Genomic DNA, 56,608 nt, shown 5'->3' on the forward strand with positions numbered 1-56,608 from the left:
TACGTGAAGTCCGAGACCCACAGTTGGTTCGGCCGCTCCGCCCGGAACTGCCGGTTGACCCGGTCCAGCGGACACGGCGCCTTGGCGTCCCCAACGGTGGTGCGCACCACCTTGCCTCGCATGACACCGCGAAGCCCCATCCGGCGCATCGAGCGCTCGACTGTGCAACGGGCCACTGTCACGCCTTCGCGAGCCAATTCGCGCACCCCCGTATCAACTTCCACCCGTTTGACCCACGCGTGCAGCGTCTGCGGCACACAACCAATCTTGGGCGCGATGGACTCGATTGCCGCCCACAACGACGGGTACTCCCCACGGTGCTCCTGCACCATCCTCACCGCACGCTCACGGACCTCGGGCGAGAACTTGTTCGACTTGTTCATGGCTTCATCTTCTCAAGAGTTGAAGCCTCCTCAAAACCCGGGGCGATTCAGGGAGTGGCAGCATACGGACATCCGCGCCGGCGTGCGGCGCGGGCCCCGGGCGGTGCAGGCCCGGCGCGCCGGTCGCGGGGCTTCGTCCGCACGCTAGCGCCCGCTGTATGCCGAGATGTGCATAAGCATGGGAGCAAAATTTCGTTGGCGCGGCAGGCCTGCTGCGGCAGACTCGCGCGACCATGACTGCGACGCCCGCCCTCTCGCCCCGCGCACCGGCCGCCCGGCCCGACCCCGAACTCGACCGGGTGGTCGACTGGCTGCTCGACGGCCTGGCCTGGAAGGCGAGCGTGTTCCATGTGGGCCAGTACTGCGGTCGCTGGCGCGCCTCCACCGCCGGCCGGGCCCGCGCCAGCTTCCACCTTGTTCTGGCCGGTCGCTGCTGGCTGCACCTGCCCGGCTGCCCCCCCGGTGGCGCTGGGCCCGCGCGACGGGGTGTTCCTGATGCGCGACGTGCCGCACTTCCTCTCGCCCTACGAAGACGCCGCGATCGCCTGCGGCCCGCTGCCGATGCAGCCTCTGGGCGCATCGCTCGACGTCGGTGCGACCGGGCTCGCCTGCGGCTTCTTCGCGTTCGACGGGCCGATGTGCGAGCTGGTGGCCGACGCGTTCCCCGCGGCGCTGGTGCTGCGCGCCGACGAGGCGCCGATGGCCTCGGCCGGCGCGCTGTTCGACCTGATGCGCGACGAGGCGCTGCGCGCGGGCAGCGTGCCCTCGTCGGTGATGGATCGTCTCACCGGCCTGCTGTTCTTCTACGGTCTGCGCGAAGTGGCGCGTGGCGATGCGCAGGTATGCGGCCTCTGGTCGCTGCTGCGGCGGCCGGGTTTCGCGCCGCTGGTGGCCGACCTGCTGCAGTCGCCGGGCAGGCCCTGGTCGGTGGACGACATGGCGCAGCGGGTGCATCTGTCGCGGGCCGCGTTCTTCCGGCAGTTCGCCTCCGCCTGCGGCCAGCCGCCGCTGCAGTTCTTGCTGCTGCTGCGCATGCAGATCGCGGCCCGACGGCTGGCGCAGGGCGAGCCGATCGCGCGGGCGGCCGAGGCCGTGGGCTACGCGTCCTATGCCGCGTTCTCCCGGGCCTTCAAGCGGATGATGGGCGCCCAGCCTGGGGCCTGGCAACGGCGCCACGCGCGCGCCGCCGTGCCGGCCGCTGCCGCCATCTGAACGTCGGGCCCGGCGGCGACGGCCGCGCCGCGCTCGATACGAACGGCCATAAATGCAAGACGCTCGGACATTGCCCCGTCGTCGCCGCGGCGCGACCATGAAGCCATCCCCCTCCGGCGCACGCCATCCCCGACCATGACCCGCCTCGCACTCCACACCGCCGCCACCGCGCCCGACGCCAGCCGCCCCGCCGTCGAGCGGGCCGCCACCGCCAACGGTTTCCTGCCCAACCTGGTCGGCATCCTGGCGAATGCGCCGGTGGCGCTGGAGGCCTACCAGACGGTGTCGCAGATCAACGGCCGCGCCGCGCTCTCGCTGGCCGAGCGCGAGGTGGTGCAAATCACCGCCGCCCGGGTGCACGGCTGCGATTTCTGCGTGGCGGGGCACAGCAAGATCGCACGGCGGCAGGCGGGCCTCGACGCCGCCACGGTCCGTGCGTTGCAGGTCGGCGGCGACACCGGGCAGGCGCGGCTCGACGCGTTGCGCGTCTTCGCCGAAGCGGTGATCGCCACCCGTGGCCAGGTGCCCGACGCGGCGCTGCAGGCCTTCCGCGCGGCCGGCCTGGGCGACCAGGAGGCGCTGGAGGTGGTGCTCGGCATCAGCCTGGCCACGCTCTGCAACTTCGCCAACAGCCTGGCGCAGAGCCCGGTCAACCCCGAGCTGCAGCCCTGGCTGCCCGGTGGCGCGGCCCTGGCCGACGGTACGAACGCCGGAGCGGCCCGTGCGGCCTGACGATCTGCGCACCTGGCTGGCCGGCCACGCCGAATCGCTCGATGCCGAAGCCACCCATGCGCCCGAGGTGGTGCCCCGCCTGGCGCGGACCGGCCTGTTCGGCCTGGGCGTGCCGCAGGCGCTGGGCGGACAAGGCGGCAGCACCGCGGATGCGGTGGAGGCGATCGCCGCGGTGGCCGGGCAGTCGCTGGCGGCCGCCTTCGTCTTCTGGGGGCAGCGCTCTTTCATCGAATACCTGCTGCAGTCGCCCAACGCGGCGCTGCGCGAGCGCGCGTTGCCGGCTTTGCTGCGCGGCGATATAGCGGGCGCGTCGGGCCTGTCCAACGCGATGAAGTACCTGGGCGGCATCGCCGAGCTGCAGGTGAATGCGACCGATGCGGTCGGCGGCCAGGGCTGGCTGCTGAAGGGCCGGGTGCCGTGGTGCACCAACCTGCGCGGCGGCGCGGCGGGCGACTTCCTGGCGGCGGTCGCGGTCCAGCGTCCGGGCGGTGGCCCGCCTTTTGTCGCGGCGCTGCCGGCGGGCCGGGCCGGCCTGCTGCGCAGTCCCGATCTCGACCTGATCGCGCTGCGGGGCAGCAACACCGCGGCGCTCGACATCGACATCCTGCCGCTCGACGCGTCCGATCTGCTGCATCCCGACGCGAACACCTGGCTGCCGCAGGTGCGGCCTGCCTTCCTGGCGCTGCAGTGCGGCCTGTCGATCGGGCTGGCGCGCGCTGCGCTCGCCACGGCCGCAGCGGCGGCCGGTTCCGCACGCTGCGTACTGGCCGCGCAGGTCGAGCACCACAGCCAAACGCTCTGCAAGACGGTGGATGCATTGAAAGCAGGACTGCAGGACGGCAGCTTCGTCACCCGGCCGGCGGCCCTGTTCCGGCTGCGGCTCGCACTGTCCGATCTGACGCAGCAGGCGGTGCAGCTCGAACTGCTGGCCGGTGGCGGCAAGGCCTATCACCGCGACCAGCCGTTGAGTTTCGCGCGCCGCTGGCGCGAGGCAGCCTTCATCCCGATCGTCACGCCCAGCGTCACTCAGCTGCAGGGCGCGCTGCAGGCGCACGACGCCGCCCGCGCCACGGCGACTTCGCTGATGGTGTCGCCGAGCATTCTGCAGATGCCGCAGACCGCACCGACGCCGCTGCTGCAGGCCGAGGGGCTATCCTTCGGCTACGGCGGCGCACCGCCGCTCTTCGACGACGTGTCGCTGTCGGTCGCACCCTGCGAAACCGTGTGCCTGCTGGGCAGCAGCGGCTGCGGCAAATCGACGCTGCTGCGGGTGCTGGCACGGCTGGCGGCGCCGCGGGCCGGCACCGTACGCTTCGAGGGGCAGCTGCTGCAGGCGCCGCATCCGCGTGCGGCGCTGGTGTTCCAGCAGCCGGGCCTGTTGCCGTGGCTGAACGTGGCGCGCAATGTCGCATTCGGGCTCGCGTTCAAGCGCCGGCCCCGGCTCGGTACCGACGCGCTGCGCGTCAGGGTCGACGATGCGCTGGCCGCCGTCGGCCTGGCCGGCCATGGCGCGCTGTACCCGGCGCAGCTCTCGGGTGGCATGGCCCAGCGCGTGGCGCTGGCGCGCGCGCTGGCGCGGGAGCCCGCGCTGCTGCTGGCCGACGAGCCGTTCTCGGCGCTCGACGCGATCACCCGCGCCGACATGCAGCGCCTGCTGGTGGAGGTGGCGCACCGCCGCCGTGCCGCCACGCTGCTGGTCACCCACGATGTCGACGAGGCGCTGCTGGTGGCCGACCGCATCCTGCTGATGGGCGGCCGGCCCGGCGGCGTGCTGCGCGAATGGACCGTCGCCGCGCCGCGGCCGCGCGAGCGGCACATGCCCGACCTGGCCGCGCTGCGCTTCGATATCCTCCATGCGCTGCAGGCCTCGCACGCCCCTGCCGCGCCGGCCTGACGCCGGCACGCCGATCCTTCGTTCGTTTCCGCCCGCCCGAAAGCACCGACATGACCGAACCGACGCCCATCCTCGACCGCCGCCCCGCGCCCCATGTCTGCGCCTCGTCCGATTGCGGCTGCGGCCTGACGCGGCGAGACATGCTGCGCCTCTCGGCGCTGGCCGGCGCCGGGGTGGCCGCGCCCCTGCTGTCGGCCGGCGATGCCCGTGCCCAGGCGTTCAAGGGCGACGACCAGCCGGTGAAGATCGGCTACCTGCCGATCGCCGACGCCACGCCGCTGCTGGTGGCCCACGGCCGCGGGCTGTTCGAGAAGGAGGGGCTCAGGACCGAGTCGCCGCGCCTCTTCCGCAGCTGGGCGCAAGTGGTCGAGGCCTTCGTCGCCGGGCAGGTCAACGTGATCCACATGCTGACGCCCGCCACGCTGTGGGTGCGCTACGGTTCCGGGTTCCCGGCCAGGATGGTCGCCTGGAACCACGTCAACGGATCGGCGCTCACGGTGCTACCCGAGATCGGCGGCCTGGCCGACCTGGGCGGCCGCACGGTGGCGGTGCCGTTCTGGTACTCGGTCCAGAACATCCTGCTGCAGCGCCTCCTGCGCGACGCGGGGCTGTCTGCCGTCACCCGTGCACGCGGCGCATCGGTGGGGCCGAAGGAGGTCAACCTGGTGGTGCTGGCGCCGGCCGAGATGGTGTCGGCGCTCGCGGCCAGGAGCATCGCCGGCTTCGTCGTCGCCGAGCCCTTCAACGCGGCGGCCGAGATCGCGGGTGTGGGCAAGGTGCTGCGCTTCTCGGGCGACGTCTGGCGCGACCACGCCTGCTGCGTCACCTTCCTGGCCGAGCGCGACCTGGCCGAGAAGCCCGAATGGGCGCAGCGCGTGACCACCGCCCTGGTGCGCGCCCAGCTCTGGACCCGCGACAACCGGCTGCAGACCGCGCGGCTGCTCTCGAACGCCGGCGAACGCCGCTACACGCCGCATCCGCCGCAGACGCTCGCCGAGGTGCTGGCCACGACCGACTATGCCGACTACGAGGCGCGCGGCATCGTGCGGCACAAGGGCTGGCAGCAGCGGCGGATCGACTTCCAGCCTTATCCGTACGCCTCGTATACCCAGGAACTGGTCCGGGCGATCCAGCAGACCAAGGTCGAGGGCAACACCGACTTTCTGAAGAAGCTCCATCCGGCCTTCGTCGCGCGCGACCTGGTCGACGAGCGCTTCGTGCGCAAGGCGATCGAGGCGGTGGGCGGCCCGCAGGTCTTCGGCGTGTCGGCCGACTATGCGCGGCGCGAGACACTGGCCGGATGATGCGGCGGGCTCTTCTGCCGATCGCCGGGCTGCTGGTCGCGGTGGCGCTCTGGTCGGCCGGTATCGCACTGCTGGCCCGGCGCATGCCGATCGCCGCGGCCTTCGCGCCCGGGGTGTCGGCGGCGGCATTGCTGCAACTGCTTGCGGGCAGCGACATCTGGCTGCACATCGGCCTGAGCCTTCAGCGCGTGGCCGCGGGCCTGGGCATCGCTGTCGCGGTGGGCGTGCCGGTGGGCATCGCGGTGGGCGTGTCGCGCAGCGTGGCGCAGGCCACGGGGCCGCTGTTCCAGTTCCTGCGCATGGTGTCGCCGCTGTCGTGGATGCCGGTGGCGGTGATGGTGCTGGGCGTGGGCGATGCGCCGGTGGTGTTCCTGCTGGCCTTCGCCGCGGTGTGGCCGATCGTGCTCAGCACCGCCGCCGGCGTGGCCCAGCTGGATCCACAGTGGCTGGCGCTGTCGCGCAGCCTGTCTGCCACGCCGTGGGAGACAGTCCGGCAGGTGGTGCTGCCGGGCATCGCCGCGCACATCCTGACCGGCGTGCGGCTGGCGATCGGCATCGTCTGGATCGTGCTGGTGCCGGCCGAGATGCTGGGGGTGCAGGCCGGGCTGGGCTACTTCGTGCTCGACCCCCGGGATCGGCTGGCCTATTCGGAGCTGATGGCCGCCATCGTGCTGATCGGTGCGCTGGGCTTTTTGCTCGACCAGGCGGCCCGCGGCGCGCACCGGTGGTGGACGCACCGCTGATCGAGTACCGCGGCGCTAGACTTTCGTGCCGCCACCACCGCGGCGGAACGTCTGCAGCTCGTCTCGCAGCCGCGCGAACTCGGCCAGCATCGCGGGCGAGGCCGCGTAGAAAACGGTGAACCTGCCGGTGAGCGTGCGGGCGTAGAGCCGCGGCGCGATCAGCCAGTCGAGGCCCGGCACCCGGATCAGCTTGCAAAGGGCCAGCTCGCGCAGCGGCATCGCCTTGTCCCAGACCCAACGCTGGTACAGCCCCTCTGCGCTCAGCCGCGTGCGGCTGGTCAGCAGGTGCCAGAGCGTCCACAGCATCATCGCGAGGCCCGCGCCGACCCACACCAGGCCGCTGCCCGGCTGCAGCGCGCCGACGAGCCAGAGCCGCGCCACCCACACGCAGCAGCCGCCGACGATCGTGCCCGCCAGCAACCGGAAGGCGGGCGAGAACGCGGGCGATTCCAGCGTGCCGCCCGCGGGCGCGAAGCCGAACGGCGGCGGCCCGAAGTGCTCGCCCAGCGGCGCCAGCGTATCGGTCGCGTGCGCCGCCGTCACTTGTTGCCCTGCTTGAACATCTCCTCGACGCGCTTCTGCTCGTCGTCGGCCGACTCGGCCGCGGCGGGCGGCTGCACGTCTTCGGCCGGCATCTCGATCTTGACCTTGTCGAGGTCGATCACCTCGTCCTTGTCGAGGAACATCGTCACCGTCTGCGGCACGAAGATCACGATCGTCACCAGCAACAGCTGCATCACCACCCAGGGGATCGAGCCCAGGTAGATGTCGCTCGACTTGATCGGCTCGGCGATGCGCTTTTCCTTGAACAGCGTGTCGGCGATGCCGCGCAGGTAGAACAGCGCGAAGCCGAAGGGCGGGTGCATGAAGCTGGTCTGCATGTTCACGCACAGCAGCACGCCGAACCACACCAGGTCGATGCCCAGCTTGTTGGCCACCGGCCCGAGCATCGGCAGGATGATGAAGGCGATCTCGAAGAAGTCGAGGAAGAACGCCAGGAAGAAGATGAAGATGTTGACGACGATCAAGAAGCCGGTCTGGCCGCCCGGCAGGCCGCTCAGCAGGTGCTCGACCCACAGCGCGCCGTCGACGCCCTGGAACACCATCGAGAACACCCGCGCGCCGATCAGGATGAAGACCACCATCGCGGTGAGCCGCATCGTGCCGACCATCGCCTCCCAGATCAGCGGCCGGGTCAGGCGCTTGTGCATCGCGGCCAGGATCAGCGCGCCCACGACGCCCATCGCGCCGGCCTCGGTCGGCGTGGCGATGGCCACATCGATGCCCGGCAGGCCGCCCATCGAGCCCAGGACCGCGAAGATCAGCGCCGCGGCCGGCAGGATGCCGCGCAGGCACTTGCGCCACAGCGCCCAGCCGTGCAGCGTGCGCGCCGTTTTCGGCACGCCCGGCACGTGGTGCGGCTTGAACACGCCCAGCATGAAGGTGTAGCCCGCGAAGATCAGCACCTGCAGGATCGACGGGCCCCAGGCGCCCTTGTACATGTCGCCCACCGAGCGGCCGAGCTGGTCGGCCATCACGATCAGCACCAGCGACGGCGGCACCAGCTGGGTGATGGTGCCCGAGGCCGCCAGCACGCCGTTCGCGTAGCGCATGTTGTAGCCGTAGCGGATCATCACCGGCAGGCTGATCAGCGCCATCGCGATCACCTGGCCCGCCACCGTGCCGGTGATAGCGCCGAGGATGAAGCCCACGATGATCACCGAGTAGCCGAGCCCGCCGCGCACCGGACCGAAGAGCTGGCCCATCGAATCGAGCATGTCCTCGGCCAGGCCGCACTTCTCGAGGATCGCGCCCATGAAGGTGAAGAACGGGATCGCCAGCAGCAGCTCGTTGCTCAGGATGCCGAACATGTTGAGCGGCAGGTTGGCCATGAAGCTGGCCGGGAACCACCCCATCTCGATCGCGAAGAAGCCCGAGGCCAGGCCCAGCGCCGCCAGCGAGAACGCCACCGGAAAGCCGATCAGCATGATCAGCACCAGCCCCCCGAACATCATCGGGGCGAAATTTTCCATTTGCATGTTCAGTTCCCCCCCCAGGCTGCACGCTGCGCGTTTGCGCCGACCCCCTGCAGGGGGCGACGCTGGCCGACCGGCGGAGCCGGATCGGCGGCGTCCCTGGAAAGAGACGGTTGCGCCTGTCGAGGGCGTTGGGTGGATGTTCATGGCGTGGGCTTCGTGCGCGCGGTCACTGGACGGGTTTTTCGTAATGCGTGTCCATCTGGTGCACGCCCATCAGGTAGGCCACGCGCTTGATGATCTCGGACAGGCCCTGCAGCACCATCAGCCCGAAGCCCAGCGGCAGCAGCAGCATCGCGGGCCAGCGGATCAGGCCGCCGGCGTTGCCCGACATCTCGTGCGTCTCGTACATCCGGACGAAGAGCGGCCAGCTGAACCAGGCGAGCATGGCCATCACCGGGATCAGGAAGAGGGCCAGGCCGAGGATGTCGACGTACACCTTGCCGTGGCCCTTGAGCTTGCCGTAGAGGATGTCGACCCGCACATGCTCGTTGAGCTGCAGCACCATCGGCGCGCCCAGCATCACCACCGCGGCGAACAGGTACCACTGGATTTCCAGCCAACCGTTGGAGCTGACGTCGAAGCCGTAGCGGACGAAGGCGTTGCCCGCCGAGATCAGCGCCGCGGCCAGCACCGCCCAAGCGGCCAGCTTGCCGAGTCGGGTGCTGATCCGGTCGACCAGGAAAGCGAATGTGAGGAGGACGGACACGTCGATGCCTTTCTTCGGGAAAGCCGCGAAACCGGTGCAGGCCCGCGCGCCGCGGGGCGTCCCTGCGACAGGGCTGGCGGATCGTACTGCCGGGCGCGTGCACCGCGCTGACATCAAGCTGACGCGGATCGGCGGGGTTTTCCCTAGGCGCCCGGCGCGCAGAACGAGGACAGCGGCCTGGGCCGGACGGGTACTTCACAGTGCATGACACGCGCTAGGCCAGCTGAACGAAGACCCGTCCGCCTTCGATCCGCACCGGGTAGCTGCGCACCGCGGCGGTGACCGGCGCGCAGGTGGGGCTGCCGTCGCGCACGTCGAAGCGGCCCTGGTGCAGCGGGCACTCGATCTCGAAGCCTTCCAGGAAGCCGTCGCAGAGGCGCGCCTGGCCGTGGGTGCAGAGGTTGTCGGTCGCGAAGACGCCGCCCGCGGTGCGGTAGAAGGCGATGTCGCGCCCGTCCACCACCAGGCCGACCACGTCGTCCTCGGGGATGTCGTCTGCGGCGGCTGCGTCGGTCCAGGTCGTGGTGCTCATCGTGTGGATCTCAGGGGTTGTCGGTTGTCGTCGGAAGGGATGCCGACCCGCTCGGTCACCGGCTTGCGCCGGCGAGGCGGCAGGGCCGCGCTCCTCAGATGGGATAGATGATCGAGTTCGGGACCATTTCGCTGTCGTACACGCAGAGCCGCGACGCGAACTTCAGGCCCTGGGGCGTGCGCTCGATCACGTCTATGTAGCGGCCCACGTTGAAAACGGTGCTTTCTTGCGAGAGCTTGGTGCGGAACACCGCGTAGTTCGCCTCGGTCTCGAAGCGGCCGCCGTCGGCGCGGTGGATCACCGGCGCGCCGACCACGTGTCGCTGGTAATACGGGTCGTGGAACAGGGTCTCGCGGATGCCGTAGACGCGGTCCTTCAGCATGCCCTTGCTCTCGAAGAGCAGCGTGGCCAGCGGAAATCCGCGGGCGTGGTTCTCGCGCGGGATCAGCTTGTAGAGGCAGTCGTCGGTGAAGAACTCGGGCCATAGCTCCCAGTCGCCGGAATCCACCGCGTGTGCGTAGTCGGCGTAGAGCCGGACGATGGCGCAGTGGTCGTCGAAGCCGATCTGCGGCGGCGCGGCCACCGGTGCGGGAACGGTCGCGGGTTCGGTGCCCGTGGCGGGCGGGGAAACGTGTGCCATGTCGTTCATGCCTCCATCACCTCGCGCCAGTAGCGGTACATGCCGCGGATCAGGGTCTCGGTGACCATGTGGTCGGTGTTCTCGACCTCGCGTCCGCCCAGCTCGGCGAGCGTGCGGTGGCCGGGCTTCTGCTCGAAGCCCCGCTGCGAAAGTTCGATCACCTCGCCGTCGTCGGCCGATACGAAGCCGGCCGGGCCGAAGAGGTTGGCCTGGCGCAGCCGGCGCTGCCGCATCTCGGCCGTGTCGTCCTCGAATCCGAAGTGCGTCCAGACGAAATCGAACGCGCCGTGGCCGTCGGGCTGGATGTGGCGGGTCGAGACGCTGTTGACCTGCTGCTGCAGGACCACGCTGGGAAACACGGTCGTCATCACCGCGGTGGGGCCGCCCCACCAGGGCTCGGGCACGATGTCGAGGAAGCGCGGATCGTGCAGCGCCATGCTCTCCTTGAAGCTCGACACCTGCGTGACCTGGTCGGCCTTGCCCGACGGGCCGCGGGTCGAGACCATCGCGGCGTGCCGGTGGCGCGCGTCCATCGTGAGCTGGCTCTTGTTGTCGGCGCGCCAGAGGCCGAAAGTGACGAACCAGGTGTGCAGCAGACCCGGGTGGTACGGATCCTTGATGTTTTCCTGCATCAGCTTCCAGTTGCCGGGAATGCGCTGCCGGTTGTAGCCCAGGATCGACAGCGCGCGGCCGTCGAACAGCCGGTCGAAGTAGCGCAGGATCTCGGGCCCCATGAAATCCTCGAGCGATTCGACCCCGTGGTCGAAGCTCGCGAAGACCACGCCGCCCCGGGTCGCGACCTTGAGCTTGGTCAGCCCGTGGTCGGCGGTCCTGAAGTCGGCCGGCATGCCGCCGTTGACCTTGCCGTCCTGCCTGACCCCGCGGCGGAACGGCACGCCCTGCAGGTCGCCCCGCAGCGTGTAGCTCCACTGGTGGTAAGGGCAGACGAACTCCTTGCGGTTGCCGTGGCGCTCGCGGCAGAACTGCATGCCGCGGTGCGCGCAGACGTTCTCCACCACGCTGATTGCGCCTTCGGCGTCGCGCACCATCACCACCGACCGCTCGCCGACCACCGTGCGCTTGAAGTCGCCCGGCGCGGGCACCTCGGCCACCAGGCCCACGTAGTTCCAGTGCCCGGTGTAGAAAAAGCGCTCCAGCTCTTTTTTGTGCTGGTCGGCGTCGGTGTAGGCCATGAAGGGAATACGGCTGGTGCCGTCGGACTCCCAATGGATCTTCCCGGGGAAGGTGCGGGTGCTGGTCATGGCGGGTTTCCTGGTCGTGTCGTGTCCTGTCGGCTTCGGGCCGGGCCGGCGGGCATGCGGCGGAGACCGCTTCCGCCCGCAAGGTGGCCGTTCGCGACCTGTGCGCAATCGGCCGCAGCCTACATCGCTTTGAACCGTCCCGCTACAACGCGTCGATCGCCGCCGGCCACACCCGCACCGCGCGGTGAATCTGCCGGAAGGCCTCGTGGCCCGGCGCGGGACATCCTGCAGGTGCCGCAGGGAATTCAGTAAGAAAAGTGCCTGCCGCCAGCGCTATTCAACGACCTATAGCTATTATTTTTATAGCATAACCCCTGCGACTCCGGTTGGCATGCGGCGGGCCTCCCGCTGCCGTGACCGGCAGCCACGCCGGGCGACGGGGCACGCCGGCGATAATCGTGGGCTGTCTATGACGTGCTCCCGACGTCGAAGTACATCACACGCTCCAGGAGCCACCCGTTTGGATACCGTTCTACTGGCCAAGGCCGCCGCCATGGGGGTCGTCGAAGGCCTCACCGAATTCCTGCCGATCTCCTCGACCGGCCACCTGATCCTGGCGGGCGCGCTGCTCGGCTTCGACGACGAGAAGGCCAAGGTGTTCGACATCGCGATCCAGACCGGCGCCATCTTCGCGGTGATCCTCGTCTACTGGCAGAAGCTGCGCGAGACGCTGGTCGCGCTGCCGCACCAGCGCCGGGCGCAGCGCTTCGCGCTCAACGTGCTGATCGGTTTCCTGCCGGCGGTGGTGCTGGGCCTGCTGTTCGGCAAGGCGATCAAGGAGCACCTGTTCACCCCGGTGGTGGTGGCCACCACCTTCATCCTGGGCGGCTTCGTGATCCTGTGGGCCGAGCGCCGGCCGCCCAGCGCCACCCGCATCGCCTCGGTCGACGAGATGACGCCGCTCGACGCGCTGAAGGTCGGCCTGGTGCAGTGCCTGGCGATGGTGCCCGGCACCAGCCGCAGCGGCGCGACGATCATCGGCGGCATGCTGCTGGGCCTCTCGCGCAAGGCGGCGACCGATTTCTCGTTCTTCCTGGCGATCCCGACCCTGATCGGCGCCGGCGCCTACAGCCTCTACAAGGAGCGCGCGCTGCTGACGGTGGCCGACCTGCCGATGTTCGCGGTGGGCCTGGTCTTCTCCTTCGTCAGCGCCTGGGTCTGCGTGCGCTGGCTGTTGCGTTACATCGCCAGCCACAGCTTCGTGCCCTTCGCCTGGTACCGGATCGCCTTCGGCATCGTGGTGCTGGCGACCGCCTGGAGTGGCCTGGTGGTCTGGGCGGACTGAGCCGCCGCGGCGCGCAGGCGCCTAGTCGCCGCCCGACACCCGCCCGCGCAGCTGCTTGACCTTGCCGCGGGTGGATTTGCCGTCCAGCCGGCGCAATTGCGATCCGTAGCTGGGCTTGGTGGCCTTGCGGCGCTTCTGCAGCACCGCCACGCTGTCGACCAGGGCCTGCAGCCGGGCGATGGCGTCGGCGCGGTTCTGCTCCTGGCTGCGGGTGGTCCGGGCCTTGATGACGACCACGCCCTCGGCGGTGATCCGCTGGTCGGACAGGGCCAGCAGCCGCGCCTTGATCTCGTCGGGCAGGGACGAGGCGGGGATGGAGAAGCGCAGGTGGATCGCGCTCGAGACCTTGTTGACGTTCTGCCCGCCCGCGCCCTGGGCCCGGATCGCGCTGAACTCGATCTCGTCTTCCCGCACCGGCACCCGCGGGTCAGCCACGGCCGGCCTCGTCGCCGGCAGGGGCGACGGCGTCAGCGCGGCCGGGCATAGCCGCTGTCGATCCAGGCGATCGCGCTGGCGCGGGTCAGGCGGAAGCCGGGCGAGACGCGGGCCCGGCCCTGTTCGTCGCCGGCCTCGTCGCAGGCGCGCAATTCGGCGCTGGGGTTGTCCTCGTCGGGGGTGATGTCGAGCGTGACGCGTATCCGCTGGCCGGCCGGGCCGGCCTCGACCTCGATCTCGCGGTGCAGCTGCGCCTGCAGCTGCTGCTCGTGGCGGCGCAGCACCTCGGAGGCGGTCTTGACCAGGGTCGAGAAGGCGGAGGTGTCGAGCGGCTTCGGGTTCTTCTTGTCGCGGCCCATCGTCCACGGGCCGACCAGGGCCGGCTCCGACTGGCCGTGTTGGGTCATCGACACGGCCCAGCCGTCGTCGTCCTCGTTCTTGATGACCTGGGCCGTCCAGCCGTTGGCGCGCCAGCGGCGGGCCTCCTGCACCGGCGCGTCGCCGTCGTCCTCGCCGGGGGTGGAGGAGGAATCGTGGTCGGCGGCGGAGAGAGAGGTCATGGAGGCGGGAAAGAGGGTACGGGCGGCGGGGCGGGCCGCGCGGCGGGCGCCGCGGCCGGGCCTGCGATTCTCGCCGACTTCACCCCCTGGGCAGTGCCGCGGGCTGCTCATAGAATGCCGCCATGGTCGATCGCCACCCCGCACCGCATCCGCCCAGCCTGAAGATCCAGCTCACGCTGGTGTTCGGCACGCTGGTGGTACTTGCATCTTTAGTGCTGACCTACGGCCTGGGCGAAATGCTCCGCGGCCGGGTACGCGCCGACGCCGGGCGCTCGCTGGTGCTCGTGGCGTCCAACGCGTCGCAGGTGCTGGCCGCAGGCCTGCAGGCCAACGCGGACATCGTGTCCAGCCTGGTCCGCCGACCGGAACTGTGGCAGGGGGGGCTGGCGTCGCCCCAGGTCCGGCAGGCGGTCGACCTGATCCACGCAGCCCAGCCCGCGACCATGTGGGTGGGCGTCGCCGACGAGCACGGCACGGTGCAGTCGGCGCTGGGCGGCCTGCTGGAAGGCCAGAGCGTGCGCGAGCGGCCGTGGTTCCAGCAGGGCCGCGCGCAGCTTTTCGTGGGCGATCTGCACCCTGCCAAGCTGCTCGCGTCGCTGCTGCCGCCGCAGGCCAGCGGCGAGCCGCTGCGCTTCCTCGACTATTCCGGGCCGGTGGTGGTCGACGGCCGGCACATCGGCGTGCTGGGCGTCCACGCCAGCTGGTCCTGGGCGGCGGACATCATCGGCACGGTGCTGCCGGCCGAGGCGCGCGACCTGGGCATCGAGATCTTCATCTTCAACGAGGCCGGCAACCTGATCTACGCACCGGCTGGCCAGAGCCAGAAGCTGGCCGATGCCGGCGTGCGCCTGCCGTCGATTCCGCCCGGCACCGTGGGCGCGGTGGTGGTACCGTGGTACGACGGCGCCGCCTACCTCACCGCCGGGATGAAGCTGGCGGCCCGGGCGCCGGTGAGCGACCTGGGCTGGACCATCGTCGCCCGCGAGCCGGCCGACCGCGCCTTTCTGGAGGTCAAGGAAGCCACCCGGCAGGCGCTGGCCATCGGTCTGTTGACCGCCTTGATCGGCTCGCTGCTGGCCGGCCTGGCCGCCCATCGGCTCAGCACCGACGTGAACCGCATGGCGCGCGCGGCCCGCGACCTGGAGGCCGACGTGCCCAACGCACGGATCCCGCGCACCGCCGGCAGCGCCGAATTGCAGACCCTGGCCGATGCGCTGGGGAGCATGACGCAGCGGCTGGTCGGCGCCCGCAACGCGCTGGAACACCAGGTGCGCGAACGCACCCTGGCCCTGGAGGCCGCCAATGCCGAGCTGGGCCGCCAGGCGCAGACCGACGCGCTCACCGGCCTGCTCAACCGGCGCGCCTTCGATCCGCTGCTGGAGCGCACGCTGGCCGACGCCCGCCGCAACCAGCGGCCGCTCAGCATCCTGATGATCGACGCCGACCATTTCAAGCGGGTCAACGACGCCTTCGGCCACGGCGTGGGCGACGAGGTGCTGCGAATGCTGGCCGGCGTGCTGCGCCTGCGGCTGCGGGCGACCGACGTGGTGGCCCGCTTCGGCGGCGAGGAGTTCGTGGTGCTGCTGCCCGAGACCGGCATGGAAGACGGGCTGCGCACCGCCCGCGAACTGATCGAGACGATCGCCGGGCAGCACCACCCGGTCTACGGCACCATCACGGTCAGCATCGGCGTATCGACCTGCAGCGACGGCACGACCCGGGCGGCGGACCTGCTGCGCCGTGCCGACGAGGCGCTCTACCGCGCCAAGGACCAGGGCCGCAACCGGGCCTGCGGCTACGAGCCGGTGGCACCGGCCTAGAGCGCCGCCGGCCGGTGCCGGATCGAAGGTCGGGCCGCTGCCGCCGTGCGAACGGCACGCCGCAGATGCCCGCAGGGTAACGGTTGGCATGCGAGAAGACGATCTGCCGCAGGGCAGCGGCATGCGAAACGAGCAGGGGGCTGGAGCGTGTCAGGCGCTTTGACGTAGCCCGCTCTAGATCAGCTTCTCGTTCGGGTTGGTCAGCTTCTTGAGCGGCTTGGTGCGGCCGTTGGGTTGCTTCAGCGGAACGTCGGTGCTGCTGTCGTCCCACACCGGCTGCTCCAGGCTGTCGAACACTTCGCGCAGCTTCTGGCCCCAGCGGTCATGCAGCATTCGGAAGTACGGGTTGTCCTGGTCGATCGCCACGATCTTGTCGGTACGCAGGGCGTTGGCCTCGTACACCACCAGATCCAGCGGCAGGCCGACCGAAAGGTTCGACTTGAGGGTCGAATCCATCGAGACCAGCGCGCACTTGGCGGCCTCGTCGAGCGGCGTCTCGGGGGTGATGACCCGGTCGAGCACCGGCTTGCCGTACTTGGATTCGCCGATCTGGAAATACTGGGTCTCGGGCGTGGCTTCGATGAAGTTGCCGGCCGAGTAGACCTGGAACAGCCGCATACCTTCGCCGCGGATCTGGCCGCCGAGGATCAGCGAGACGTTGAAGTCGACGCCCGCGTGCTGCAGCGCCTCGGCATCCCGCGCGTACACATGGCGCACCGCCTGGCCCAGGACGCGGGCCGCATCGAACATGCTGGTGGCGTTCCAGATGGTGATCGGCTCGCTGTCTTCGTTTTCCTTCAGTTGCTCGATCTGCAGGATCTCGCGGACCGACTGCGAAATACTGAGGTTGCCGGCCGAGAGCAGCATCATGCAGCGGTCGCCGGGTTTCTCGTAGACGATCATTTTCCGGAAGGTGCTGATCTGGTCCAGGCCGGCATTGGTGCGGGAATCGGTCAGGAAGACGAGACCGGCGTTGAGCTTGATGGCGACGCAATAGGTCATGGGGAGTCTGGTCGGGTCAAAGGGGAGGAGTTTAGTGCGCGTTATGCACTTTGACGTACCCGCGAAAGTCGAAGAGAGGCCCGGTCGCCGCGTTGCAGTCCGCTTGCGGTATCCATGCCGCGGCGCGTCCTGCGCCGTGCCCGGGCTCGAGAGACTCAGCGACGCTCCCGCACCGCGATCTTCTTCAACCGGTACAGCGCCTCCAAGGCCTCCCGCGGGCTCAGCGCATCCGGATCGATCCCGTGCAGCGCGGTTTCCAAAGCATCCATCGCCACGCTCTCCGGCAGATCGCGCGGCGCCGCGAACAGATCGACCTGCGCCTGCCCGGCGGTGGCCTTCTCTTCCAGCGCCGCCAGGGCCTGCCGCGCATGCTGCAGCACGATCGACGGCATGCCCGCCAGTCGGGCCACCTGGATGCCGTAGCTGCGGCTGGCCGGTCCCGGCTGTATTTCGTGCAGGAACACGATGTCGCCGCCGCCCTTGGGGCTGCCCGGCGTCTCGGCCGCACTCACGTGCACGTTGATCGCCCCGTGGTGCTGCGCCGGGAATTCGGTCAGCTCGAAATAATGGGTCGCGAACAGGGCGAAGCACTGCGCCTTGTCGTGCAGGTGGGCGGCGATGCCGGCCGCCAGCGCCAGGCCGTCGAAGGTGCTGGTGCCCCGGCCGATCTCGTCCATCAGCACCAGGCTGTGCCGGGTGGCGGTGTGCAGGATCTGCGCCGCCTCGGTCATCTCCAGCATGAAGGTCGACTGTGCGTTGGCCAGGTCGTCGGCCGCGCCGATGCGGGTGTGGATCGCGTCGATCGGCCCCAGGCGGCAGTGGGTGGCCGGCACGTAGCTGCCCACCGAGGCCAGCAGCACGATCAGCGCCACCTGGCGCATGTAGGTCGATTTGCCGCCCATGTTGGGGCCGGTGATCACCTGCATCCGCTGCCGGGCGCCCAGGCGCGTGTCGTTGGCGATGAAGTTCACAGCCCCGCCCGGCGCGCCGTAGCCCTCGGCCAGCCGCGCTTCGACCACCGGGTGGCGGCCGGCCTCGATCTCGATACACGGCTCCTTGGCGAAGGTGGGCGGGCACCAGCCCAGCGTGAGGGAGCGCTCGGCCAGCGCGCAGAGCGCATCGATCGTCGCCAGCGCCTTGGCCGCCCGGCCCAGCGCCGGCACGTGGGGCTGCAGCGCGTCGAGCACCTGCTCGTACAAAAATTTCTCGCGCGACAGGGCGCGGTCTTGCGCGGAGAGCGCCTTGTCCTCGAAGGCCTTCAGCTCGGGCGTTATGAAGCGCTCGGCGTTCTTCAGCGTCTGGCGGCGGCGGTAGTCGTCGGGCACTTTGTCGAGCTGGCCGGTGGTCACCTCGATGTAGAAGCCGTGCACCCGGTTGAACTGCACCCGCAGGTTGGCGATACCGGTGCGGGCTTTCTCGCGGGTTTCCAGTTCCAGCAAAAAGCCGTCGCAGTTCTCCTGGATGGCACGCAGCTCGTCCAGCTCGGCGTCGAAGCCGGTGGCGATCACGCCGCCGTCGCGGACCAGGGCGGCGGGCTCGGGCAGCAGGGCGCGGTGCAGCAGGTCGATCGCCTCGGCCGGCGGGTGCAGATCCTCGGAAATTTGATCGAAAAGGGCCGCCAGCCCTTGCAACGCTTCGACCAGACGCTCTGATTTTTGTAGCGAATGGCCGAGCGCGACCAGTTCGCGGGGCCGCGCTTGGCGCAGGGCCGTGCGGGCGGTGATCCGCTCCACGTCGCTGATGCCCTTCAGCTGCTCGCGCAGCCGGCCGAAGGGGCCGTTGCCGTGCGGGCCGCGCAGGGCGCCGATGGCGTCGAGCCGCCGCTGCGCCTGCCGGCGCTCGCGCTGCGGCTCCAGCAGCCAGCTGCGCAGGGCCCGGCTGCCCATCGCGGTCATGCAGATGTCGAGCAGCGAGAACAGCGTGGGCGCGTCTTCGCCGCGCAGCGTCTTCACCAGCTCCAGGTTGCGGCGGGTGAGGGTGGGCAGCTCGATTAGCTCGTCGTCGCGCTGCACCCGCAGCGTCTTGACATGCGACAGCGCCCGGCCCTGGGTGTGCTCGGCGAACGCCAGCAGCGCGGCGGCCGCGGCGTGCGCATGGGTCAGGGTGTCGGCGCTCCAGGCCGAGAGGCTGCTCGCGCCCAGCTGCTCCAGCAGCCGGTTCTGGCCCAGGGTGGCGTCGAACTGCCACTCCGGCCGGGCCGTCAGCGCGTAGGGCGTGTTGCGCTTCAGGGCCTGCAGCCGCTGCGCGATGGCGCTGGCCGCATCGGCGCTGTAGAGCAGCTCGCTGGGCACGATGCGCGCCAGCCAGCCCTCCAGCGCATCGGGCGTGCATTCGGCCAATTGCATCTCGCCCTGGGTGACCGAGAGCCACGCCAGCCCGATGGTGTTGCGCAGCCCGTGGTGCACCGCCAGCAGCATCGATTCGGACTTGTCGCCCAGCAGCTCGGCATCGGTCAGGGTGCCGGGCGTCACCACCCGCACCACCTTGCGCTCGACCGGCCCCTTCGATGCGCCCACCTCGCCTACCTGCTCGCAGATCGCCACCGATTCGCCCAGCCGGATCAGCTTGCCCAGGTAGCCCTCCATCGCATGGAAGGGCACGCCGCACATCGCCACCGGATGCCCCGCCGACTGGCCGCGTCGGGTGAGGGTGATGTCGAGCAGCCGCGCGGCCTTCTCGGCGTCTTCCCAGAACAGTTCGTAGAAATCTCCCATGCGGTAGAAGAGCAGGGTGGTGGGAAAGTCCTTTTTGAGGCCGAGGTACTGGGCCATCATCGGGGTGTGCTGCGAAAAATCCCCGCTGGCAAGTGCTCGATCTAGAACCGACGGTGCTGCTAACTCACTGTTGTGCATTGGAAATCCGGCAAATCTGCGATGTGTGACTGGCGTAGGTAAGCACCACCGCTGCAACGCGCCCCATTTCACGACGGGGCGCAGCGTGCGACGCCTGATTGTGCATGGCCGTGCCCTGGCCGGCCGCGGTGGGGAAGCCCGACAGCGACGTGCTTCGAGACGCCGCCGCCCGTCCGACCGCCTGCCGGCAAAACGCCGAGTCGTACGGCGGTACGAGGCGCACGATGTGCCGGTTGCGCGCCGAGCTCAAGTTCCGCCGCGGGCGGCCGAAATAACTGCATGAACGTCACATCCGCCAGCGCCGCCCCGGTCGTTTCCGCCTCTTCCGGCTCGGGGGGCGGCGATATCGCCCGGCTGCAGAAACGTGTGCAGGAACTGACCAACGAACTCAGGAGCGTCGCGACGAGCGACATGGAAGCCAAGGCGAAGATCACCAAGACCAAGCTGCTGCAGGCGATGATCCAGATGCTGCAGCAGCAGATCGCGGCTGTTCAGCAGCAGGGCCAGCAGGCTCAGGCGCTGCAACAGCAGAAGGCGGCCGAGGCGGCGCAGAAGGCCGCACCGACAGCCTCGACAGCCTCGGCGCGCAAGCCGGCGGGCGCGCTCGGCGCGACGCTCGATACCTACGCCTGATCTGCGCGGCCTCCGCCGGTCGCGGCGCCGGACGGTGCCACGGCAGGCACGCCAACGCAGCCCGGAAGTTGTCCACCGATCGGGGACTGCTCCGGGGATAAGCCCCGAAGCAAAAATAACACAAAGTGTTTAAATTTAAACACTCTGGGTGTTAAGCGGTGCTTTCGGATGGCGCTCACGAGGCGCGCGGCGTGCACCCCGGTTTGACGCCCGGCGTGGCACGCCCGGCCGGCTCGGGAGGACGACGGTGCTTGTAGGTCAGGAATTCCAGGTGGCTGATCGCCTCCTTGACACCTTCGCGCGGCAGGCCCCTGAGCAACTCGGTCGCATGCTCCAGATCGGGCAGCAGGCCCAGCGGCCGGGGCGACTCGGCCTGGACACGGACGTGGTCTCCGGCCGGGGCTGCATCGCCGTCGACGAACGGCACCGGGCCGTCCGGCCCGTTCAGCAGCCACTCGACAGAAACCGACAGCTCGCGCGCAATCTCCGACAGCCGAAAACCGCCGCGGCCGGTAGCGCGTGATTCCAGATTACCGATGGCCGACTGGTGGGCGAAGCCGACGCGCAGCGCCAGGTCCCCCTGGCTCAGGCCACGGGCTTCCCTGGCCTGCCGAATCCGTTCACCCACTGTTTTCATGTGGGGGGATTCAATACCGTTAGCGTTAACACGTGGTGTTGACAATCAACATACAAGGTGTTGCAAAAATGCCTCTCGGCGGAGGAGCCGTGCGCTCATGCCTGCGGCACGCTGGCGGTCGCGGCCAGGCCGGCTTGCGCGGCGCTGCCGGCCATCTGGCCGGACAGCCCGGCGGGCGTTTCCCGCGACATCGGCGGGGCCTCGTGCTCGCGGTGCTGGACGCGCAGCGTGGGCAGGAACTGCGGGTACTCGCGCTGCATGAAGTCGATCATCGCCTCGCGCACTCTGCAGCGCAGATCGAAGGCTTTGTCCGACGACTGCGCGGTGACCAGCACCCGCAGCTGCATCGTGTGCTCGGTGGTGTCGGTGACCTGCAGGTTGAAGAAGCGGCCGTCGAACTCGGGCAGGGTGGGCACCAGCCGCTCCAGCTCGGCGCGCAGCGGCGCTATCGGCATGCCGAAATCGACACTGAAGAAGACCGCGCCGAGCAGCTCCGAGCCGGTGCGCGTCCAGTTCTGGAACGGGTTCTCGATGAACCACTGCAGCGGGATGATCAGCCTTCGGTCGTCCCAGATCTTCAGCACGACGTAGGTGCCGGTGATCTCCTCGACCCGGCCCCATTCGCCCTGCACGATCAGCACGTCGTCGATCCGGATCGGCTGCGCCAGCGCGATCTGCAGGCCGGCGATCAGGTTGCTGAAGACCGGCTTGGCGGCGAGACCGGCCACGATGCCGATCACGCCGGCCGAGGCGAGCAGGCTGGCCCCGACCTGCCGCGCGCCGGGGAAGGTCATCAGCATCATCGCCAGGCCCGCCACCAGCGCCACCAGCGTGGCGGTGCGGGCCAGCACCCGGGCCTGCGTCATGATGCGCCGGGCCTGCAGGTTGTCGTCGACGTCGTAGGGGTGCTGGGCCACGACGCCGTCGGCCAGGCCGTTGATCGCGTCGATCGCCAGCCAGGTGAAGGCGCCGATCAGCAGCAGGCCGTTGAGGTGCCGCATCGTATCGATCATCGTCATCCCGTTGGCGGCGGCCTGCCAGACCAGCTGCAGCGCCGCCAGCACCACGACCAGCCGCGCCGAGCGGCGGCAGGTACGGATGGTGGTGTGGACCACCGGCATGAACTGGGTGGCGCGCAGCAGCACCAGGCCGCCGACACGGTATACCGCCAGCGCGCCCAGCGCCGCGAGCAGCGCGGCGGCGGCGGTGGCGACCCAGGGCGAGAACTGCGACAAATGCGCCATGTCGAACATCGTGTTCCTTTTTTACGGGCGTGGTCTGCAAAGAGAAAGCGTCCCCGAGGCCGCTTCTGCGACGTGCCGGGCCGGCGGGGCCTCAGGCCGCCGCGCGTAAGGCCACCTGCCGCATGCGCTGCGCGGTGGTTTCCGCCAGTGCCAGCCGCTCCATAAGCCAGGGCGTCAGGTCGGTCGCCAGCGGGTCCGGCGGACGCAGGGAGCCCCTGGGCAGCAGCGTGGGCGCCGCATCGTCCGCTGCGGCTGCGGCTGCGGCTGCGGCTGCGACGGTTGCCGCAGAGTGGGCTGCGTTGTCTCTTTTCGTCGTGATGGTGGGTGCGTCGGCTGTCGCGATCGGGGCTTCCGACAGCGACAGGGCCTGGTCGATCGTCTCCGCTGCCCGCGCCAGCGCCGGCCCGACCACCGCCATGTCGAGCTGTCTCCGGCGTAGCTGCAGCGCCGATTTCACCGCGGTAAGCCGAGCCAGCATGCGGTAGCTGAGCGCCTGCAGTGTTTCGAGAGGTTCGAGCGGCGGCCGCACCGAGGCGGGCTCGGCCAGCGTGCGGGCGGTGGCCTGCACCAGGGCCGAGAGGCTGTCGTACGCTTCGCGGCGGGCCAGCCGCCAGTCGATGTCGGGGCTTTGCGTGTCGCCCGGCACCAGCGCCAGCCGCGCATGGCGCGCCTGGGCCAACAGCGTGCGGCGCACCAGGCCGGGCAGCTGGTTGCGTTCCCAGACCGGCAACACGTAGCTGAAGAGCCAGGCGATCACCGCGCCCAGCACCGTGTCGGCCAATCGCTCGACCAGGGCGAAGTTGGTGTGGCTGCCGGCGACCAGCAGGTGCGCCTGCAGCAGGCCGGTGGTGGTGGCGGCGATCGAAGTGATCAGGTAGCGCCGGATCGCGAAGGCATGGGCGATGGCCGTGGCCAGCGCCACCGTCGCCAGGATGGCCGCCGGCGCGGGGTCGGTGCCCAGCACCGCCATCACCACGCCGCAGCCGAGCAGGGTGCCCATGATCCGCGCGTTCCGCCGCTCCAGCGTCTGGGCCAGGTTGGTCCGCAGCACGACGGTGATCGTCACCAGGATCCAGTAGCCGTGCGTCGTCCACGGCAGGTGCAGCGACACCAGGTAGCCGGTGCCCACCGCGGCGGCCACCCGCAGCGCGTGCCGCAGCGTGGGCGCGTACCAGCCCGACTGCGACCGCAGCGGCTTCCACGACCAGGCGGTGGGGCTGATGAAGAGCTGCCAGTTCTCCCGCACCGAGGCGATCTCGGGCGCCAGGTCGCCGCGCTGCAGGGCGAACATCCGCTCGACCTCGTCGCCGATGGCGGCTACCCGCTCGGTCACGTGGCGGACGATGCGGGCCTCGGGCGCGGCATCCTCGGCGGTATCGGGCAGCAGGGTCGAGTAGAGCCGGCCGAGCGCGATCCGCAGCTCGTGCGCGCCGCGGGCCACCCGGCCCAGCAGCATGTCGGTGGCCAGCGTCTCGACCTGCTCGGCGTAGCCCATCAGCGCGTCGTAGACCTGGGGCAGGGCGGCCGCCTCGCCCTTGCGGCGGGCGAGGGATTCCAGGTCTAGCTCGCAGGCGATCAGGTGGTCGCGCGCCTCCAGCAGCGCGAGCAGGATCGCCGCGCTCCGGGCCCGCGGCCGGGAGGAGGGCGACTCCAGCACCACGTCGCGCACGCTTTGCAGGCTGTCGGCCAGCGCCGCCTGGCTGCGCAGCATGTCGGCCAGCAAGGTCTCCTCGTCGGCGTTCTCGCCGAAGCGCCGGGCCTGGGTGCGCAGCGCGCCGGCGAAGGCCAGCAGCGCCTCGGCCAGCAGCTGCTCGCGGTAGCGGCGGTTGAGCAGCGCGCCCATCGCCACGCCGTAGACCAGGTAGAGCCCCGCGCCGGTCGCGTACCAGCCGGCCCGCGCCAGCGCGTCGAGCGCGCCGCTGGGCGGCGGCGTCGCCATCGCGAACAGCATCGAGAAGGCCATGCCGATGGCGATCGGCCCGCCGCGCTTGCCCCAGGCCACGCCCATGAACGAAACGAAACTGCCGAAGACCAGCACCATGCCCTGCTGCACCGGGTCGTGGTGCGAGAGCTGCATCGCCAGAAACAGCGGCATGCCCAGCGCCGGGGCGGGCGCCATCTGCTGGAACTTGTGGTGCTTCTGCGCCGGCAGGTCGGGCAGCGTGGCCACCAGCGCGCCGACGCCCGCGGCCGAGGCGGCGGCCAGGCCGTCGAGAAAATAGATCGCCAGCGCGATCGTGATCAGCCCCACGCCGACGGCCATGCCGTTGGTCACGTTGCTGCCGAGCGCCGCCCACAGGAACGCGCGCGCATGCCGCTGCAGCCGGACAGCGGCCCGCACGGGAGCCGAACGACCGGCGCGGCGGATCATGGCGGCGGGCGCGGTGTCAGAGTTCGGTGCCGGGGGTCTTGCGGATGCGGGTCAGGCGGCGCGAGACGGGTGCGGCCGGGGCTTCGTCGGCAGTGGTTTGCGCTGCCGGGGCGATGTCGGCATCGGCCAGCTCGGGTGCCACGTCGTACGGCCTGCCGGGCTCGCGCGAGGCGACGCCGCGCGCCGCCTCCTGCTTGGCGGCCACGCCGGCGAACTTCGAGTACTTGCCGACCACCGACACCAGCTGGGCATAGATGCGCGGGTTGGCGGCCAGGCATTCGCGCTGCTCCAGGAAGTCGGATTCGCCGCTGAAGTTGCCGACCAGGCCGCCGGCCTCCTGCACCAGCAGCGATCCGGCGGCCACGTCCCAGGGCGACAGGCCGGTCTCGAAGAAGCCGTCGCTGAAGCCCGCGGCCACATATGCCAGGTCGAGCGCGGCGGCGCCCGGGCGGCGGATGCCGGCGGTGCGCTGCATCACGTCGCCCATCACCTGCAGGTACTGCTGCAGGTCGTCGCCGGGGCGGAACGGGAAACCGGTGGCGATCAGGCACTCCTGCAGCCGGGTGCGTTTGGAGACGCGGATGCGCCGCTCGTTCACATAGGCCCCGCGGCCCTTGGTGGCGGTGAAGAGGTCGTTGCGGGTCGGGTCGTAGACCACGGCCTGCTCGATCCTGCCGCGCACCGACAGGGCGATGCTGACGCAGTAGACCGGAAAGCCGTGGATGAAGTTGGTGGTGCCGTCGAGCGGATCGACGATCCAGACGAATTCGGAATCCCGGGCGCCGTGCGTGTTGCCGCTTTCCTCCGCCAGGATGCCGTGCCCGGGGTAGGCGGTGAGCAGCGTCTCGATGATCGACTGCTCGCTCGCCTGGTCCACCTCGGTCACGAAGTCGTTCACCTGCTTCTGCGAGATCCGCACCGACTCGATGTCGAGCGCGGCGCGGTTGATGATGGCGCCGGCGGCGCGGGCGGCCTTGACGGCCACGTTGAGCATGGGATGCAGGTTGGACGACATTGGATTGTGACGAGGAGCGGCGGGCAGGGCGCACCCGGCGATGCGGGCGGCGAAAGGCGCGATTTTACCCGCCGGCCGGCGCAGCGGGCCACTGCGGCGGGCAGGCCCTCCGATCGCCGCGACAATGGCGGCCCTTGTGTTCCCGCCACCGCCCCGCCATGCGCACCCGCTTCATCCTGCTCCACACCAGCCATGCCGGCAACGTCGGCGCCGCCGCCCGCGCGATGAAGACGATGGGTTTCGACGACCTGGTGCTGGTCGCGCCGCGCTGGGACAACGTGCTGCGCCGCGAAGAGACGATCCAGCGGGCGAGCGGCGCGCTGGATGTGCTGCGCAACGCCCGCATCGTCGCCACGCTCGACGAGGCGATCGACGGCATGACCCACCTCTGCGCCACCGCGATGGTGCCGCGCGACTTCGGCCCGCCCACCGGCACGCCGCGCGAGCATCTGCCGCCGCTGGCCGCGGGGGCCGGGGCGGCGGGCGAGCAGGGTGTCGGCTTCCTGTTCGGCTCCGAGCGCTTCGGCATGCGGAACGAGGACGTCTACCGCTGCCACGTCGCGCTGCGGATCCCGACGAATCCGCAGTTCGGCTCGCTCAACCTGGGCGCGGCCATCCAGGTGGTGGCCTACGAATGGCGGCTGGCGCTGGGCGGCTTCGGCGATGCGGACACCGCGGCGCCGCCCGAGGGCCCGCGGCGCGCCGACACGCGGCAGGTGGCCGGCATGCTCGACCACTGGGAGCGCGCGCTGGTCGACGTGGGCTTCCTCGATCCTGCCGCGCCCAAGAAGCTGATGCCGCGGCTGCAGCAGCTGTTCCACCGCGCGCAGCTCACCGACGAGGAAATCCACATCCTGCGCGGTGTCGCCAAGGCGATGTCGGCGGCCGGCGGCCCGAGTCGATAGACTGCAACGCCCGTCAGAATCCCACCCGAAGTCATGTTCCAGCGCCTGCGCTCCGATATCCAGTGCATCCTCGACCGCGACCCTGCCGCGCGCAGTGCGTGGGAGGTGATGACCTGTTATCCGGGCCTGCACGCGCTGGTGCTGCACCGGCTGGCGCACCGCTGCTGGACGCGGGGCTTCAAGTGGCTCGGCCGGTTCGTCTCGAACATCGCGCGCTGGCTGACCGGCATCGAGATCCACCCGGGCGCGGTCGTCGGCGAGCGGGTCTTCTTCGACCATGCGATGGGCGTGGTGGTCGGCGAGACGGCCGAGATCGGCGACGGCTGCACCATCTACCAGGGCGTCACGCTGGGCGGCACCTCGCTCTACAAGGGCGCCAAGCGCCATCCGACGCTGGGCCGCGACGTGGTGGTGAGCGCCGGCGCCAAGGTGCTGGGCGGTTTCACCGTGGGCGACGGCGCAAAGATCGGCAGCAACGCGGTGGTGCTCAAGCCGGTGCCGGCCGGTGCCACCGCGGTCGGCATCCCGGCGCGCATCCTGCCGCAGAAGGACGCCGGCGAGCCCGGTGCCGCGCCGGCGACGCGCACGTTCTCCGCCTATGGCGTGACGCTGGAAGACGATCCGGTCGGCCAGACGCTCAGAGGCCTGATCGGTACCGCGTCGACCCAGGAGCACCAGATCACGCTGCTGTGGCAGGCGATCGAGGCGCTGTCGGCGCGGGGCGGCGGGCGCGGCGATTGCGTGCCCGACGGCGCGGCGCGCTGCGAGAACTTCGAGGCCGAGAAGCTGAATGCCCTGGTCGGCAAGTAGCGGCAGCCGGTTGCTATTATATTGATAGCTGGAGGTCGGCGCCGATCGCCGGCTCCGGCTATTTTTCTTTCAAGAACCGCCGGCAGCGCCGGCCGGGGGCCGCAGGGCCGATTTGGGCCGGAAGGCCTTGCACACCGCATCGTCCGTTTCCAGGTACGGCCCGCCGATCAGGTCGATGCAGTAGGGCACGGCGGCGAAGATGCCCGGCACGGCGACGCTGCCGTCGGCGTTGCGCAGGCCCTCTAGCGTCTCGGCGATCGCCTTCGGCTGGCCGGGCAGGTTCAGGATCAGGCTCTTGTCGCGAATCGCGCCCACCTGGCGCGACAGAATCGCGGTCGGCACGAAGCGCAGGCCGATCTGGCGCATCTGCTCGCCGAAGCCGGGCATCTCGCGATGGGCGATGGCCAGCGTCGCATCGGGCGTCACGTCGCGCGGCGCCGGGCCGGTGCCGCCGGTGGTCAGCACCAGGGCGCAGCCGGCATCGACCAGCTCGACCAGCGTGGCGCCGATGGTGGCCTGCTCGTCGGGAATCAGGCGCGACGCGAAGGTGATGGGATTGCGCAGCGCGCGCGCCAGCCACGCCCGCAGGGCGGGCAGGCCCTGGTCCTGGTAGACGCCGGCGCTGGCACGGTCGCTGACCGATACGATGCCGATGCGGACCGGGTCGAAGGGGGTGGTGTCATTCATCCGCGACGTCCTCCGCGCCGGTGTCTGCCGCGGGCGTGTCGTTGGCGGCGGTCAGTTGCGCGCGCACCAGCTGGAAGATCTCGCGGTAGGCGCGGCCGTGGCGCGGGGCCAGGCCCGGCCTCTCGGGCACCGCGTCCCTGCGGGCCTGCCGCACCAGGGCGCGCAGCTGCTGGATGTCGGTCTGCGGCCAGGCCTCGATCCAGCGCTGCACCGCCTCGTCGTTGTCGACCAGGTCGCCGCGCCATTGCTCGGCCTGGTGCAGCGCCAGCGTCTCGCGGGCCGAGCCGTGCTGCTGCTCGGCCAGGGCGGCGCGGGCGGCTTCGCGGGTGGGCTCGTCCAGCCGGCGCATCAACTTGCCGATGTACTGCATCTGCCGCCGCTTGCCTTCGAAGTTGGTGATGCGGCGGGCCTCGGCCAGCGCGTCGAACAGCTTCTCGGGCAGGTGGATGTGGGCGACGAGGTCGGCGCGCATCGTGACCAGGGCCTCGCCCAGGTCCTGCAGCTCGTCGCTCTCCTTCTTCATGTCGGTGCGGCTGGAGGCGTGGTTCTCGTCGGTGCCTTTCAACTCGTGCTTGAGCCGGATGTCGAGTTCACTGCCTTCGGCAACGAAGCGGCCCTGGACGAAGTAGCCTTTTTTGGGTTTGCGTGACATGTCGGGAGGGCGGGCCGACTGCGGTGGGCAGTCGGTGCGCCGAAATGGAAACGGGGGAGGGCGCGCCGGTGCAAGGCCCCGTGCCGCGAGCGGCAGGAGCGGGCCGCGGCGGCCGGCGAGGGGGCGGCAAGTATCATAGCCCTCGCCATGAAGACCCCACCCCCCCCCAGAGCCGACAGCGGCTTCAGCTACAGCCGCCCGTTCTTCGAAGACCTCGTCGATGCGGCCCTCTCCCACGCCAAGAAGATCGGCGCGACCGATGCGGGTGCCGAGGCGTCCGAAGGCTGCGGCCTGAGCGTCAGCGTCCGCAAGGGCGAACTCGAGAACGTCGAGCGCAACCGCGACAAGTCGCTGGGGGTGACCGTCTACCTGGGCCAGCGCCGGGGCAACGCCAGCACCTCCGATTTCTCCAGGGCCGCGATCGAGCAGACGGTGCAGGCCGCCTACGACATCGCCCGCTTCACCGCCGAAGACCCGGTCGCGGGCCTGCCCGACGAGGCCGACATCGCGACCGAGCACCCCGACCTGGGCCTGTTCCATCCGTGGGCCGTCACCAGCGAAGAGGCGGCCGAGCGGGCCAAGGCCTGCGAGCGCGCCGCGCTGCGCACCGACCGCCGCATCACCAACAGCGAAGGCGCGGGCGTGTCGGCCCAGCAGTCGCATTTCTTCAGCGCGCATACCCGGGGCTTTCGCGGCGGCTACGCCAGCTCGCGGCACAGCATGTCGGTCGCGCCCATCGCCGGCCGCGGCGACGACATGCAGCGCGACAGCTGGTACAGCTCGATGCGCAACGCCGCCGACCTGGCCAGCCCCGAGGCCGTCGGCCGTTATGCCGCCGAGCGCGCGCTGGCGCGGCTGAAGGCGCGCAAGATCCCGACGGTCGAGTGCCCGGTGCTGTTCGAGTCGCCGCTGGCGGCCGGCCTGCTGGGCGCCTTCACCCAGGCGGTGAGCGGCGGCGCGCTGTACCGCAAGAGCAGCTTCCTGCTCGACTCGCTGGGCAAGCAGGTCTTCCCCGACCACATCGACATCCACGAAGACCCGTTCGTCGTCGGCGGCAAGGGCAGCTCGCCCTTCGACGACGAAGGCGTGCGCACCCAGGCCCGCACCGTGGTCGACGCGGGCACGGTGCAGGGCTACTTCCTCGGCACCTATTCGGCCCGCAAGCTCGGCATGAAGACCACCGGCAACGCCGGCGGCTCGCACAACCTGGTGCTGACCTCGCGCCGCACCGCCGCAGGCGACGACTTGGCCGCGATGCTGAAGAGGCTGGGCACCGGCCTCTTCGTGGTCGAGCTGATGGGGCAGGGGGTGAACTACGTCACCGGCGACTATTCGCGCGGCGCCAGCGGCTTCTGGGTCGAGAACGGCGAGATCGCGTTCCCGGTGCAGGAGATCACCATCGCCGGCAACATGGCCGAGATGTTCAAGGGCATCGCCGCCATCGGCGCCGACGCGTACAACTACGGCGCGAAGACGGTCGGCTCGGTGCTGGTCGACAAGATGAAGGTGGCGGGCAGCTGAACGGCCGCGCAATGTTTATCTATTACTTCGGTGCGAGCCGGATCGCGCCGTCGAGGCGGATCACCTCGCCGTTGAGCATGTCGTTCTCGACGATGTGCTTGACGAGCTTGGCATAGTCCACGGGCGTGCCCAGGCGGGGCGGGAAGGGCACGCCGGCGGCCAGCGCGTCCTGCACCGCCTGCGGCATGCCGAAGAGCATCGGCGTGCCGAAGATGCCCGGCGCGATCGTCATGTTGCGGATGCCGTTGCGGGCCAGGTCCCGCGCGATCGGCAGCGTCATGCCGACGATGCCGCCCTTCGAGGCGGCGTACGCCGCCTGGCCGATCTGCCCGTCGTAGGCCGCCACCGAGGCGGTCGAGATCAGCACGCCGCGCTCGCCGGTGGGCAGCGGGGCGTTGCGGGACATGGCTTCGGCCGCGAGCCGGATCATGTTGAAGCTGCCGACCAGGTTGACGGTGATCGCCTTGCCGAAGACGGCCAGCGAATGGGCGCCGTTCTTGCCCACCGTCTTCTCGGCCGGCGCGATGCCGGCGCAGTTGACCAGGCCCGCCAGCGTGCCGAGCGCCACCGCCCGTGCCACGACCGCCTGGCCGTCGGCCTCCTGCGTCACGTCGCAGCGCACGAAGGCGCCGCCGATCGCCTGTGCGACGGCTTCGCCCTTGTCGTCCTGCATGTCGGCCACGACCACCCGCGCGCCGTTCGCCGCCAGCATCCGCGCCGTGCCTTCGCCCAGGCCCGATGCGCCACCGGCGACGATGAAAACCTTGCCTGCGATGTCCATGTGTCTCACTCCTTTGACGTTGACGTAAACGTCAATTATGGCCAAAGCCGCAAACGCGGCGCCCAAAAGAAAAGGCCCGGCGGGGCCGGGCCTTCTTCGCGCTGGGCGCGGTGGATGGGTGCATTCGCGCAACCTACGCCATTCGAGCAGAAGGTGTGAAAGAACCGTAGCGAGCAAGCCCGGGTGTGCGTCGAGGACCGGAGCCGTACTTCTGTACGGTGAGGACCGCAGGCGCGCAATCGGGCTGCGCAGTAGGTTCTCTCACACCTTCTCAGCGCTTGCGGGCGGCGGCGGTGGTGGCGGCAGCGCCGGTTTTGGCGGCGTTCATCGCGGTGCTGGACACGGCGTTGAAGTTGGCTTCGGCCACGTCCGATGCCTGCTTGACGGCCTTCTGCACCGATTCGTAGGCGTTGTTGGCCGCGGCTACGGCGCTCTTGAGCACCGCGACGGCGGTTTCGGAGCCGGCCGGTGCGTTGCGCGATGCGTTGTCGACCATGCCGGCGAAGGCCTGCTGTGCTTCGCCCGCCTTGCCTTCGATCGCCTTGCCGAACTCGGAGCCGGTGCCCTGGGCGATGTCGTACAGGTGGCGACTGTAGGCGGCGGTCTTCTCGGCCAGCGGCTGGAGCATCCCGGCGTGCAGGGCGATCAGCTCTTGCGCATCCTTGACGCTCAGGACGGCCTGGGTGTGGTTGGCGGCATCCGACAGGGCGGCGCGGGAGGCGGTCACGTTCAGCTCGACCAGTTTCTCCATGCCTTCGAAGGCCTTGGCGGTCAGGGAGAACAGGGCGTCGACGTTGGCCTTGTGGGCGGCGATCATCTGGTCGGCGGTCAGGGTCATGGCAAAACTCCTCTGTGGTGGAAAGATGTCGGGGCAAACCTTGCCCGCGAGGTCGCTGTCGTCGCTATGTTGCGCTGCAACATTTCCAAAGTATAGGCACGCAAGTGCCTACATCAAGCCTTTTATGTTGCGCTGCAACAAACCTCCGACAGGCGGTAGACCGTCCGAAAGCCCAGGCCGGCCTCCGCCGCACTCCGCGCGGCCCATTCTGGGCGCGCGCCACCCGGCTGTATCCGATCTGTCCGCCGCCTGTTGCGACTGTTTCCCGCTGTTTCAGCGCTTTCTGATAGAGGTTCGGCTTTTGTAGGCGCCGCAGCCGGCCAGCACGATGCCGATCGCGATCGCCAGCCAGCCGACCATCGCGCTGCCTTCCACCGCTGCCCGCAATTCTTCCGAACGCATATAGGGGGGCGCGACCAGGATGGCCGCGCCGATGGCGGCGCAGGCCACGCCTCGCAGCAGGAGATGGCGGGCCGGCATGTTCTGAAGTTTCATGGCCCGGACTGTAGCCGAGCATGTCGGCTAAAAACCTGCCAATGCAGTTAGTGTCTTGACATTATTTGCCTAGGCATTTATATTTGCGACATGAGCGATACAGCATCCCTTTCCTCCGAGGCGGGGGCCGGCGCGCCGGACCCCGCCTCGCACAAGCACCTGCACTCCGAGCACAACATCGGCTACCAGATGCGCCGCATCGTGACGCTGGTCGGCACCGAGATCGAACGTCGCATGGAGCCCCTGGGCCTGACCGACGCCCAGTGGAAGCCGCTGTTGCGGATGTATCTCGACGAGGAAACGACGGTGGCCGCATTGGCCCGCGGCTGCCACCTGGATGCCGGCGCGATGACTCGGCTGCTCGACCGGCTGGAGGCCAAGGGCCTGTGCCGCCGCACCCGTTCTCTGGAAGACCGGCGCGTCGTCAAGCTGGAGCTGACGCCGGAAGGCCGCACCGCGGCCGAACAGATCCCCGGCATCGTCGGCCGGGTGCAGGACGTGGCGGCGCAGGGTTTCAGCGCGGAGGAGTTCCGACAACTGCGCGGCTTCCTGGCGCGCCTTCTGGACAACGTGCAGGTGTTCGGCTCGCCGGCCTGCCACAACGACAACGAGGGCTCTTCGACATGAAATACGACCAAAGCCACTCCGCCGACGCACCGCCGGCGGTGCCGGAGCCCGCATCGGCGTCGCGCGGGGGCGCCTGGCTGTACCTGGCCACGCTGGCCGTGAGCTTGGGCCTGGCCGCCTGCGCCAACATGTCGGGCATCGCCCCGCATGCGCAGTTGCGGGAGGGCGCGTCGCTCGGCCTGCCGTCGGCGGCCACCGGCACGCCCCGACGTGATGGCCGACTTCGCGGTGCCCAACGAATGGTGGCGCAGCTTCGGCGATGCGCAGCTCGACCGGCTGGTGGGCCAGGCCTTGTCGAGCAGCCCCAACCTGCGCCTGGCCGAGGCCCGCATCGCCCGCGCCCAGGCGGTCACCGAGACGGCCCGCGCGGCCGACGGCCCGCAATTGAACGGCAGCCTGGACGTGACCCGCCAGCTCTACAGCGCCAACGGCCCCTATCCGCCGCCCCTGGCCGGCGGCACCTACAACAGCGGCGTCGGCCGGCTCTCGGGCGGCTGGGAGATCGACTTCTTCGGCCGCAACCGCGCCGCTCTCGAGGCCGCGCTGGGCGCCACCCGGGCGGCGCAGGCCGATGCCCAGGCCGCACGCCTGCTGCTGGCAAGCAACGTGACCCGCAACTACTTCCAGCTCTCGCGGCTGCAGGCCCAGCTGGCGGTGTCGGAGCGCACCCTGGCCCAGCGCGGCGAAACCCTGAGCCTGGTGCGCGACCGGGTCGGTGCCGGCCTGGACACCCGCCTGGAGCAGCGCCGGAGCGAGGGCGGCCTGCCCGACGCGCGGCGCGAGATCGAATCCCTGCGCGAGCAGATCGCGCTGACGCGCAATGCGATCGGCGCCCTGGTCGGCGTGCCGGGCGGCGCCCATGCGCTGGTGGCGCCTGCGATGGAGAGGGTACAGGCCGCGCCGGTGCCCGCCGTGCTGCCCGCCGACCTGCTCGGCCGCCGCCCCGACATAGCCGCCGCCCGCTGGCGGGTCGAAGCCGCGGGCCGGGACATCCTGGTCGCCAAGACGATGTTCTATCCCAACGTCAACCTGGCCGGCTTCGTCGGCCTGTCGTCGATCGGGCTAGACCGGTTCGCCGCATCGGGCAGCAAGGAATGGGGCTTCGGCCCGGCGATCCGGCTGCCGATCTTCGACTCGGGCCGGCTGCGTGCCAACCTGCGCGGCAAGACCGCCGACCTGGACGCGGCGGTCGAGAGCTACAACGCCAGCCTGATCGATGCGGTGCACGACGTGGCCGACCAGGTCGCCTCGTCGCGCGCCATAGTCCGCCAGCAGGACGAGCAGCGGCAGGCGCAGGAGGCGGCCGACGGTGCCTATGCCATCGCTGTGCAGCGCTACAAGGCCGGCCTGGGCAACTACCTGAACGTGCTGACGGCCGAGAGCACCGTGCTGCTGCAGCGTCGCCAGGCGGTGGAGCTGTCGGCCCGCCGGCTCGACACGCAGGTCTCGCTGATCCGCGCCCTGGGCGGCGGCTACACCGCGCCCGAGATCGGTGCGTCCGCATCGCCGGCGCGGGTCGAGGCCGGCGGCGCCGACGCCGCCGCGCCCCGTGTCGCCGCCGCGCAGATCGACGCGCCGCCGGTGCGCTGACCGCGCTGCCCGATCACCTCCGCGCTCCGCGCCGGCCGACCCTCTCCCATTCCCATTTTTCTGGATCTGCTGCCATGAACGCACCGCAAGACCGCTCGCCCGCCGCCACTCCCGTGGCCGAACCCGCTCCCGCCGCACCTTCCGCGGCACCCGCGCACACCTCCGACCCCAGGCGGCGCCGTGCGCTGACCGTCATCGCCGCGGTGGTGCTGGTCGCCGGTGCCGGCTGGGGCCTCTACGAATACCGGGTCGCGAGCCACTACGAATCGACCGACAACGCCTATGTCCAGGGCAACGTGATCCAGATCACCCCGCAGATCGGCGGCACGGTGATGGCGATCCTGGCCGACGACACCGACTTCGTGAAGGCCGGCCAGCCGCTGGTCAAGCTCGACCCGGCCGATGCCCGCGTCGCGCTGGAGCAGGCCGAGGCCGCCCTGGCCCAGGCGGTGCGCCAGGCCCGCACGCTCTACACCAACAACGGATCGCTGGCCGCGCAGATCACGCTGCGCCAGGCCGACATGACCAAGGCCCAGAGCGACGTGGCCCGCGCCGACGACGACCTGAACCGCCGCCAGGCCCTGACCGGCAACGGCGCGGTGTCGAAGGAAGAACTCAACCACGCCCGCACCCAGCTGGAGACGGCCCGCAGCGCGGTGGCCGCGACCCAGGCCGGCGTGACCGCGGCGCGCGAACAGCTCGCCAGCAACCAGGCGATGACCGAAGGCACCCGGGTCGAGGAACACCCGAGCGTTCTGGTCGCCGCCGCGAAGGTGCGCGAGGCCTACCTGGCCACCCAGCGCGCCGCGTTGCCGGCGCCGGTCGACGGCTACGTCGCCAAGCGCACGGTGCAGCTCGGTCAGCGGGTGAACGCCGGCACGCCGATGATGTCGGTGGTGCCGCTCGACCAGCTCTGGGTCGATGCCAACTTCAAGGAAGTGCAGCTGCGCAACATCCGCCTGGGCCAGCCGGTCACCCTGACCGCCGACGTCTACGGCAAGAAGATCGAGTATCGCGGCACCGTGGCCGGCCTGGGCGTGGGCACCGGCGCGGCCTTCGCGTTGCTGCCGGCGCAGAACGCCACCGGCAACTGGATCAAGGTGGTGCAGCGAGTGCCGGTGCGCATCGCGCTCGATCGCCAGCAGCTGGTCGACAATCCGCTGCGGGTCGGCCTGTCGATGGATGTGGAAGTGGACGTGGCCGACAAGAACGGCAAGACGCTGGCCGACGCGCCGCGCGCCGCCGTCTTCGCCCAGACCCAGGTCTACCACGCGCTCGACGAGGGGGCCGAGGCCGAGGTGCAGCGGGTGATCGCAGCCAACATGGGCAGGACCGGCGCCAAGGCCGTGGCCGCGGCCCGCGCCGAGGCGAGCCGGGTGCTGGCCGCGTCGGTCGCGGCCGCGGCCGCGGTGCATTGAGCGGTCGGCACGTCGCTTCGAGCGAAAACCCGCCATGTCGTCCGCGACCGCCGCACCGGCCTACCGTCCGCCACCCCCGCTAGAGGGCTCCGCCCGCATGTGGGGCACGGTGGCCCTGTCGGCCGCCACCTTCATGAACGTGCTGGACACCTCGATCGCCAACGTGTCGCTGCCCGCGATCGCGGGCGACCTGGGCGTCAGCTCCAACCAGGGCACCTGGGTCATCACCAGCTTCGCGGTCGCGAACGCCATCGCGGTGCCGCTCACCGGCTGGCTGTCGCAGCGCTTCGGCCAGGTGCGGCTGTTCTGCACCAGCGTCGTGCTGTTCGTGATCGCCTCCTGGCTCTGCGGCCTGGCGCCCAACATGGCGACGCTGATCGCGTTCCGCGCGCTGCAGGGCTTCGTCGCCGGGCCGATGATCCCGCTGTCGCAGACCCTGCTGCTCAGCAGCTACCCGAAAGCCGCGGCCGGCACCGCCATGGCGATGTGGTCGATGACCACGCTGATCGCGCCGGTGATGGGGCCGCTGCTGGGCGGCTGGATCACCGACAACATGACCTGGCCGTGGATCTTCTACATCAACATCCCGGTGGGCCTGGTCGCCGCGACCGGTGCCTGGTCGCTCTACCGCAAGCGGGAGAGCCAGGTGCGCAAGCTGCCGATCGATTCGATCGGCCTGGCGCTGCTGGTGCTGTGGGTGGGCTCGATGCAGGTGATGCTAGACCTGGGCAAGGAGAACGACTGGTTCCACTCGCCGCTGGTGGTGGGGCTGGGCGTGGCCGCAGTGGTGGGTGTGGCCTTCTTCCTGGCCTGGGAGTTCACCGAGAAGCATCCGGTGGTCGACCTGTCGCTGTTCGCGCGCCGCAACTTCTGGGCGGGCACGCTCGCCACCGGCGTGGGCTACGGGCTCTTTTTCGGCAACGTGGTGCTGCTGCCGCTCTGGCTGCAGCAGTTCATGGGCTACACCGCCACCCAGGCCGGCATGGTCACCGCGCCGGTGGGCCTGATGGCGCTGATCCTGTCGCCGGTCGTGGGCAAGAACCTGCACCGGGTCGATCCGCGGCGCTTCGCGACCGGCGCGTTCCTGGTGTTCGCGGTGGTGCTGTACCTGCGCTCGCGCTTCAACACCCAGGCCGACATCTTCACCATCCTGATCCCGACGCTGATCCAGGGCGTCGCGATGGCGCTGTTCTTCATCCCGCTGGTGACGATCACGCTGTCGGGCCTGCCGCCCGAGCGGATTCCGGCCGCCTCGGGCCTGTCGAACTTCGTGCGGATCACCGCGGGCGCCATCGGCACCTCGGTCGTCACCACGATCTGGGAGAACCGGGCCGCGCTGCACCATGCGCAGCTGAGCGAATCGGTCACCCGCGGCAGTCCGGCGGGCGACGCGATCGCCGCGCTCGGCGCTGCGGGCCTGTCGCCCGAGCAGGCGCTGGCGCAGGTCGACCGGCTGGTGGACCAGCAGGCGTTCATGCTGGCGGCCAACGACGTGTTCTACGCGTCGGCCATCGTCTTCCTGCTGTTGATCCCGCTGGTGTGGCTCTCGCACCCGACGGTGGCGAGCGAAGGCAGCGCCGACGCGGCTGCCGGTGCGCACTAGTCGGCTGCGCCGGTAGCGCTGCCGGGCGGAAGCGAGTTCGCCCCCGACGGTCTTCGCCGGGGAGGGGGCTTTCGCTGTCCAGGTCTTCACCACGAAGCCTCCTCGCGAAATTCGAAAGAAAAAGGGCTGCAGCCGTAACGGGAAAACGACTGCTTGCTATCTATTTTGTAGCAAAAACGCGAAAGGCTCTGGACGCTTGTCCATGGCCTTTTCTGCGTGCGCCGTCGCCACGGTGGACGAGCGAGAGATGCGCAAGGCCGGCATTCGACCTCGCTCCACTCCGAAATGTGCAGACCATCCCCTCGGCTCGGCTCGGCTCGGCGCCAGCACTTGCGCAAAAACCCATTGCGATTCCAAACTTCGTATAGCAGGGAATATGTTCGCCTGAAACGCTTGCGAGACACCCGGACCGCTTCACCATCGACATCGTGCTTTCCCATTGCCGAATGCGTGGTGCACCCGGCATTTCACTTCTTCCAACTTCAGCAGAACATCGGCGGCTCGAGCGCTGTGCTCGCAATTTCTGCAGACAGGTAATAAAATGCTTCGTCTTATCAGTGATAAATTCAGTGGCGTTCTCAACGAGCCTTCACAAAACTCGAATTCCGGCTCGGAATGCTCGAATGCCGCGAGGTCGAAAAGTAAGCAATGGCAAGACGACACAGGTCTGACCAGTTGGGCCAATGCATCCCGTCGAGCTAACGAACAAAGGCAGCAGGCTGCGAAAATAATAAACTCTGCTGCAGACAAGAAATCGGTAAGTCTTGCGGGTCTCGGCCTGACCGAGCTGCCACCCGACCAAAACCTCGCAAGGATGAACAAGGTGACATCCTTGTCGCTTGCCGGGAATAACCTGACCAGTATCGATGCGGCGATATTTCAGTTGCTCAAACTCAAACAACTGGATATTTCGCGTAACCTGCTTGGCGGGATTTCCGGGGAAATAGGCCAACTGCAGGATTTACGAGCCCTCGATGCCTCGAACGCGGGCATCGAGTGGGTGCCGGCTCAAATCGGAAGTCTCCCGAAACTGGAAAATCTCGATCTCAGCAATAACGCGCTGGACAGGTTGCCGTCCGAGATCGGAAATCTGTCCAAACTGGAAGTATTGAAGCTCAACGGGAATATGCTGAAAAACCGACCCGCAGCCTGCGAAATCGATGAGTCGCAGCAGGCGGGCTTGCCCCAAGAAATCGGACGTCTGAGTAAACTCCGCGAGCTGGATCTTTCCAGTAACCATTTTCAAAGCGTGCCGGAGGAAATAGGACGGCTTGGCAATTTGCAAACGTTGAAATTCAATCATAATGCATTGACGGATGGCTTGGATTCTCATGCCATTCCCGGCTCGATAGCACAATTGAAAAACCTCGGCGTTTTGGACCTTTCCGACAATCCAGAACTCGCATCGATTCCTCGGGATTTCGGTCCTTTGCACTACTCTTCCAAGAAAAAGTTGCAAATCGGCAGGCAGCAGCAAGCGAATTCCCCATCGGCTAAGATTCTATCAAAAACATTATCTTTGGGTCGGAATAAATCGGAAGATCAGGCGCCGGTTCCCATCGCCATCTCCGTTAAAAATACCGCGATTCCCTGGACCATGTTCGAGGCCGGTCGCCTGCCCGCGCTGTCGCCCGCCGACAGGCCTCCTCCCCTGCAGGCGAAGGCACTGTACGCGCCGCCGAACGATGCGGTGGGCGCTCGCGGAATTTCCCGTATGCAAGAGCCGGACGAAAGAATGGTGCCCCATCCGCTGGCAAACGCCGTACCCCCCGGCGCGATGCGGCCTCCAGCCATGTTACCCGTCGACGGTGCGCAACAGCCATTCACGGCATATGGGGACATGCAGGCCTTCCAATGGCTGATGCAGCGGGCGGCGGGGGCTGGTGGCGATGTACAGCAACAGCCATTTTCGATGCCGCATTCGGCAGAGCTTCCAGTGCCCGAGCGTGCCCGGTCGCCCGATGCGCAATCAGACTGTTCGACCGATTCCTTCGCGAGTGCGTCCGACATGCCATTTCACGAGACGGCCTCCGCACCCGTTCCGGGCAGTGGCATGACACGTCCGACCAACGTCATGTCGGCTTCGTCGAGTGCGGCGAACCCGGCAGGGGGCGTGCAGCCCAGGCATGGCGGGACGCCGAGCCTCCCCATGCCCCCCACACACGCTTTCCCATCGCACGGCGCGCCGCCACCTTATGGCCCGCTGGTGCAGCGTGATCCGATGCCGTTCGCAGCCTTGCAACAGCCGTCCCAACCGTATGCGCCACCGCATGCCGCGTACCGAGACGGTGCGCCCGCGGGGGCGGCCGCCCCCGTGCGCTATCCCCAGCAGCCTCAGGTGACTTTTCCGGGTTCCATGCCATTCGGGAACATGGCGCTGCAACCCTTCGGTGCGCAAGCAACAGGCTTCGCAGGCGCTTCGGCCTTGCAAAACCCGCTGTTCGCAGGCCTGCTGAGCAAAATTGCCGCCGGTGTCGCCCCGCCTCCTATGGGTATTCAGCACAGCGGCGGTTTTGGACGAGATATTCGCCCCGCCTACAGCCCGCAACTCGTCTCGCCCGCCCAGGCCATGTTTGAAAGAATTGGAATCGCGTCGATCCAGGCAAGCAGACTCAAGGGGCTGTCGGAATCATGCTCCCTCGAACTGGAAGGCGATCTTTTGAATCATCGCATCGGGGAGGCTTTGCGCAGCGATTCTCCAGGTAAAAATCTTTGGAATATCGGTCTCAGCATATACCGACAAAAATTTATCAACGATCGGGCGAATGACGTCGCCGCAATAAACCGCGACAAGAAAAACAATTCCCCCGTGCCGCTCGCGGCGCTGCTGATAGACGACCCGAAGCAGATCGCCTTGGTCTACCAGACCCTTGTATCGAATGAGCTGGGGATTCCGGGATTCGAAGCCTGGCGACGAAAGCTCGACGATGGCGACGAGGAGTATCTCGGCCTCTTCGGGAGGGTGGTCGCTCCGTCGGACTTCGATAACGTCCGCAGACACCTCATCACAGACCTGTTCGCTCAAGAGAGCCAAAATTACGGTTTGGCCGTCGCTGAATTCGTGGAAAACCAGAATTTTTGGAAAAATTTCCAGCGAGACGTGAAAAAGGCGGAAAAGTTCGCGAATCAGAGCAGGCACGATTATTGATTCGGCCAGTCTCCATTAAAACCTTGCCGACAGCAAGCCAGAACCTCGTATCGACAGGAGTATCGAATGGGCCAAAATATTTCAGCACTGCGCGAGATACTCGAAACGCCGCATATGTATCAACCCGATGCTCAAATGATCGAGCATATCGCGAACGCCAACCGACCCAGGCGTGCTGCAAGCCCCGACGGACTACGGCCGCGCGAACGACCCGCCCCCGACATGCCGAAGGCTTCGCCAAGAGCCCGCGCCGAACCGGACAGCCTTCATATGGTGGGATTCGTGCGCGGCCGCAAACCTTCGAGAAGCCATGAAGACCCGGCGCGCCGACTCCAGCAGTGGGTGGAGGGCGGAATAGCTACCGAAATGCGCCAGGAAGCGCTCGATCGCATCAAACAGGCGTTGATGCAACGCTCGCCACTGGTGGATCTTAGCGGCCTTGGCCTGTACAGCCTGCCTCCGGACATCGGTAAGCTCACCGAAACAAGAATGCTCTGCGTTTCGGATAACGAGCTTCACAGATTGCCGCCGGAGATTGGAAATCTCGTGAACCTCCGAGTGCTGGAGGCCGCCAACAACAAGCTCGGATTCGGTTCCAAAACAGGTGGTTTGCCGAAAGAAATCGGCCGCCTCTCTAGTTTGGAAAAACTGAATCTCAAAGGGAACGAGCTCAGTGTTTTGCCACCCAGCATAGGAAATCTCTCCAAATTGAGGGAATTCAACGTCAGTGACAATAAACTCGAACATCTGCCGGCCGAGATTGCCAATCTGGGCCAACTTGAACGATTTTCTGCATGTCGCAACCTGCTTTCGCAGGTGCCTGGCGCGATGGGCGTGATGTCGCAATTGCGCAGCTTGAATCTCTCGAATAACCAATTGTGGAGTTTGCCAGACGCATGGGGCCGGGTTCCCGGTCAACCCATTTCATTGTCCGGAACGCTGCGAGAACTCAACATCTCCGATAACCAAATACAACAATTGCCGCAGTCTTTTCAAATTCCGCAAAAAAGACTTACCTTGTTCGTCGCCAACAATCCTCTGGAAATCTTGCCGATCAACTACGGGGGCTTCACCTACGCGCAAAAGCCTTTCAATGACGAGCCGGATCAAACGCTCACGAATCACAATGGAACCGTCAAGGTATTCGTCAAAGATACGAAAGTGCGCCAGGGGTTGGTGGAGGAGGGCCGACTGGCGGCCGGCCGAGGCATCTACGCCCTCGGCCCCTTCGTGCCTGCGCAAGAGCGACGCCCACCCAAACCGATGATTCAGGCTTACGACGCAGATTCCCTATATTCGGTTGAAGATTACATCGAGGACCATCGCGAGGAAGGGGGTATCGAGAATATCGCCATGGTCGGCAAGCAGGCGGGGCTCCCGATGGCCATCGAAAGAGTCCCTGCCGACTGGGCCGAGCAAAGGGTTCAGGCCTGGGCCGGAGAAGAGGCCGCGGCTTATGCGTTTCGCAATCGCCCAGCGGCGCCGGCGCCTCGCCCCATGGATTCGCTACCGCAGTGGGATGCCGCGCTCCCCAGCGCCTTTCGCACAGCGCCCGCCGCGATGGCACCGCAAGCCGCGAGCGTCGCTCCGCAAGCGGCGTTGCAGCAACCGTTTCTCGAATTATTTTTCGCCCAATTACAGCAGTTGCCTCCCTCCCTGCAGGGGCCCATTCACGCTTACATGTCAAGCCTGACACCCGAACAACTGGTGACGGAACTATTACAGATACAAAACCAGAACATGCCCGCCATTTTCGGTCAAGCCTCATTCTTCGCACCGCCAGGCGGCGTACCGCTGCAGCCCGTTCCTCCGGTTCTCCCCCACGCTGCGGCCGGTTTCGACCATAACGGAGCAAGCTCTTCCATGGGGGCGAACTTCGATCCAAACCCTGCCGTACCGCAGTGGACGGATCTCCCGCCATGGAGCCAAAGACCCCCCATGCCGGAGAACCAGGGACTGCTCGGTAAGTTCAAATCGTTTCTGGGTCGAGGCGAATGATGCGAGCTTTCGCGGTCGGCGGACTGTTCTTTATAACACGGCCAATTCGCATTTCGATAGATTATCGTGCGCCATTCGAAGGAGGTGAAGTATGTAGAAAGCTGATTCCCTCGATACCCTGAAATTCAAAATTCTGACGATGGTGCCAGTATTTTGGGTGCATGCGGTGAATTTCTAGACCGCATTTTTTCCAGATAGAAGCATTTCCCCTCTACATAAATAGGAGTGTTGAAAATGAAGAACAGCGAACTCAGCGGATACAGCTCGTATTATTACGACCCTAGCACGACACAAAACGAACAATCTTCCACGGGAAGGGCATCTTCTTCATCGAGCAGGCAATACCCGGAGAGCAATGTGTCGGAGTGGTTGAGAAGTAACTCCTTTCGCGCACCGACGGCCGCCGATAATTGGTCGAGGGAAACTGCGAGAACTTCATCTGCACAATCAGATTCGGAGTCAGATGTGGAAGACACGACACAGAGGCTCGGAGAATTGAGCACGCTCAGCGGCGGCTCGTTCACCCGTTCCGACTCCCGTTTTTCAACGATGGCGGATTTAGGCTCGCGTCGATTGAGATTCGAAGATGCTCCTACCGTCTACGAGCCTTCGTCCATCCGCGAACTCTCTTCGGGATCAGGAGTAGCCCCTAGTTACAGTGACCTCGGAAGGCAGCAAAGGATCAACAAGGCGGCAAAGATGACGCTCGAATATATGAACAGCGACGCGAATATGAGAAGTTCAATGTCGGCGATGATGCAAAGAGGAGAAGTGCCAGCAGTGGCTAGACAAACATACAGGATACCAAGTGAAGATTATGCCTCCGTGATCAGTACGGTCACCGCCATGGATAATGAAAATAAACGAGCCGCTCGCGCGGCCAGAGGATCGGTTTTCTCAAAATTTTGGGGATCGTAGGAGGCGCCGAGGCGGGGTGAGATTCAGGCCATCGGGGCCTCCCGCACGGCCCTCTGCCAGAAAAAACAAAGCAATCGCGCACGTCGGCACTCCCGGCCGAGCAGGATAGAGCGAGCCTGGCGGGCGATATGAACCGGCTGGTGCAGAGCCAGTGCACCCGCAAGCCTTTGTGGGCTGTTGCGGGTGGAGCTTGCATTGCCAGATCGGGTGCATACCTCAAAGAGCCGGTGCCGCCAGCCAATGCACGCTGAAGAGACGCGCCGGATCGGTCCATACCGGGCCGGGCTCGAAGCCCGCCCGCACCGCCATCGCCCGCAGGCCGTCGATGGTGAACTTGTGCGAGTTCTCGGTGTGAACCGTCTCGCCTTCCTCGATGGTGAAGCTGCCGCCGCGTAAGCGCACCTCCTGGCGGCAACGGCTCAGCAGATGCATCTCGATGCGCTGCAGCGGCGCGTTGTAGAAGGCCGCGTGGCCGAAGGCGTCGGTGTCGAAGTCGGCGCCCAGTTCGCGGTTGGCGCGCTCCAGGATGTTGAGGTTGAACGCCGCCGTCACGCCCTGCGCGTCGTTGTAGGCCGCATGCAGCAGGGCAGGGTCCTTCACCAAGTCGGCGCCCAGCAGCAGCGCACCGCCTTGCAGCACCTGCGCCGCCAGCTGCAGGAAGCGCGCGGCCTCTTCCGGCGCGAAGTTGCCTATGGTGGAGCCGGGGAAAAAACCGACGCGCTGGCCGGCGCCCTGGGCCGGGGCGGGCAACAGCAGCCGCTGGGTGTAATCGGCCACCACCGGCCGCACTTCGAGCGCGGGGTAGTCGCGGCGCAGCACGGCGGCTGCGGCGGTCAGGTGGTCGCCCGAAATGTCGATAGGCAGGTAGCCGGCGGGTGCCTCCATCGCGTCGAGCAGAATGCGCACCTTGCGCAAGGAGCCGGCACCGAACTCGACGATCTCCGCATGCGGGCCGGCCAGGCGGGCGATCTCGGCGGCGTTCTGTCGCAGCACCGCGCATTCGGTGCGGGTCGGGTAATACTCGGGCAATTCGCAGATCCGATCGAACAGCGCGGAGCCGACCGCATCGTAGAAATACTTGGGCGAGATGCCGCGCGGGCGGCGCAGCAGGCCGGCCTGCAGGTCGCGCGCGAACTCGGCCGCGGCCGGCGGCAGCGACGCCACGGCGGCAGCTTCCGAGTGCCGATGCCGATGGTCGGCGGACGGCTGGGAAGCGGGGTGATGCGGCGTCATGCGAGGTCCTTGGCCAGTCGAAGACCGGAGAACTGCCAGCGTGCGGCCGGCGGAAAGAAGTTGCGGTAGGTCGGCCGGGTGTGGCCCGGCGGCGTGGCCATGCTGCTGCCGCGCAGCACCACCTGGCCGACCATGAACTTGCCGTTGTATTCCGCCGCGATGCCGGGTGCGGGCCGGAAGCCCGGGTACGGGTCGTAGGAAGAGCGCGTCCACTGCCACACCTGGCCTGTCATCTGCTGCAGGCGCGTGTCGGCGAAGGCGGCCTCCCACTCCATCTCGGTCGGCAGCCGTGCGCCTGCCCATTCGGCATAGGCGGCGGCCTCGTAGAAGCTCAGGTGTGCGACGGGCGCGTCATCGTCCATCGGCCGCACGCCGTTCAGGCCGAACACATGCCAGGCCGAGGCTCCGGTCTGCTGCGAAGACTGGCCCGAAAGCGCCAGCCGCGGATCGTCCGCCGCCAGCCAATAGGTCGGTGCCTGCCAGGCCTGCGCGCGGACACGGGCCCAGCCGTCGGACAGCCACAGTTCGGGCCGGCGGTAGCCGCCGTCCTCGATGAAGCGGGCGTAGTCGCCGCAGCTCACCAGCCGGTGGGCTAGCGCGTGCGGATGCAGCAGCACCTGGTGGCGCGGACTCTCGTTGTCGAACGCGAAGAGTGCGTCGTCGCCGTGGTCGCCGGCAGCGGCATGGCCGATCTCGACCAGGCCCGCCGCCCGCTCGATCCACCGGACCGGCGCGGGCGGAGTCGCCAGGCGCAGCGCCGGTACCGCCGCACGTTCGTAGGCCGGCAGCAGGGGGTTGCACGACAGCAGATGCAGCACGTCGGTCAGGATCAGTTCCTGATGCTGCTGCTCGTGGTGCAGGCCCAGTTCCAGCGCGGGCAGCATGCGGGCCCAGGCGGCATCGTCGCAGTCCTGCAGCATCCGGTGGACGGCGGTATCGACATGGGCGCGATAGGCCAGCACCTCTTCGACGGCGGGCCGGGTGATCAGTCCGCGCTGCGGCCGCGGATGCCGCGGGCCGAGCGCTTCATAGTAGGAATTGAAAAGATAGGAGAAGGCCCGGTCGAACGGTGCATGGTCGGGCACCGCTGCGCTCAGCACCACCGTCTCGAAGAACCAGGTGGTGTGGGCCAGGTGCCATTTCACCGGGCTCGCGTCGGGCATCGACTGCACGCACTGGTCTTCGGGCGAAAGACTGCTCGCCAGGTCCCCGGTATGGGCACGCACATCGGCGAACCTTCGTTGCCACCAGGCCCGTGCCTCGGCCGAAGAAGTTACATCGGCCCTCGGCGGGCTGGACAGGTGATGTTCACTGCTCACAAACGGACTCCTCGGTCGCGACACGGTGCAATTTCCTGCCGACGGCGGACGAAAAAACGGGCGAAGGGGAAGGTGATTCCCGATCGCCCGAGCTGGGGGAGGTTGTCGTCGGACCTGGTCAGGCCGTGCGACGGTTATCCAGTGTGCTTACTTGCCGAACTTGGTCTTGACGTCGGCCTGGCATGCGTCCTTGGCATTGCCCGACATCGCATCGCAACGCTCCTTGGCGGCGGCGTAGTTGGCATCGCGCTTGTCCTCGGCGGCATCCTTGCGGACTTCGGCGACCTTGGCTGGCGATGCGTCGCCGGTGCGGGCTTCGCTGGCGGCCTTGCTGACCTTGGCGTCGGCCTTGGCGGCGGTACGGGCCGCCTTGGCATCCTTCACGCAGACGTCCTTGGCGTTGCCGGTCTGGTCGTCGCACTTTTCCTTGGCGACGTCGTAGGCGGCCTCTGCCTTGGCATCACGGATTTTCTTGTCGTGGCCGGCGCTCGGCTTGTACTGGGCTTCGAGTTCGGCCTTGGCGACCTTGTCCTTGCCCTTGGCTTCTGCCATACAGATGTCCTTGGCGTTCTTCTGCATCGCGTCGCAAGCGGCTTTGTCCGACTTGTAGGTGGCATCGATCTGCGACTTGGCAGTGCTGTGCTCTTCCTTGGTCATGGCGCTGGCGCTGAAGCTGAAGGCGCACAGGGATGCGGCGGCGATGGCGATAAGTGCTTTTTTCATGGTTCTACCCTCGGAAGTTAATTCGATCGCTGGCTGTGAAGAAAATCTCGGAAGGCTCAGACGGACTTCTCGAAAAAGAAGTCTGGATTCTTGCCGTGCCATGCGGTGACCTGGCGTTCTGCTTCGTCCTTGTTCAACCCGTGGCGCTCTTGGAGTCGGCCGAGCAGTTGGTCGCGCTTGCCTTCGATGACGTCGAGGTCGTCGTCGGTCAGCTTGCCCCACTGCTCCTTGACCTTGCCCTTGAACTGTTTCCAGTTGCCTTCGATACGGTCGTTGTTCATGCGAACCTCCTTTGGATGTTGGGCCCGACCCCTTTGGCTTGAGCACCGTTTCTTGCGATCCGGTGAAGGGTCCTCGTCGAGCCGTGGGTGAAATGTAATATCGATATTTGGAAATCGCATAGGAGCCGCGCTTCGGAAATCGTAGGCGTCGGCCTACCTCCCGTGTGGGTAGGCAGGACATTCAGTATGCACGGTTTTCGCGACGGCGAAGTCATGCATGCGGTGCATGCATAGGCAATTGTCCCGATACCGTGACATCCGCGCGCTTCGTACGATGGCGACAAGAATCGCCGCACCGGTTCTGCTGCATTGCAGCGCACCGCCGCGGCGCATACAACAGGGAGACACCGGGCGCATGAACGACGACTTGATCCTTCGGACGCGGCGGCTCAACAAGCAATTCCGCGGCTTCACCGCGGTGAACGATGTGGATCTGTCGGTGCGGCGCGGCACGATCCATGCGCTGATCGGCCCCAACGGCGCGGGCAAGACCACCTGCTTCAACCTGCTCACCAAATTTCTGGAGCCGACCTCCGGCACCATCGTCTACAACGGCGTCGACATCACCCGCGAGCGGCCGGCGCAGATCGCGCGGCGCGGCATCATCCGCTCGTTCCAGATCTCGGCGGTGTTTCCGCACCTGACCCTGCTGGAGAACGTGCGGCTCGGCCTGCAGCGGCGGCTGGGCACCTCGTTCGATTTCTGGCGCAGCGAGAAATCCCTGCGGCAGCTCGATACCCGCGCGCTGGAACTGCTCGACGAGGTGGGCCTGCGCGACATGGCGTAAGAGGAGACGGTCAACTTGGCCTACGGCCGCAAGCGCGCGCTGGAGATCGCCACCACCCTCGCGATGGAGCCCGAGCTGATGCTGCTCGACGAACCCACGCAGGGCATGGGCCACGAGGACGTCGACCGCGTCACCCGGCTGATCGAGCAGGTGGCGGTGGGCCGCACCGTGCTGATGGTGGAGCACAACATGAAGGTCGTCTCGACCATCGCCGACACGATCACCGTGCTGCAGCGCGGCGCGGTGCTGGCCGAAGGGCCGTACGCCGAGGTGTCGCGCAACCGCCAAGTGATGGAGGCCTACATGGGCACCACCGACGGCCCTCTGCAGGGGGCGCACGCATGATGGTCGCGTCGCACGATCCGCACGGCCCGGTGCCGGCGCTGGAGATCCACAACCTCGAGGCCTGGTACGGCGAATCGCATGTGCTGCACGGCGTCGACATGCTGGTGCGCCCGGGCGAGGTGGTGACGCTGCTCGGCCGCAACGGCGCGGGCCGCACCACCACGCTGCGCGCCATCCTGGGCCTGACCGGCCGGCGCACCGGATCGGTCAAGGTGAGCGGCGTCGAGACGCTGGAGATGCCGACCCACCGCATCGCCCACTGCGGCATCGGCTACTGCCCCGAGGAGCGCGGCATCTTCGCGAGCCTGACCTGCGAGGAGAACCTGTTGTTGCCGCCGGTGCTGAAGGGTGCGGGCGCGGGCATGTCGGTCGAAGAGATCTACGCGATGTTCCCCAACCTGGCCGAGCGGCGCCACAGCCCCGGCACCCGGCTCTCGGGCGGCGAGCAGCAGATGCTGGCCGTCGCCCGCATCCTGCGCACCGGCGCACGGCTGCTGCTGCTCGACGAGATCTCCGAAGGCCTGGCGCCGGTGATCGTGCAGGCCCTGGCCCGGATGATCGTCACGCTGCGCGGCAAGGGCTACACCATCGTGATGGTGGAGCAGAATTTCCGCTTCGCCGCGCCGCTGGCCGACCGCTTCTACGTGATGGAGCACGGCCGCATCGCGCTGCAGTTCGTGGCCGACCAGCTGGAGGAGCGGATGCTCGCGCTGCACGAGCTGCTGAACGTCTAGCCCGCGCCGGCGGCCGGTGCCACCTTTCCCATTCGCTGCTTCCGCGTCCCCCGACGACGACCGACCCCTACCCACAGGAGACACACCATGCGATTGCGTCTGACCGCACTCACCCTCACCCTGGCCGCCGCGGGCCTCGCATCGCAGGCCGCGCATGCGCAGGAAAAAGTGAAGATCGGCTTCATCACCGACATGTCGAGCCTCTACGCCGACGTCGAGGGCAAGAACGGCGCGGTCGCCATCCAGATGGCGATCGACGACTTCGGCGGCAAGGCCCTCGGCCAGCCGATCGAGCTGATGAGCGCCGACCACCAGAACAAGGCCGACATCGCCGCCTCCAAGGCGCGCGAATGGATCGACACCGCGGGCGCCACGATGATCTTCGGCGGCACCAACTCGGGCACCGCGCTGGCCACGGCCAAGGTCGCGTCGGAGAAGAAGCGGGTCTATTTCAACAACGGCGCCGGCACCTCGGCACTCACCAACGAGCAGTGCAGCCCCTACACCGTCCACTACGCCTACGACACGGTGGCGCTGGCCAAGGGCACCGGCGCCGCGGTGGTGGCCAAGGGCGGCAAGAGCTGGTTCTTCCTGACGGCCGACTACGCCTTCGGCCAGGCGCTGGAGACCGACACGACCAAGGTCGTGAAGGAGAAGGACGGATCGGTGGTGGGCGCGGTGCGGCATCCGCTCAACGCGTCGGATTTTTCGTCCTTCCTGCTGCAGGCGCAGAACTCCAAGGCCCAGATCCTGGGCCTGGCCAACGCCGGCGGCGACACGATCAACGCGATCAAGGCGGCGCGCGAGTTCGGCATCAACAAGACGATGAAGACCGCCGGCCTGCTGGTGTTCCTGTCGGACATCCACAGCCTGGGCCTGAAGAACACCGAGGGCCTTCTGCACACCACCAGCTGGTACTGGGACCTGAACGACGACACCCGCAAGTTCGCCAACCGCTTCTTCGAGAAGACCAAGCGCATGCCGACCGACGTGCAGGCCGCCGACTACTCGGCCACGATGAACTACCTGAAGGCGGTCGCGGCGGCCAAGACCACCGATTCCGACAAGGTCATGGCGCAGCTGAAGAGCATGAAGATCGACGACTTCTACGGCAGGGGCCGGATCCGCGCCGACGGCAGCTTCATTCACGACATGTACCTGGTCGAGGCCAAGGCACCGGCCGAATCCAAGAAGCCGTGGGACTACCTGAAGGTGGTGGACACGCTGAAGGGCGAGGACGTCTTCACCACCCAGGAAGAGTCCAGGTGCGCCCTGTGGAAGTAATGCGGCCGCGCCGCGACGCTGTCCGCGGCCGCGCCGCCTGACGACCCGCCGACCGCCGCTCCATGCCGATATCGCTTCCCGCGCTGATGAGCCAGCTGCTGCTCGGCCTGGTCAACGGATCGTTCTACGCGATCCTGAGCCTGGGCCTGGCGGTGATCTTCGGCCTGCTCAACGTGATCAACTTCGCGCACGGCGCGCTCTTCATGATGGGCGCGATCCTGTCGTGGATGGCGATGAACTACTTCGGCATCGGCTACTGGGCGATGCTGGTGGCGGCGCCGCTCATCGTCGGCGTCTTCGGCGTGCTGATCGAGCGGCTGCTGCTGCGCTGGATCTACAAGCTCGACCATCTCTACGGCCTGCTGCTGACGCTGGGCCTCACGCTGCTGATCGAAGGCGCTTTCCGCTCGGTCTACGGCGTCTCGGGCCTGGGCTACGACACGCCCGAGCTGCTGGAAGGCGCGACCGACGTCGGCTTCATGATGCTGCCCAACTACCGTGCCTGGGTGGTGGTGGCGTCGCTGGTGGTGTGCTTCGCCACCTGGTACCTGATCGAGAAGACGCGCCTCGGCGCCTACCTGCGGGCCGGCACCGAGAACCCGCGGCTGGTCGAGGCCTTCGGCATCAACGTGCCGCTGATGGTGACGCTCACCTACGGCTTCGGCGTGGCGCTGGCGGCCTTCGCCGGCGTGCTGGCCGCTCCGGTGATCCAGGTCACGCCGCTGATGGGGCAGAACCTGATCATCGTGGTGTTCGCGGTGGTGGTGATCGGCGGCATGGGCTCGATCATGGGCTCGATCCTCACCGGCCTGGGCCTGGGCATCGTCGAGGGGCTGACCAAGGTGTTCTACCCCGAGGCCTCGTCCACCGTGGTGTTCCTCGTCATGGTGGTGGTGCTGCTGGTCCGGCCGGCCGGGCTGTTCGGCAAGGAGACTTGACGATGACGCCCCTGCGCATGTCTTTCTGCATCGCCGCCGGCCGGATGGCTGATCCTTTTCCTCGCCCGTGGCACCCATGAAAAAACTGACTGTCGTCGTCTACGCGCTGCTGCTGGTCGCCCTGATCGTGGCGCCGTTCGTGGGGGCCTATCCGGTGTTCGTGATGAAGCTGATGTGCTTCGCGCTGTTCGCCTCCGCGTTCAACCTGCTGCTGGGCTTCACCGGCCTGCTGTCCTTCGGCCATGCCGCCTTCCTCGGCGGCTCGGCCTACGTGGCCGGCTACACCATGAAGGCCCGGGGCTTCACGCCCGAGGTGGGCCTGCTGCTCGGTACCCTGACCGGCGCGGCGCTGGGCTGGATCGTCGGCGTGCTGGCGATCCGCCGGCAGGGCATCTACTTCGCGATGATCACCCTGGCGCTGGCGCAGATGCTGTACTTCGTCGCGCTGCAGGCCAGGTTCACCGGCGGCGAGGACGGGCTGCAGGGCGTGCCGCGCGGCAAGCTCTTCGGCCTGCTCGACCTCTCCGACGACCGGGTGATGTACTACGTGACCCTGGTGGTGGTGGTGGGCGCCTTCGCCCTCATCGTCCGCACCATCCATTCGCCCTTCGGCCAGGTCCTGAAGGGCATCAAGGAGAACGAGCCGCGCGCCACCTCGCTCGGCTACGACACCCACCGCTTCAAGCTGCTGGCCTTCGTGCTGTCGGCCGCGCTGACCGGCCTGGCCGGCTCGCTGAAGACGCTGGTGCTGGGCTTCGCCACGCTGTCGGACGTGCACTGGACGGCCTCGGGCCAGGTGATCCTGATGACGCTGGTGGGCGGCCTCGGCACGCTGTCGGGCCCGATGGTGGGCGCCTCGATCGTGGTGCTGCTGGAGAACAAGATCGGCGAACTGGGCCATGCGCTGGCGCAGCTCACTTCGATCGAATGGTTCGACACGCTGGGCGAGTCGGTGACGATGGTGACCGGCCTGATCTTCGTGGTCTGCGTGCTGGCCTTCCGGCGCGGGGTGATGGGCGAGACCGTCGCGCTGCTGGGCCGGCGCAAGCGGCCACGGCCTGCGGCGTAGCGTCGGCGGGCGGCCCGCGCGGCCGCCGCGCGCCATCGGCTAGAGCCGCAGCGGCGCCACGTATCCGGTCATCTCCAGGTAGCCGCGGCCGCGCGGGGTGCCGGCGGCATCGCGCAGTTCCGACAGCCCTTCCCAGTACACCGCGCCGGTCGATCCGCGGCTGTCGAGTTCCTGCTCGTCCATCAGCGTGTGCAGGGTGAAGGCGCCGGCCGGCGTCGCGATGTCCCAGACCATCGGGTAGCGCGCGCCGGTCTGCGGGCTGCGCCAGGTGCGGCCGGCGGCGAAGCGCACCGCGTCGTTCGCGAAGCGCTGCACCGTGCCGCCCGCCACCCGGAACGATCCGCCCGCCCAGAGCGCGCTGCCGTCGGCGCGGCGCAACCGGAACGCGGTCAGGGCGCTGCCGTCGATGAGGTTGATGCCCAGCCAGTCCCAGCCGACCACGTCGGGGTGCATCGGCGACTCGCTCCACTCGTGGTCGAGCCAGGCCGCACCGCTGCGGGCGGTGGGCGTTTCCAGCGCGAACCGCTCCCGCCCCAGCTGCACGCTGCCGGTGACGGCCAGCTGCGGCACGGTGTAGTAGTAGCTCACCTGCGCCGCCTCGGGTCCCTTGCGCGAGACGGCCGAATCGCCCTGCAGGACGGAATCGCCCTGCAGCAGCAGCGGCTGCGTCTCGCGCAGGTCCAGGTCCAGCGCGAAATCGGCGTTGCGGACCCGGGCCCGGTAGCGGGCCCCGCCGGCGGCGCCGGGCTCCCGCACCAGGGACCAGTCGCCGATCCGCACCGCGGTGTCGGCGGCGCTCGCGTCGGCGGTGTCGGCGCTGCCGGGCGCGTCCATCGGCCGGCCCGACCAGCGGGCGATGCGCTGGTCGTGCCAGAGCCGGCGGCCCCGCAGGTCGCTCAGCGCGCCGTGGGCGAAGAGCAGCTGCCGCGCGGCGAAGCGCGAAGACAGGCCCGCGGTCTCGGCCACCCGGCGCCGGAAAAAAGTCACCTGGAAGCCGAAATCGCGGCCCGCGCTGCGGGCATGGCCGGTGACATACCACCACTCGGTCTGGAAGTCGTCGTGGCTGCCCAGGTCGCGCGGCAGGGCCAGGCCGTCGGGCGCCTGGGCCCGCGCCGGTCCGGGCAGGGTGGCCGCGCCTGCCAGCGCCAGCCAGGCGCGGCGCGACAGGCCCGCGCCGCTCCAGCGGTCGAATGCATCGTCCATCACCAGTCCTCCTTCACCGCCATCACCGCGTCCCGGCCCGCCGCGGCCGCGCCCGCCAGCCGCGCGGTGACGGTGCCCGCCGCCAGCACCGCGCCGGCCAGCGCCAGCAGGCGCAGCCAGGGCACCTGCAGGTCCATCGTCCAGTGGAAGCTCTGCGGGTTGACCACGTGCACCAGCACCACCGACACCGCCAGCCCCAGCGCGGTGCCGGCCACCGCGCCCACCGCCGTCCAGGCCGCACCCTCGCCGGCCACCACCGCCAGCACCTGCCGCCGGGTCAGGCCCAGGTGGGCGAGCAGCCCGAACTCCTTGCGCCGGGCGAACACCTGGGCGCCGAAGCTGGCCGCCACGCCGAACAGGCCGATGCCGATCGCCACCGCCTGCAGCCAGTAGGTGACCGCGAAACTGCGGTCGAAGATGCGCAGCGAGGCGGCCCGGATCGTGCCGGCCGCGTTGAACTCCAGCGCCGTGCCCTCGCCGCCACCGCCCGCGGGTGCCTGCGGCCCCGCCTCGCCGGCCAGGGCGCGGATGCGCGCCTGCAGCGCCGCCTCGTCGGCACCGGGCGCCAGCCACAGCGCCAGGTCGTTGGCCCGACGGTCGCCGGTCAGGCGCTCGTAGTCGGCGGTGTCGATCGCAACCGCGCCGAACTGCCGCACATAGTCGCGCCAGACGCCTGCTATGAAAAACATAGCTGGAGGCCGGCTTTCCGCGCCGGCTGCAGCATCGTTTGGTTGTGAAAACGCCTTTTCCAGCGGCGCGAAGCCGCCGCCGGGCCGCGCGCCGTACAGGTCGACCATCGCCTCGCTCACATAGATGCCGATGCGGCCGGCCGGCACCGGCAGCGGCGCGTCGCGCAGCGGCAGGGAGCCGGTGACCCCGCCATCGGCCGTGCGCAGCGGCCGGGCGATCAGCGCGACCGGCGGCCGGGCCGGCTCCAGCAGCAGCCGGCGGATGCGCTGCGGCTCCAGCCGGGCCACGCCGGGCAATGCGGCCACCGCCTGCACGAACTCCGGCGGCAGGGTGGCGGCGTCGGCCGAGCCGCCGTTGCCGGGGCTGCGCAGGTACAGGTCGGCCGGCAGCACCGCGTCGAGCCACTGGGTGACCGATCCGCGGAAGCTGGCGACCATCACCGTGAGCGCCACCGCCAGCGCCAGCGAGGCGACCACGCCGCTGACGGCCACCGCCGCGCCGCCGCGCATCCGCCGGGCGCGCTCCAGCGCCAGCAGCGGCAGCAAGCGGCGCGCGGCCAGCGGCTGCAGCCGGTCGAGCAGCAGCCCGATCAGCCAGGGCAGGGCGGTGATGCCCCCCACCAGCAGCAGGCCGACCGAGACGTACGCGGCCAGCGGAATCCCCGCGATCGGCGGCGCGAAGGCCAGCGCCACGCCCAGGCCCGCCAGCGCCAGCGGCACCGCGGCGGGCGGGCCGCCGGAGGCCTGCAGGCCCAGGCCCTTGAGCGTCTGCGCCGGCGGCAGCCGCTCGGCCGCCCGCGCCGGCCACCAGCCGCCGGCCAGCGCCGCCGCCACGCCCAAGCCGCCGTAGGCCGCGGCGGCCCATCCGCTGAAATGCAGCTGCGGCGCCACGCCCGCGAAGTAGCCGCCGCCCAGGTCGCCGCCCAGCAGCCGCAGGGCCGCCGTCGCCAGGCCGGTGCCCAGCGCCAGGCCCGCCACGCTGCCGGCCAGGCCCAGCGCCAGCGATTCGGCCAGCACCAGCCCGCGCCGGCCGCGCGGCGTCATGCCCAGCACGCCCAGCAGCGCGAACTGCGGCGCCCGCTTGGCCACGCCCAGCGCCAGCACCGAGAAGACCAGGAACGCGCCGGTGAACAAGGCGATCAGCGCCAGCACCGTCAGGTTGACCCGGTAGGCGCGCGACAGGTTGCCGATGCGCGCCTCGGCGTCGCCGGGTGCTTCGGCCTGCAGGCCGGCGGGCCAGCCGGGTGTCGCCGCCAGCGCGGCGGCGAGGGCGTCGCGCGGGGTGCCGGGCGCCAGCCGAAGCTCGATCCGCGAGATCCGCCCGGGCTGCGCGAACAGCGCCTGCGCCGCGGCGATGTCCATCACCGCCACCGGGCCGCCCTGTGCCGCCACCGTGCCGGCCAGGCGCACCGGCCGCATCTGCAGGCCGCTCTGCAGCATCACCACGGTGCCGGCCGGTGCGGCGGCGAGCCCCAGCGCCTGCAGTGCGGCGGGGTTGAGAAACACCGTGTCGGGCAGGAAGAGCGCCAGCCGGTCGGCCCCGGCCATCGGCGACGGGGCCAGCGCCGGCGCCGTCCACAGCGCGGCCAGCGCATCCACCCCCAGCACCCGGATCGCGACCCGGGGCGACGCGCCGTGCTGGCCGAAGCTGCCCGTCTCCAGCACCGGGTTGGCGACCGTCACTTCCGGTCGGCGCGCCACGGTGCCGAAGACGCGGTCGTCGAAGGTCTCCTGCGCCGCGCGCAGTTCCAGGTCGGGCCGGCCGTCGACCGCGCGCACCGCCTGCGAGAACTCGTCGAGCGCCGAGGCGTTGATCAGGTGCACCGCGAAAGCGAGCGCCACGCCCAGCATCACCGCGGCCAGCGCCGCCAGGTGGCGCAGCGGCTGGTGGCGCAGTTCCTGCCACGAAAAGCTGGTGAGAAGGGCGAGCATGGAAGAAGGCGGTACCTGGGAAGCGCGGCGCGGACCGGTATTGTGGAGGGCGGAGCCGGAGGAGCCGTCGGGCGGGCCGGTCCGGCGCCCCGTGCATCAGGGTTAATCTAGGGAAGGGCCGGCAACGGGCGTCTCTAGAATGGACTGCACGCAAGGGAGGACCGTGCGTGGAACCCCGTCCATTAGGAGTCACGCAGTGCAGAGCAAGAAAATCGCAGGACCGAAGCCCGAGGGCGGTGCGGCGCGGGTCATCAAGAAATACCCCAACCGGCGGCTGTACGACACCGAGACCTCCAGCTACATCACGCTGACCGAGGTGCGGCGCCTGGTGCTGGAGAGCGCGGCGTTCTCGGTGCGCGACGCCAAGACCGGCGAGGACCTGACCCGCAGCATCCTGCTGCAGATCATCCTGGAAGAAGAGGCCGGCGGCGCGCCGATGTTCAGCGAGGCGGTGCTCGCCAACATGATCCGCTTCTACGGCCACGCGATGCAGGGCTTCATGGGCGTCTACCTCGAGAAGAACGTGCAGGCGTTCACCGACATCCAGGCCAAGCTGGCCGAGCAGTCGAAGGGCCTGACGCCCGCGATGTGGACCCAGTTCCTCAACACCCAGTCGCCGCTGACCCAGGGCATGATGAGCAACTACGCCGAGCAGTCGAAGAACACCTTCCTGCAGATGCAGGAACAGATGCAGAAGCAGACCGAACAGATGTTCGACGCGCTGGGCCTGAAGCGTTGAATTCGCCCCGCCGCAGGGGCCGCCGGCCCGGAACGCCGAC

Annotated in this window: 48 protein-coding genes and 3 pseudogenes; 25 read left to right on the forward strand and 26 right to left on the reverse strand. The window is 68.5% G+C overall.

What is annotated here, in order from left to right:
* Positions 1-383 (reverse strand): IS3 family transposase (locus DFQ15_RS10700; RefSeq protein WP_146228720.1); only part of this gene is annotated, 383 nt, incomplete at its 3' end.
* 233 nt (positions 384-616) lie between these two features.
* Between DFQ15_RS10700 and DFQ15_RS10710 the strand changes: the two are divergent.
* From DFQ15_RS10710 to DFQ15_RS10735, 6 genes and pseudogenes are all read left to right on the forward strand, one after another.
* Positions 617-1,595 (forward strand): annotated as a pseudogene (locus DFQ15_RS10710) (AraC family transcriptional regulator).
* A 135-nt stretch (positions 1,596-1,730) separates the two neighbouring features.
* Positions 1,731-2,327 carry a carboxymuconolactone decarboxylase family protein gene (locus tag DFQ15_RS10715; RefSeq protein ID WP_110465975.1) on the forward strand — a complete coding sequence of 199 codons (597 nt, stop codon included), beginning with the start codon at positions 1,731-1,733 and terminating at the stop codon, positions 2,325-2,327.
* Positions 2,317-3,378: pseudogene (locus DFQ15_RS10720) on the forward strand (acyl-CoA dehydrogenase family protein); the annotation flags it as partial. The gene DFQ15_RS10715 and the pseudogene DFQ15_RS10720, both read left to right, overlap by 11 nt.
* Before the next feature lie 57 nt (positions 3,379-3,435).
* Positions 3,436-4,221 (forward strand): ABC transporter ATP-binding protein, encoded by a 786-nt coding sequence (locus DFQ15_RS10725; RefSeq protein ID WP_110466037.1) that lies wholly within the window; start codon positions 3,436-3,438, stop codon positions 4,219-4,221.
* Between the two features lie 50 nt (positions 4,222-4,271).
* Positions 4,272-5,525: an ABC transporter substrate-binding protein gene (locus DFQ15_RS10730; RefSeq protein WP_110465976.1), complete on the forward strand. Its 1,254-nt coding sequence runs from the start codon at positions 4,272-4,274 to the stop codon at positions 5,523-5,525.
* Positions 5,522-6,268: an ABC transporter permease gene (locus DFQ15_RS10735; protein WP_199399855.1), complete on the forward strand. Its 747-nt coding sequence runs from the start codon at positions 5,522-5,524 to the stop codon at positions 6,266-6,268. The genes DFQ15_RS10730 and DFQ15_RS10735 overlap by 4 nt, the downstream gene beginning before the upstream one ends.
* Positions 6,269-6,283: 15 nt before the next feature.
* Here the strand turns inward: DFQ15_RS10735 and DFQ15_RS10740 are convergent, their stop codons facing one another.
* The 6 genes from DFQ15_RS10740 to DFQ15_RS10765 all read right to left on the reverse strand — a co-directional run bounded on the left by DFQ15_RS10740 (position 6,284) and on the right by DFQ15_RS10765 (position 11,447).
* Positions 6,284-6,811, reverse strand: a complete 528-nt coding sequence (locus tag DFQ15_RS10740; RefSeq protein WP_233504416.1) for a hypothetical protein — start codon at positions 6,809-6,811, stop codon at positions 6,284-6,286.
* Positions 6,808-8,307 (reverse strand): TRAP transporter large permease, encoded by a 1,500-nt coding sequence (locus DFQ15_RS10745; RefSeq protein ID WP_110465977.1) that lies wholly within the window; start codon positions 8,305-8,307, stop codon positions 6,808-6,810. The genes DFQ15_RS10740 and DFQ15_RS10745 overlap by 4 nt, the downstream gene beginning before the upstream one ends.
* A gap of 166 nt (positions 8,308-8,473) precedes the next feature.
* A complete protein-coding gene (locus DFQ15_RS10750; RefSeq protein ID WP_110465978.1) occupies positions 8,474-9,013 on the reverse strand; it encodes a TRAP transporter small permease subunit in 540 nt (179 codons plus the stop codon).
* Positions 9,014-9,227: 214 nt separating this feature from the next.
* Positions 9,228-9,545 (reverse strand): non-heme iron oxygenase ferredoxin subunit, encoded by a 318-nt coding sequence (locus DFQ15_RS10755; protein ID WP_110465979.1) that lies wholly within the window; start codon positions 9,543-9,545, stop codon positions 9,228-9,230.
* Positions 9,546-9,639: 94 nt separating this feature from the next.
* A complete protein-coding gene (locus tag DFQ15_RS10760; RefSeq protein ID WP_199399856.1) occupies positions 9,640-10,185 on the reverse strand; it encodes an aromatic-ring-hydroxylating dioxygenase subunit beta in 546 nt (181 codons plus the stop codon).
* 5 nt (positions 10,186-10,190) lie between these two features.
* A complete protein-coding gene (locus tag DFQ15_RS10765; RefSeq protein WP_110465980.1) occupies positions 10,191-11,447 on the reverse strand; it encodes an aromatic ring-hydroxylating dioxygenase subunit alpha in 1,257 nt (418 codons plus the stop codon).
* 460 nt (positions 11,448-11,907) lie between these two features.
* Here DFQ15_RS10765 and DFQ15_RS10770 point away from each other — a divergent pair, with 460 nt between their 5' ends.
* Entirely contained in the window at positions 11,908-12,732 is an 825-nt protein-coding gene (locus tag DFQ15_RS10770) for an undecaprenyl-diphosphate phosphatase (protein ID WP_110465981.1), read from the forward strand.
* Positions 12,733-12,753: 21 nt separating this feature from the next.
* Here the strand turns inward: DFQ15_RS10770 and arfB are convergent, their stop codons facing one another.
* Together arfB and DFQ15_RS10780 are read right to left on the reverse strand one after the other, a co-directional pair.
* On the reverse strand, positions 12,754-13,167 hold the full coding sequence (gene arfB, locus DFQ15_RS10775) for an alternative ribosome rescue aminoacyl-tRNA hydrolase ArfB (protein WP_110465982.1): 414 nt from the start codon (positions 13,165-13,167) through the stop codon (positions 12,754-12,756).
* Between the two features lie 32 nt (positions 13,168-13,199).
* Positions 13,200-13,727, reverse strand: a complete 528-nt coding sequence (locus DFQ15_RS10780; RefSeq protein WP_199399857.1) for a hypothetical protein — start codon at positions 13,725-13,727, stop codon at positions 13,200-13,202.
* 122 nt (positions 13,728-13,849) lie between these two features.
* On the opposite strand from DFQ15_RS10780, the gene DFQ15_RS10785 reads away from it, so the two are divergent.
* Positions 13,850-15,547: a sensor domain-containing diguanylate cyclase gene (locus DFQ15_RS10785; protein ID WP_110465983.1), complete on the forward strand. Its 1,698-nt coding sequence runs from the start codon at positions 13,850-13,852 to the stop codon at positions 15,545-15,547.
* 174 nt (positions 15,548-15,721) lie between these two features.
* Here DFQ15_RS10785 and DFQ15_RS10790 read toward each other — a convergent pair whose 3' ends face one another.
* Together DFQ15_RS10790 and mutS are read right to left on the reverse strand one after the other, a co-directional pair.
* Positions 15,722-16,549 (reverse strand): proteasome-type protease, encoded by an 828-nt coding sequence (locus DFQ15_RS10790; RefSeq protein WP_110465984.1) that lies wholly within the window; start codon positions 16,547-16,549, stop codon positions 15,722-15,724.
* Between the two features lie 155 nt (positions 16,550-16,704).
* Positions 16,705-19,401, reverse strand: coding sequence for a DNA mismatch repair protein MutS (gene mutS, locus DFQ15_RS10795; protein WP_110465985.1), 2,697 nt, complete (start codon positions 19,399-19,401; stop codon positions 16,705-16,707).
* Positions 19,402-19,680: 279 nt separating this feature from the next.
* Here mutS and DFQ15_RS10800 point away from each other — a divergent pair, with 279 nt between their 5' ends.
* Complete coding sequence (locus DFQ15_RS10800) at positions 19,681-20,034, forward strand: FlxA-like family protein (RefSeq protein ID WP_110465986.1); 354 nt, start codon at positions 19,681-19,683, stop codon at positions 20,032-20,034.
* A 175-nt stretch (positions 20,035-20,209) separates the two neighbouring features.
* Here DFQ15_RS10800 and DFQ15_RS10805 read toward each other — a convergent pair whose 3' ends face one another.
* From DFQ15_RS10805 to DFQ15_RS10820, 4 genes are all read right to left on the reverse strand, one after another.
* Positions 20,210-20,671: a helix-turn-helix domain-containing protein gene (locus tag DFQ15_RS10805; protein ID WP_110465987.1), complete on the reverse strand. Its 462-nt coding sequence runs from the start codon at positions 20,669-20,671 to the stop codon at positions 20,210-20,212.
* 95 nt (positions 20,672-20,766) lie between these two features.
* Positions 20,767-21,915 carry a mechanosensitive ion channel family protein gene (locus tag DFQ15_RS10810; RefSeq protein WP_110466042.1) on the reverse strand — a complete coding sequence of 383 codons (1,149 nt, stop codon included), beginning with the start codon at positions 21,913-21,915 and terminating at the stop codon, positions 20,767-20,769.
* A gap of 91 nt (positions 21,916-22,006) precedes the next feature.
* Positions 22,007-24,286 (reverse strand): FUSC family protein, encoded by a 2,280-nt coding sequence (locus tag DFQ15_RS10815; RefSeq protein WP_110465988.1) that lies wholly within the window; start codon positions 24,284-24,286, stop codon positions 22,007-22,009.
* 16 nt (positions 24,287-24,302) lie between these two features.
* Positions 24,303-25,301 carry an inositol monophosphatase family protein gene (locus DFQ15_RS10820; RefSeq protein WP_110465989.1) on the reverse strand — a complete coding sequence of 333 codons (999 nt, stop codon included), beginning with the start codon at positions 25,299-25,301 and terminating at the stop codon, positions 24,303-24,305.
* 158 nt (positions 25,302-25,459) lie between these two features.
* Between DFQ15_RS10820 and DFQ15_RS10825 the strand changes: the two genes are divergently transcribed.
* Positions 25,460-26,206, forward strand: coding sequence for an RNA methyltransferase (locus tag DFQ15_RS10825; protein WP_110465990.1), 747 nt, complete (start codon positions 25,460-25,462; stop codon positions 26,204-26,206).
* A gap of 33 nt (positions 26,207-26,239) precedes the next feature.
* Entirely contained in the window at positions 26,240-27,016 is a 777-nt protein-coding gene (gene cysE, locus DFQ15_RS10830; protein WP_110465991.1) for a serine O-acetyltransferase, read from the forward strand.
* A gap of 69 nt (positions 27,017-27,085) precedes the next feature.
* On the opposite strand, the gene mog is transcribed toward cysE, so the two are convergent.
* Both mog and yjgA read right to left on the reverse strand, forming a co-directional pair.
* A complete protein-coding gene (gene mog / locus DFQ15_RS10835) occupies positions 27,086-27,703 on the reverse strand; it encodes a molybdopterin adenylyltransferase (protein WP_110465992.1) in 618 nt (205 codons plus the stop codon).
* Positions 27,696-28,355, reverse strand: a complete 660-nt coding sequence (yjgA, locus tag DFQ15_RS10840) for a ribosome biogenesis factor YjgA (RefSeq protein WP_110465993.1) — start codon at positions 28,353-28,355, stop codon at positions 27,696-27,698. Before yjgA ends, mog begins: the two co-directional genes overlap by 8 nt.
* A gap of 147 nt (positions 28,356-28,502) precedes the next feature.
* Here yjgA and pmbA point away from each other — a divergent pair, with 147 nt between their 5' ends.
* The gene (gene pmbA / locus DFQ15_RS10845; RefSeq protein WP_110465994.1) at positions 28,503-29,876 is read left to right on the forward strand and encodes a metalloprotease PmbA; all 1,374 of its coding nucleotides are present in this window, start codon (positions 28,503-28,505) and stop codon (positions 29,874-29,876) included.
* 22 nt (positions 29,877-29,898) lie between these two features.
* Here the strand turns inward: pmbA and DFQ15_RS10850 are convergent, their stop codons facing one another.
* The 3 genes from DFQ15_RS10850 to DFQ15_RS10860 all read right to left on the reverse strand — a co-directional run bounded on the left by DFQ15_RS10850 (position 29,899) and on the right by DFQ15_RS10860 (position 31,990).
* Positions 29,899-30,657 (reverse strand): 3-hydroxyacyl-CoA dehydrogenase, encoded by a 759-nt coding sequence (locus tag DFQ15_RS10850; protein WP_110465995.1) that lies wholly within the window; start codon positions 30,655-30,657, stop codon positions 29,899-29,901.
* A 271-nt stretch (positions 30,658-30,928) separates the two neighbouring features.
* On the reverse strand, positions 30,929-31,495 hold the full coding sequence (locus tag DFQ15_RS10855; protein ID WP_055842908.1) for a phasin family protein: 567 nt from the start codon (positions 31,493-31,495) through the stop codon (positions 30,929-30,931).
* Positions 31,496-31,768: 273 nt separating this feature from the next.
* A complete protein-coding gene (locus tag DFQ15_RS10860) occupies positions 31,769-31,990 on the reverse strand; it encodes a hypothetical protein (protein WP_110465996.1) in 222 nt (73 codons plus the stop codon).
* 90 nt (positions 31,991-32,080) lie between these two features.
* Between DFQ15_RS10860 and DFQ15_RS10865 the strand changes: the two genes are divergently transcribed.
* From DFQ15_RS10865 to DFQ15_RS17125, 7 genes are all read left to right on the forward strand, one after another.
* Positions 32,081-32,617 (forward strand): MarR family winged helix-turn-helix transcriptional regulator, encoded by a 537-nt coding sequence (locus tag DFQ15_RS10865; protein ID WP_110465997.1) that lies wholly within the window; start codon positions 32,081-32,083, stop codon positions 32,615-32,617.
* Between the two features lie 213 nt (positions 32,618-32,830).
* A complete protein-coding gene (locus DFQ15_RS10870; protein WP_259292652.1) occupies positions 32,831-34,207 on the forward strand; it encodes an efflux transporter outer membrane subunit in 1,377 nt (458 codons plus the stop codon).
* 74 nt (positions 34,208-34,281) lie between these two features.
* The gene (locus DFQ15_RS10875) at positions 34,282-35,625 is read left to right on the forward strand and encodes an efflux RND transporter periplasmic adaptor subunit (protein ID WP_110465998.1); all 1,344 of its coding nucleotides are present in this window, start codon (positions 34,282-34,284) and stop codon (positions 35,623-35,625) included.
* 34 nt (positions 35,626-35,659) lie between these two features.
* On the forward strand, positions 35,660-37,228 hold the full coding sequence (locus DFQ15_RS10880) for a DHA2 family efflux MFS transporter permease subunit (RefSeq protein WP_110465999.1): 1,569 nt from the start codon (positions 35,660-35,662) through the stop codon (positions 37,226-37,228).
* A gap of 541 nt (positions 37,229-37,769) precedes the next feature.
* Positions 37,770-40,376 carry a leucine-rich repeat domain-containing protein gene (locus tag DFQ15_RS10885; RefSeq protein WP_110466000.1) on the forward strand — a complete coding sequence of 869 codons (2,607 nt, stop codon included), beginning with the start codon at positions 37,770-37,772 and terminating at the stop codon, positions 40,374-40,376.
* Between the two features lie 66 nt (positions 40,377-40,442).
* Positions 40,443-42,374 carry a leucine-rich repeat domain-containing protein gene (locus tag DFQ15_RS10890; protein ID WP_110466001.1) on the forward strand — a complete coding sequence of 644 codons (1,932 nt, stop codon included), beginning with the start codon at positions 40,443-40,445 and terminating at the stop codon, positions 42,372-42,374.
* Positions 42,375-42,608: 234 nt separating this feature from the next.
* Positions 42,609-43,292, forward strand: coding sequence for a hypothetical protein (locus DFQ15_RS17125; RefSeq protein WP_146228721.1), 684 nt, complete (start codon positions 42,609-42,611; stop codon positions 43,290-43,292).
* Between the two features lie 216 nt (positions 43,293-43,508).
* Here the strand turns inward: DFQ15_RS17125 and egtD are convergent, their stop codons facing one another.
* The 4 genes from egtD to DFQ15_RS10910 form a co-directional block, all read right to left on the reverse strand.
* Complete coding sequence (egtD, locus tag DFQ15_RS10895) at positions 43,509-44,525, reverse strand: L-histidine N(alpha)-methyltransferase (protein ID WP_110466002.1); 1,017 nt, start codon at positions 44,523-44,525, stop codon at positions 43,509-43,511.
* On the reverse strand, positions 44,522-45,826 hold the full coding sequence (gene egtB, locus DFQ15_RS10900) for an ergothioneine biosynthesis protein EgtB (RefSeq protein ID WP_110466043.1): 1,305 nt from the start codon (positions 45,824-45,826) through the stop codon (positions 44,522-44,524). Before egtB ends, egtD begins: the two co-directional genes overlap by 4 nt.
* A 165-nt stretch (positions 45,827-45,991) precedes the next feature.
* Positions 45,992-46,567, reverse strand: a complete 576-nt coding sequence (locus DFQ15_RS10905; protein ID WP_110466003.1) for a hypothetical protein — start codon at positions 46,565-46,567, stop codon at positions 45,992-45,994.
* A 56-nt stretch (positions 46,568-46,623) separates the two neighbouring features.
* A complete protein-coding gene (locus DFQ15_RS10910; protein ID WP_110466004.1) occupies positions 46,624-46,848 on the reverse strand; it encodes a CsbD family protein in 225 nt (74 codons plus the stop codon).
* A 355-nt stretch (positions 46,849-47,203) separates the two neighbouring features.
* On the opposite strand from DFQ15_RS10910, the pseudogene DFQ15_RS10915 reads away from it, so the two are divergent.
* The 5 genes and pseudogenes from DFQ15_RS10915 (at position 47,204) to DFQ15_RS10935 (ending at position 52,005) form a co-directional block, all read left to right on the forward strand.
* Positions 47,204-47,980 (forward strand): annotated as a pseudogene (locus DFQ15_RS10915) (ABC transporter ATP-binding protein).
* Entirely contained in the window at positions 47,980-48,714 is a 735-nt protein-coding gene (locus DFQ15_RS10920; RefSeq protein ID WP_110466044.1) for an ABC transporter ATP-binding protein, read from the forward strand. Before DFQ15_RS10915 ends, DFQ15_RS10920 begins: the two are co-directional and overlap by 1 nt.
* 87 nt (positions 48,715-48,801) lie before the next feature.
* Positions 48,802-49,998, forward strand: coding sequence for an ABC transporter substrate-binding protein (locus DFQ15_RS10925; protein ID WP_110466005.1), 1,197 nt, complete (start codon positions 48,802-48,804; stop codon positions 49,996-49,998).
* A gap of 62 nt (positions 49,999-50,060) precedes the next feature.
* Positions 50,061-50,936, forward strand: coding sequence for a branched-chain amino acid ABC transporter permease (locus DFQ15_RS10930; RefSeq protein WP_110466006.1), 876 nt, complete (start codon positions 50,061-50,063; stop codon positions 50,934-50,936).
* 76 nt (positions 50,937-51,012) lie between these two features.
* Positions 51,013-52,005 carry a branched-chain amino acid ABC transporter permease gene (locus DFQ15_RS10935; protein WP_110466007.1) on the forward strand — a complete coding sequence of 331 codons (993 nt, stop codon included), beginning with the start codon at positions 51,013-51,015 and terminating at the stop codon, positions 52,003-52,005.
* Positions 52,006-52,044: 39 nt separating this feature from the next.
* Here DFQ15_RS10935 and DFQ15_RS10940 read toward each other — a convergent pair whose 3' ends face one another.
* Positions 52,045-53,208: a lipocalin-like domain-containing protein gene (locus tag DFQ15_RS10940; protein ID WP_110466008.1), complete on the reverse strand. Its 1,164-nt coding sequence runs from the start codon at positions 53,206-53,208 to the stop codon at positions 52,045-52,047.
* Positions 53,208-55,829, reverse strand: coding sequence for an ABC transporter permease (locus DFQ15_RS10945; protein WP_110466009.1), 2,622 nt, complete (start codon positions 55,827-55,829; stop codon positions 53,208-53,210). The genes DFQ15_RS10940 and DFQ15_RS10945 overlap by 1 nt, the downstream gene beginning before the upstream one ends.
* A gap of 139 nt (positions 55,830-55,968) precedes the next feature.
* On the opposite strand from DFQ15_RS10945, the gene phaR reads away from it, so the two are divergent.
* Positions 55,969-56,568 (forward strand): polyhydroxyalkanoate synthesis repressor PhaR, encoded by a 600-nt coding sequence (gene phaR, locus DFQ15_RS10950; RefSeq protein ID WP_110466010.1) that lies wholly within the window; start codon positions 55,969-55,971, stop codon positions 56,566-56,568.
* The last annotated feature ends 40 nt before the right edge of the window (positions 56,569-56,608 follow it).

It is taken from the genome of Xylophilus ampelinus (genome assembly GCF_003217575.1).
Taxonomy (GTDB): Bacteria; Pseudomonadota; Gammaproteobacteria; order Burkholderiales; family Burkholderiaceae_C; genus Xylophilus; species Xylophilus ampelinus.

Excerpts from the sequence above, each read along its gene's own strand:
- DFQ15_RS10735 (WP_199399855.1), top strand. The coding sequence starts at position 5,522 with ATGATGCGGCGGGCTCTTCTGCCGATCGCCGGGCTGCTGGTCGCGGTG.
- DFQ15_RS10940 (WP_110466008.1), bottom strand. The coding sequence starts at position 53,208 with ATGGACGATGCATTCGACCGCTGGAGCGGCGCGGGCCTGTCGCGCCGC.
- DFQ15_RS17125 (WP_146228721.1), top strand. The coding sequence starts at position 42,609 with ATGAAGAACAGCGAACTCAGCGGATACAGCTCGTATTATTACGACCCT.
- DFQ15_RS10730 (WP_110465976.1), top strand. The coding sequence starts at position 4,272 with ATGACCGAACCGACGCCCATCCTCGACCGCCGCCCCGCGCCCCATGTC.
- DFQ15_RS10815 (WP_110465988.1), bottom strand. The coding sequence starts at position 24,286 with ATGATCCGCCGCGCCGGTCGTTCGGCTCCCGTGCGGGCCGCTGTCCGG.
- DFQ15_RS10920 (WP_110466044.1), top strand. The coding sequence starts at position 47,980 with ATGGTCGCGTCGCACGATCCGCACGGCCCGGTGCCGGCGCTGGAGATC.
- DFQ15_RS10850 (WP_110465995.1), bottom strand. The coding sequence starts at position 30,657 with ATGGACATCGCAGGCAAGGTTTTCATCGTCGCCGGTGGCGCATCGGGC.
- DFQ15_RS10855 (WP_055842908.1), bottom strand. The coding sequence starts at position 31,495 with ATGACCCTGACCGCCGACCAGATGATCGCCGCCCACAAGGCCAACGTC.
- DFQ15_RS10810 (WP_110466042.1), bottom strand. The coding sequence starts at position 21,915 with ATGGCGCATTTGTCGCAGTTCTCGCCCTGGGTCGCCACCGCCGCCGCC.
- DFQ15_RS10910 (WP_110466004.1), bottom strand. The coding sequence starts at position 46,848 with ATGAACAACGACCGTATCGAAGGCAACTGGAAACAGTTCAAGGGCAAG.
- DFQ15_RS10755 (WP_110465979.1), bottom strand. The coding sequence starts at position 9,545 with ATGAGCACCACGACCTGGACCGACGCAGCCGCCGCAGACGACATCCCC.
- DFQ15_RS10805 (WP_110465987.1), bottom strand. The coding sequence starts at position 20,671 with ATGAAAACAGTGGGTGAACGGATTCGGCAGGCCAGGGAAGCCCGTGGC.
- DFQ15_RS10945 (WP_110466009.1), bottom strand. The coding sequence starts at position 55,829 with ATGCTCGCCCTTCTCACCAGCTTTTCGTGGCAGGAACTGCGCCACCAG.
- phaR (WP_110466010.1), top strand. The coding sequence starts at position 55,969 with ATGGACTGCACGCAAGGGAGGACCGTGCGTGGAACCCCGTCCATTAGG.
- cysE (WP_110465991.1), top strand. The coding sequence starts at position 26,240 with ATGTTCCAGCGCCTGCGCTCCGATATCCAGTGCATCCTCGACCGCGAC.
- DFQ15_RS10765 (WP_110465980.1), bottom strand. The coding sequence starts at position 11,447 with ATGACCAGCACCCGCACCTTCCCCGGGAAGATCCATTGGGAGTCCGAC.
- DFQ15_RS10780 (WP_199399857.1), bottom strand. The coding sequence starts at position 13,727 with ATGACCTCTCTCTCCGCCGCCGACCACGATTCCTCCTCCACCCCCGGC.
- DFQ15_RS10885 (WP_110466000.1), top strand. The coding sequence starts at position 37,770 with ATGCTTCGTCTTATCAGTGATAAATTCAGTGGCGTTCTCAACGAGCCT.
- DFQ15_RS10760 (WP_199399856.1), bottom strand. The coding sequence starts at position 10,185 with ATGGCACACGTTTCCCCGCCCGCCACGGGCACCGAACCCGCGACCGTT.
- DFQ15_RS10820 (WP_110465989.1), bottom strand. The coding sequence starts at position 25,301 with ATGTCGTCCAACCTGCATCCCATGCTCAACGTGGCCGTCAAGGCCGCC.
- mog (WP_110465992.1), bottom strand. The coding sequence starts at position 27,703 with ATGAATGACACCACCCCCTTCGACCCGGTCCGCATCGGCATCGTATCG.
- DFQ15_RS10865 (WP_110465997.1), top strand. The coding sequence starts at position 32,081 with ATGAGCGATACAGCATCCCTTTCCTCCGAGGCGGGGGCCGGCGCGCCG.
- DFQ15_RS10935 (WP_110466007.1), top strand. The coding sequence starts at position 51,013 with ATGAAAAAACTGACTGTCGTCGTCTACGCGCTGCTGCTGGTCGCCCTG.
- DFQ15_RS10905 (WP_110466003.1), bottom strand. The coding sequence starts at position 46,567 with ATGAAAAAAGCACTTATCGCCATCGCCGCCGCATCCCTGTGCGCCTTC.
- DFQ15_RS10745 (WP_110465977.1), bottom strand. The coding sequence starts at position 8,307 with ATGCAAATGGAAAATTTCGCCCCGATGATGTTCGGGGGGCTGGTGCTG.
- DFQ15_RS10860 (WP_110465996.1), bottom strand. The coding sequence starts at position 31,990 with ATGAAACTTCAGAACATGCCGGCCCGCCATCTCCTGCTGCGAGGCGTG.
- egtD (WP_110466002.1), bottom strand. The coding sequence starts at position 44,525 with ATGACGCCGCATCACCCCGCTTCCCAGCCGTCCGCCGACCATCGGCAT.
- DFQ15_RS10880 (WP_110465999.1), top strand. The coding sequence starts at position 35,660 with ATGTCGTCCGCGACCGCCGCACCGGCCTACCGTCCGCCACCCCCGCTA.
- pmbA (WP_110465994.1), top strand. The coding sequence starts at position 28,503 with ATGAAGACCCCACCCCCCCCCAGAGCCGACAGCGGCTTCAGCTACAGC.
- mutS (WP_110465985.1), bottom strand. The coding sequence starts at position 19,401 with ATGCACAACAGTGAGTTAGCAGCACCGTCGGTTCTAGATCGAGCACTT.
- DFQ15_RS10890 (WP_110466001.1), top strand. The coding sequence starts at position 40,443 with ATGGGCCAAAATATTTCAGCACTGCGCGAGATACTCGAAACGCCGCAT.
- DFQ15_RS10870 (WP_259292652.1), top strand. The coding sequence starts at position 32,831 with ATGGCCGACTTCGCGGTGCCCAACGAATGGTGGCGCAGCTTCGGCGAT.
- DFQ15_RS10825 (WP_110465990.1), top strand. The coding sequence starts at position 25,460 with ATGCGCACCCGCTTCATCCTGCTCCACACCAGCCATGCCGGCAACGTC.
- DFQ15_RS10930 (WP_110466006.1), top strand. The coding sequence starts at position 50,061 with ATGCCGATATCGCTTCCCGCGCTGATGAGCCAGCTGCTGCTCGGCCTG.
- DFQ15_RS10785 (WP_110465983.1), top strand. The coding sequence starts at position 13,850 with ATGGTCGATCGCCACCCCGCACCGCATCCGCCCAGCCTGAAGATCCAG.
- DFQ15_RS10875 (WP_110465998.1), top strand. The coding sequence starts at position 34,282 with ATGAACGCACCGCAAGACCGCTCGCCCGCCGCCACTCCCGTGGCCGAA.
- DFQ15_RS10715 (WP_110465975.1), top strand. The coding sequence starts at position 1,731 with ATGACCCGCCTCGCACTCCACACCGCCGCCACCGCGCCCGACGCCAGC.
- DFQ15_RS10925 (WP_110466005.1), top strand. The coding sequence starts at position 48,802 with ATGCGATTGCGTCTGACCGCACTCACCCTCACCCTGGCCGCCGCGGGC.
- DFQ15_RS10790 (WP_110465984.1), bottom strand. The coding sequence starts at position 16,549 with ATGACCTATTGCGTCGCCATCAAGCTCAACGCCGGTCTCGTCTTCCTG.
- DFQ15_RS10725 (WP_110466037.1), top strand. The coding sequence starts at position 3,436 with ATGCCGCAGACCGCACCGACGCCGCTGCTGCAGGCCGAGGGGCTATCC.
- yjgA (WP_110465993.1), bottom strand. The coding sequence starts at position 28,355 with ATGTCACGCAAACCCAAAAAAGGCTACTTCGTCCAGGGCCGCTTCGTT.
- DFQ15_RS10800 (WP_110465986.1), top strand. The coding sequence starts at position 19,681 with ATGAACGTCACATCCGCCAGCGCCGCCCCGGTCGTTTCCGCCTCTTCC.